This window comes from Streptomyces sp. NPDC026522, assembly GCF_055567555.1.
Genome location: NZ_JBVHQF010000005.1, coordinates 167,193 through 222,635, shown reverse-complemented (window position 1 = coordinate 222,635; position 55,443 = coordinate 167,193). Strand labels below are relative to the sequence as shown.

The window sequence follows — 55,443 nt, the reverse complement described above, 5'->3', positions numbered from 1 at the left end:
GGTCGGCGGATCGGCGCGGTCGCGCTGGGCCTGGCGCTCGCGGCGCCGCTGGCGCTGCCGGCCATGGGCGGCGGGCTGCTGGGGACCGGTGGCGACGGCGCCGACGGCAGCGGCGCGGGCGGCGGCACCATCTCGGCGGTGAACCCGCTGGTCTCCCTCCAGAGCAGCCTGAACGCGCAGGACAACCGGGTGGTGCTGCGCTACCGCACGGACAGCCCGCAGCTCTCCGAGCAGTACCTGCGGATCCTGGCGCTCGACGAGTTCGACGGGGTCAAGTGGGAGGCCTCCGGGCGGCCCCTGACGGACGTACCGCCGCGGCTGCCGAACCCGCAGGGGCTGACCAGCCAGGAGATCCGGCGCAGCGCGTCCGAGGTGCGCACGACCGTCTCGGCGGCCGGCACGTACGCCCAGCGCTACCTGCCGATGCCGTACCCGGCGACGCAGGTGGACATCGGCGGGAAGTGGCGGTTCGAGCCGGTCGGCCGGACCCTGGTCGGCGACCAGCTCGGCAAGGACAGCTACCAGAACGTGCAGGGCGCCCAGTACACCGTCCGGAGCCTGCTGATCCAGCCGACGGCGGAGCAGCTCCAGCACGCGCCGCCCACGGACCCGCTGGTCCTGAACGAGTACACGAGGCTGCCGGACAACCTGCCGGCGGTCGTCGCCGAGACGGCCCGGCGGGTCACCCAGGGCGCGAAGGACAACTACACGCGGGCGGTGCTGCTCCAGGACTTCTTCGCGGTCAGCGGCGGGTTCCGCTACGACACGACGGTGTCCTCGGGGACGGGTTCGCAGGCCATCGCCCGGTTCCTGAGCGACAAGGAGGGCTTCTGCATCCACTTCTCGTTCTCGATGGCGGCGATGGCCCGCTCGCTGGGCATCCCGGCGCGGGTCGCGGTCGGTTTCACCCCGGGCACCAAGCAGTCGGACGGCAGCGTCAACGTGACGATGCGCGACGCGCACGCCTGGCCGGAGCTGTACTTCGAGGGCGCGGGCTGGACCCGGTTCGAGCCGACGCCCCGGTCGGGGATCTCGCTGCCGGACTACGGCCGCACCGACACCCCGGCGAACCAGCCGTCCGCGCCGTCCGCACTGCCGTCGCAGAGCGCGTCGGAGCCGGCGGCCGCGCCCTCGCAGACCGACGCCTGCCCGCCCGACCTGAAGAGGCTCGGCGAGTGCGGGGGGCCGGTCCTCGGGCAGGACGCGGGAGCGGGCTCGGGCGGCGGGTCGGCGCTCGCCGTGCTGGGCTGGGCGGTGGGCGGCCTGGTGCTCCTGGCGCTGCCGCTGCTCCCGCTGGTGTGGCGCAGGCGGCTGCGGGAGCGGCGGCTGGCCGGGCGGGACGTACTGTCCGCCTGGCAGGAGCTGGGGGACGCGGCCTGGGACGTGGGCATCGCGCCGGACGAGGCGCTGTCGCCCCGGCGGGCGGCCGGGCGCATCGTCGCGCAGGGGCGGCTGGAGGGTGAGGCGGCCCTGGCGGTGCACCGGGTCGCGGGCGCGCTGGAACGGGCGCTGTACGCGCCGCCGGGCGCGCAGCCGCCGTACGAGGGGCTGGCGGGCGACGTGCTGGCGGCGCGGGCCGGGCTGCTGGCGGCGGTGTCCCGGGGCACCCGCCTGCGGGCCCTGCTGCTGCCGCGATCGGCCGTCCGGGTGGGCTGGGCGGTCTCCGCCCGGTGGTCGGCGTTCGCCTCGGTGGTCTCCGCGCGGCGCGCGGCGCTGCGGCTCCCGCTGCGGGGCCGCGGCTGACGGGCCGGAAAACGCCCGTGCGGCGGGGCTCGATCCCCCCGAGCCCCGCCGCACCGGCGGACCCACCGGGTTTCCCCTCCCGGTGCTGGACGAGGACCCGGTCCCGCTCCGCGGCCCCGTGTCCGCGGTGCGGGCCGAGCGGCCCCGTCCGTCGCCCCCAGTCTGCTGTCCGCGCAGGTGGGAGCCCATCCGTACACGTACTCATTTCGAAGCCCGGGGGCGGCTAGGTACGGATACTCAGTTCTACGCCGCGGCCCCCGCCCGGCGGCACCGCCGACCGGGGGTCACCCGCGGGTGTCACCGGCTCCCGCTGACCCGGCCCCGCAGCAGCAGGGACAGCGCCGAGTGCACGTCGTCCAGCGAGCGCTCGCTCTGGAAGGACTGCCAGTCCAGGGCGGCCACCAGCACCATGCCGACCATCGCCGCCGCGGTCAGCGGCACGTCGATCTCCGCGCTGAGCTCCCCGCGCTCCACGCCCTCGCGCAGCACCGTCTCCACGACGGCCACCGCCTCCCGGCGGACCACCATCAGCGTGGACTGCCAGGCCCGGTTGGTCCGCCACAGCTCGGCCACGTACAGCTGGGTGAAGGCCGGGTAGCGGTCGATGAAGACCAGGCCGGCACGGATCATCTCGTCCAGCGCCTCCACCCGGGTGCCGCCCCGGGCCTCGGTGGACTCCGCCGCTTCGCGCAGCGAGGCGGTCAGCAGCCCCACCCCGTGGCGCAGCAGTTCCTCGAAGAGATCGGTCTTGCTGGCGAAGTTGTAGTAGACGGTGCCCTTGGCGACGCCCGCCCGCTCGGCGATCTCGTCGACCGTCGTCGCGGAGAAACCCTGCTCGGCGATGAGGGTGACAGCCGCTTCGTAGAGCTTCTGCCGGGTCGCCCGCCGCCGGCCGCTGCCGGTACCCGTACCGGTGCTGCTGCTTTCCATGGCGCTGATTCTCACAGGTCACCGGCTCCCTACAGGCTCAGTTCGGGGTGCAGCCGGTCCATCGTCCACACCTGCTTGCCGCGGGCGGCGAGGGCGGTGAGGGCGAGCGCCCCGGCCGTGAAGGCCGCCAGTACCGCGCAGCCCGTCCACACCGGCGTCAGGTCGCCGCCGGTGATCAGCCGGCGCAGGCCCTCGACGACGTACGACATCGGCAGGTACGGGTGGACCGCGTTGAAGAAGGCCGGGCTGGTCTGGACCGGGTAGGTGCCGCCCGCCGAGGTCAGCTGGAGCATCAGGAAGGCGAGGACCAGGATGCGTCCGGCCGCGCCGAACTTGGCGTTCAGCCACTGGACGATCGCGGCGAAGCAGGCGGTCACCAGCGCCAGGAACGCGATGGTCAGCGCCGGGCGGGCCAGCTCCAGGCCGAGGCCCCAGTGGAGTACGGACATCAGCGCTGCGACCTGGACGACGCCGATGCCGGCCACGGGCAGCCAGCCCGCGAGGGCGATCCGCCACGGCGAGGCGCCGGTGGCCAGCGCCCGCTTGTTGAGGGGCGCGATCAGCATGTAGGCGACCATCGCGCCGACCCAGAGGGAGAGCGGGATGAAGTAAGGGGCGAAGCCGGTGCCGTAGTTGGGCGCCCGGTGCAGGGACTGGTTGGCGAGCCGGACCGGGTCGGCCATGACCTGGGTGCGGGCGTCGCGCGCCTGCTGGTCGTAGTCGGGGATCTTGCCGACGCCGTCGTGCAGGCCGCCGGCCAGCTCGCCGGTGCCGTCGACCAGCTTGTACATGCCGCCGTCGAGGGTGTGCGCGCCGTCCCCGAGCTTGCCGACGCCCTCGCCGAGGGCGCCGGAGCCGCCGGTGGCGGTGCCGAGGCCGGTGTGCAGCTTGGCCATGCCGGTGGCGACCTGGTGGGCGCCGGTGTTGAGGGCGTTGACCTTGGCGACGGCCGCTTCGAGGTCGGAGGAGAGGCCGGGGGCGGCCGCGGCGAGCGCGTTGGCCTTCGTCTCCAGGTCGGTGAGCTGACCGCGCAGGGTGGTGAGGTCGCCGTTGGTGTCCTTGACGACGGTGTTGACGTCGCCGGCCAGCTGGGCGCCCTCGGCCGCGTCGTCCTTGAGCTTCTTGAGGGTGGGGCAGGAGGCCAGGTGCGGCTCGGCGCCCGGGGTGACGCAGTGGTCCGCGTAGTACGTGGCGGCGTCGGAGGCGACCCGCTTGGTGACGGACGCCGCGGCGGGTGCCTTCTCGGCGAACTTGTCGAGGTGGTTGTTGACCACCTTGGCGGTGTCGGCGACCAGCCGGGCGGTGTCGGCCAGGGACTTGGGGTCCTTGACGAAGGGGCGCGCCTTGGCGGCGGCGCCGTTGACCTTGTCGGCGACCAGCTGGGTGCCGGCGGCGACCTCCTTGGTACCGGTCTCCAGCTGACCGGCGGCGGAGTCGAGCTTCTTCAGGCCGTCGGTGAGTTCACCGGACTTCTCCTCGGCCGTGTCGAGGCCGTCGGCGAGTTCCTGGGCGCCCTGCTGGGCCTTGCCCGCGCCGTCCTTGAGCTTGTCGGCGCCGTCGGCGGCCTCGGCGGTCTTGTCGTGCAGGTCGGAGAAGCTGACGAAGATCTTGTCGAGGAAGCCGCGGGAGGCGTTGGTGGACGCCGCGGCGCGGACCTCGGAGAAGACGGTCTTCGAGATCGATCCGACGATGTAGTTGTTCGCGTCGTTGGTGCGGACCTGGAGGGCGCTGGTGGCGGGGTCCGCACCGGAGCTGGAGGCGATCTTGGCGCTGAAGTCGGCGGGCATGGTCAGCGAGAGGTAGTACTTCCCGTGCTCCAGCCCCTTGGCCGCCTCGTCGGCGCTCACCTCGCGCCAGTCGAAGGTCTTGCTGGTGTGCAGCTTCTTGGTGATCTCGTCGCCCGCCGCGATGCGCTTGCCGTCGACGGCGGCGCCGCGGTCGGCGTTGACGAGCGCGACGGGGATCTTGTCGAGGCGGCTGTACGGGTCCCAGAACGAGCACAGGTACAGCGCGCCGTAGAGCAGGGGCAGCAGGAGCAGCGCGACGAGGGCGGCGGCGGGCAGCTTGCCCCGGCCGAAGCGCTTGAGCTCAAGCGCGGCGAGCTTCGGTGAGCGCATCGTCGGCCCCCTTCGTGTCGGTGTCGGCGGCGGTGGCGGTGTCGGTGGTGGCGGCCGGGCCGTGGTCGGCGGCGGTTTCGGCGGTGCCATCGGCGGCCGTGTCGGTTTCGGCGGTGCCATCGGCGGCCGCGTCGGTTTCGGCGGTGGCGGGCGCGTCCTCCTCGGGCGTGCTCCCCTCGGGCGTGCTCCCCCCGGCCTCGCCGGCGACGGCCCCGCCGGCCACGGCCCCGGCGGCGTCGGCCTGCGCGGTGGTCCGGGCGGTGGGCTCGGCGCCCCAGGTGATCTTGGGGTCCCGGGCGGCCCGGGCAGCCGGCGCCGTGGCCGGCTCGGGCTGCTGCGGCGCTTCGGCGGTGGCGCCCAGGCGCAGCACCGTCGCGTCCTGCGGTGCCTCGCTGCACACCGCGAGGACGGTGGTCCCGCGCTCGGCGAGCGAGCGGAGCAGGGCCCAGGCCTCGGCGCTCTCGGCGGCCGGGAGCTTGAGGTCGACGTCGTCGAGGGCCAGCAGCCGCGGAGCGGCCAGCAGGGCGATGGCCACCGAGAGCCGCAGGGCTTCCAGCCGTTCCAGGTCGCGCACCGAGGTGCGCGGTCCCTTGGGCAGGGTGCCCAGGTCGAGCCCGGCGGCGGCGAGGGCCTCTTCGATCCGGGCCCCGGTGGAGACGCGGCGCTCGCCGCGCGGGCGCAGCAGGGCCCGGAGGGGGCCTTCGTAGCGGCGCTGGAGCAGGGCCCCTTCCCGCAGCTGCTCGGCGACGGTCAGGGCGGGGTCCAGGTCGTTGACGCCGGGGACATGGGCGAGGGCGGAGATCCGGCGGACCGCGGCCATCTTCTTCGGCAGCCGGTGGCGGCCGATCTCGGCGTGCCCCTCGGAGGGCTTCATCCGGCCGGTGAGGGCCAGCAGGAGACAGGTGCGGCCACTGCCCGAGGGGCCCGCGACCGCGATGAGCGAGCCCGGCTCCGCGTCGAGCCCGACGCCCCGGAAGACCCAGCCGCGCGGTCCCTTGAGTCCGAAGCCCGCGGCCTTGACGGCCGCGCCGTGTGGGCTGTCCACTGCCGCCCCCCTTCTGTTGAACTGCTTCTTTTGAACTGACCGGTCAGTTCAAAAACTACCAGGCTTAGTTGCGCTCCGCCTCCCGAGGGGCCCAAAACGGTCCTCGTCGGGGCGAATGCGCAGGTCAGCGCGATTGTCAGTGGGGCCCTTCACGATGGGGACAGGTAGCGAAAGCGCTACCCGGCACCATCCAGCGGTCCGCAGCAGCACGCATCGACAGCAGTACGCACCGACAGGAGGTTCGTCATGGCCACACCGTCCCCGTCCCCTGTCCACCCCGTCCCGAGGAAGTCGGCGGCCCCACCGGCCGCCCTCGACCTGCTCGACAAGGCCCGTGCGGGCCTGGCCGAGGCTGCCCTTCTGCCCCGGCCCAACGAGCGGTACGCCACCGCCCACCTCGCCGCGCTGCGTACGGCCGCGGCCGTACTCGCCGCGCGCGGGAGGCCCGAGCCGGTGAACCCGCGGCGGCGGCCGCGGATCCGCAGCGCGTGGGAGGTACTGCCGGAGATAGCGCCGGAGCTGACGGAGTGGAGCGCCCTGTTCGCCGCGGGCGCGGCCCGCCGGGCCCGGGCGGAGGCGGGCATACCGGATGCGGCGACCTGCCGGGACGCCGACGACCTCGTCCGCGAGGTGGGGATGTTCGTGCGCCTGGTCGAGCGGATGCTGGCCCTCGGGCCGGCCGCCCCGGGCGGCCGGCCGGGCCTGCCTCAACCCCGGCCGGAGCGTCCGCAGGCGGGGTGACCTGCCCGGCTGCGTGAGGCAATAGGGTGGGGCCTGCACCGCTCACCCTCCCCCAGCTACCGCTGGGAGGTGCCCCCTACGCCGAGGAGTCATCAGTCGTGTCGGACACTTCCCGCCCCCGCGCCTCGCTCCGCACCGCAGTGGTGTGGGAGGTCCTCAAGGAGGCCCTCGACCGCCGGGCGAAGGCGACCGGCCGGGACGTGCTGGACGTACTGGACACCGGCGGCGGCACCGGCAAGTTCGCCGTCCCGGTGGCCCGGCTGGGCCACCGGGTCACCGTGGTCGACCCCAGCCCGAACGCGCTGTTCGGGCTGGAGCGGCGGGTCGCCGAGGCGGGCGTCGCCGACCTGGTGCGCGGGGTCCAGGGCGACGCCCAGGGCCTGCTGGACGTGGTGGAGCGGGACGCGTACGACGTGGTGCTGTGCCACGGCGTGCTGGAGTACGTGGACGATCCGGCCGAGGGCGTGGCCAACGCGGTCACCGCCCTGCGTCCCGGCGGTGTCCTCAGCCTCCTCGCCGCCGGCCTCGGCGGAGCCGTGCTGGCGCGCGCCCTGGCCGGGCACTTCACCGAGGCCCGCACCGCGCTGACCGACCCGGCCGGCCGCTGGGGCGCGGGTGACCCCGTACCCCGCCGCTTCACCGCCGAGCAGCTGGCCGAGGTCGTCGGTGGAGCGGGTCTCGAAGTCGGCTCGGTGCACGGCGTCCGGATCTTCGCCGACCTCGTCCCCGGGGTGCTGGTGGACACCGAGCCGGGCGCGGTGGAGGCGCTGCTGCGCCTGGAGGAGGCCGCTGCCGAGCTGCCCGCCTTCCACGCGGTGGCCACGCAGTTGCACGTCCTGGGCGAGAAGCCCGCCTGATCTGCGAAGCTCCCGGCCACGGGGTTCGCCGGACACCCTCCGAACGGACCGCCGCCCCCGTATGATCGAAGACACCGGTCGGCATGGCGGACCGGTCATTGGGGAATAAGCGCCTCAATGACCACGCCCGCGACGGTGCGGTTCAGTGCTGCGCTTGTTCCAGGCAGAGGCTTTTCCGGCAGTGTTTTTCCAGGTGGTGCATTTTCGAACCTGGCGCAGTGGGCGGGTGTCACGGGGGCGATTCCCCGCCTATCCTGAAGGGGACCCCTGGTCGCTACCCCCCGCGACCGACGGATGAGGAGGACTCCCGTGCCGCTCTCGGAGCACGAGCAGCGAATGCTCGAGCAGATGGAGCGAGCGCTGTACGCCGAAGACCCCAAGTTCGCGACAGCGCTTGAGGGAAGCGGACTGCGCACGTACACCCGGCGACGGGTCTACCAGGCAGCCGCAGGCATTGTGGTGGGTATCGCGCTCCTCATGACCGGTGTGATCTGGCAGAGCGTGCTCTGGATCAGCGTGGTGGGATTCCTCGTCATGCTGGCCTGCACGGTTCTCGTCGTCACCGGTTGGCGCAGAGCACCCAAGCCCGGCGAGCAGCCCGTCTCCGGAAGTGCAGGCGGTACTGCCCGAGGGCAGAACCGGCAGCGTCGGTCGATGATGAACCGCATCGAGGAACGGTGGCAGCGCCGCCGTGACGAACAGGGGCAGTGATCCCCGTACGACTTCATGAGGGACGGCCGCCGATGGCGGCCGTCCCTCGTTCGTCCCGCTGCGGCATGATGGCCCGATGACAGTGCTCCCCCTGGTCTTCACCAGCGGCTGGGCCAGCGGGATCAACGCCTACGCCGTGGTCCTCCTGCTCGGCGTCTTCGGCGCGACCGGGCTGAGCGACGACGTTCCGGCCGCCCTCCAGCGCACCGACGTCCTGATCGTCGCGGGCGTGCTGTTCCTCTGCGAGGCGGTGGCCGACAAGATCCCGTACGTGGACTCGGTGTGGGACTCCGTCCACACGGTGATCCGCCCGGTCGCGGGAGCCGTCGTCGGCGCCCTGCTGGCCGGGCAGAGCGGCTCGCTGTCCGACATCGCGGCCGGTGCCGTCGGCGGCTCCGCGGCGCTGGCCAGCCACGTCGTCAAGGCGGGCACCCGGATGGCGGTCAACACCTCGCCGGAGCCGTTCAGCAACGTGCTGCTCAGCACCGCCGAGGACCTGGGGGTGGCGGGCATCGTCACCTTCGCGATGTTCAACCCCCAGGCGGCGGCGGTCATCGCGGCCGTACTCCTCGCCGCGGGCCTGGCCCTGGTGATCTACCTCTGGACCCGGATCCGCCGCTTCCTGCGCCGCCGGGCCCAGCGCCGCGAGGAGCGCCGACTGGCCGCCGAAAGCGGCCGGATCACCGGCGCCCCGCCCTACTGACCTCGGTCGATCGGCTTCCGCTCCCGCTCGGTAGGCTCCACCGCATGGCACGAATTGCGGTGATCGGCGCCGGCATGGGCGCGATGGCGACGGCGGCCCGGCTGGCCGTGGCGGGGCACCGGGTGACGGTGTACGAGCGCGGCTCCACCTACGGCGGCGCCGTCGGACGCTACGAACGCGACGGCTTCGCCTTCGACACCGGACCCGGGCTGCTGCACCTGCCCGCCGTCTACCGCGACCTCTTCGTGAAGACCGGCAAGCGGCCCCTGGAGGAGTGCGTCGACCTCGTCCAGGTCGACCCCGCCGTACGGCACGTGTTGCCCGACGGCGGGGTGGTGACCCTGCCCAACGCCTCGCGCGGCGGCGCGGCCGCCGTCCTGGACCAGGCCTTCGGGCCCGGCGCCGGGGAGCGCTGGAGCGATGTGCTCGGCCGCGCCCGGGACGCCTGGAACGCCACCCGCCGGCCCCTGCTGGAGGAACCGCTGCGGCCCGACTGGCAGGTACTGGGCGAGGATCCGTACCCCGCCCTGCGCAAGAGCGGCCTGCTGCGGCGCCGGCCGCCCACCCTCGCCGAGGTCGCCGCGCGCGAGCTGGGCGGTCCGCTCGGGGAACTGCTCGCCGAGCGGGTGCGCGCGTACGGGCTGGACCCCGCGACGGCGCCCGCCTCCGCGGCGGTGCTGCCGTACATGGAGCAGACCTTCGGCAGCTGGTACGTGCGCGGCGGCCTGCGGGCGCTGGCCACCGCCGTCCACGACCGGTGCCTGGAGCGGAAGGTGGACTTCGTCTTCGGCACCGCGGTACGGGAGGTCGTACGGCGCGAGGGCCGGGCGGCCGGGCTGCTGCTGGCCGACGGCGCGGCGGTGGAGGCCGACGCGGTGGTGTGCGGGGTGGACCCGAGGGCGCTGGCGGTCCCGCTCGCGCCGGGTTCCCCGCCCGCCCGCAGCACCGGGCTCCAGGCCCGGTACACCCTGTTCCTCGCCCTGCGCGGGGGGCGCCCGGCGGACGCCGTGCACCGCACCCTGACGGGGGGCGGCGTCACCGTGCTGCGCCCGGACGACCCGGCCGCGGCGCCCGACCCGGAGCACGAGGCCGTCACCGTACAGGCCGTCGTGGACCCCGGTGCGGCGCCTTCGGCCGAGGAGCTGCTCGCGGCGGCCGCCCGGGCCGTACCCGGACTGCGGGAGCGGCTGCTGTGGCACGAGCTGCGCACCCCGGCCGACATCGCCGGGGCCACGGGCGCGGTGGACGGCGCCGTCCCGGCACCCGCGCTGGCCGGGGCCGGCGGGCGGCTGCTGTACCCCGCCAACACCACCGCCCTGCCCGGGCTGTACCTCGCGGGCGGCTGGGCCCACCCCGGCGGCGGCCTCCCCCACGCCGGGATGACCGGCGCCCTGGTGGCCGGGCTGATCGTGGAGGGCGCCGGCTTCCGCGGCTCGCGCTAGCCCGCCCGCGGACGGCTCAGTAGCGGTACGGCTCGTACTCGCCGGGGCCGCCCTGGTACGGGTAGCCCTGCGGCTGCTGCGGGGGCTGCTGCGGCTCCTCCGGCAGGTAGGGCTGGGCGGCGTCGCGCTGCTGCGGGACCCAGACCCCGCCGGGCGGGGTGTCCATCGAGTACTGCTGGCGGCCGTAGTCGCCGTACGCGGTGTAGTCGTACTCCTGCGCGGGGGCGACGCCGCCGGTGCCGATGTACGGGTCCGAGTAGGCCGCGTAGACCTGCTGTTCGGCGCCCGGGTAGCCGGCGGAGTAGTCGTAGCCGCCCTGGCCCTGGGGGTCGTAGTACGCCGCGAACTGGTGGGCGTCCTGCTCGGGCGTGGTGAACGGCGAGGCGAACGCGGCCGTTTCGGCGGGGTGCTGGGTGTAGGCCGGCGCCTGGTGGGCGTCCTGCGGGCCCGGGGAGGCGAAACTCCGTATGCCGTAGGAGCCGGTCTCCTCGGGTACGGGCTGCGGGGTGAAGACGTCCTCGTCCCCCGCGTCGAGTTCGTCGCGGTCCGCGGCGCGGCGCCCGGCCGACGCCTCGTACTCCGGCTGGTCGCTCTCGGCGCCGTACTCCAGCGCCGTCACCTCCAGCGCGGGTTCCGCGCGCGGGGGGCGCGGGCCGCCGCTGCGGCGGCGTCCGCCCTTGCGCACGGGCTCCCCGCCCCGACGCAGCGCCCAGCCGGCGACGAAGCCCTTGCGGAAGGAGAGCGTCACCAGTGTCTGGCCCACCGCGAACGCGGCCGCGCCGACGGCGATGACCAGCACCGACGGCAGCACCACGCCGGCGACCACCCCGACGAACCCGGCGAAGGCGAGCAGGCGCCAGCGGAGCCGGGCCTTGTACTGCATCAGGACCTCGGCAAGCAGCCACAACGCGACGAAGCCGAACGCGATGTAGAGGACCGTCATTCCCATGCATGGCCCCTCTCGGTACGGCCGACCGCACGGGAAACGGGGGCCGGCCGATCAGGCCCGCTGGTGCAGACCCAGGTTTTCGTAGATCTCGAGAGTCGCCGTCGAATTGTTCAGCGTGATGAAGTGCAGCCCCGGGACACCCTCGGACAGCAGCCGCGCGCAGAACTCCGTGGCGAACTCGATGCCAATGGAGCGTACAGCGGCCGGGTCGTCCTTGACCGCGAGCATGCGGTCTTTTACCGCCTCGGGGAAGACTGCGGTGCTGAGTTGGGGCAGCCTGTCGAGCTGCTTGATCCCCACAACAGGCATGACTTCGGGGATGATCGGGGTCTCGCAGCCCGCCTGCTGGACGCTGTCGCGCAGCCGAAGATAATTCTCCGGGTCGAAGAACATCTGCGTGATGGCGTAGTCGGCGCCCGCACGGCACTTGTCCACGAAGTGCCGGATGTCCGTGTCCCAGTCCGCGGAGCGGGGGTGCATCTCGGGGAAGGCCGCGACGCCGACGCAGAAGTCGCCGGACTCCTTGAGCAGGCGCACGAGGTCGGCGGCGTAGTCCACGCCCTCGGGGTGCTTGACCCAGGGACCCATGGGGTCGCCCGGCGGGTCACCGCGCAGCGCGAGCATGTTGCGGATCCCCGCGTCGGCGAACTGGCCGATGACGTGGCGCAGCTCCGCGACGGAGTGGTCCACGGCGGTGAGGTGGGCGACGGGGGTCAGGGTGGTGTTCGCGGCGATCTGCTCGGTAGCGCGGACGGTGCCGCCGCGGGTGGAGCCGCCGGCTCCGTAGGTGACCGAGACGAAGCTGGGGGCCACCGCTTCGACCCGGCGCAGGGCGTTCCAGAGGTTGCGCTCGCCCTTCTCGGTCTTGGGAGCCCAGAACTCGAAGGAGTACGAGCTCCCGGACGCGAGCAGGTCGCGGACCGTGTGTGCACGGTCCGACCAGGTGGAAGCGGTACCAAGGGCCATACCGGCAGGTTAGACGGGGGTCGCCGCGGGCCGTAGCGCAGTCCGCCTTTTGGACACGTTTTTGGACACTACCGTGGTGCGGGCCCGGTCAGGCGCGCTCGCGCACCCGCTTGGCCAGTTCGTTGGCGGCCGCGCCGGGGTCGGTGGCCTCGGTGATGGCCCGGACGACCACGATCCGGGTGGCGCCGGCGTCGAGCACCTCGTCCAGGTTCGTGGCGTCGATGCCGCCGATGGCGAACCAGGGGCGGTCCTGGCGCAGGGACGCGGCGTACCGCACGAGGCCGAGGCCCGGGGCGTAGCGGCCGGGCTTGGTGGGGGTGGGCCAGCAGGGGCCGGTACAGAAGTAGTCCACGCCGGGCTCGGCGGCGGCCGCGTCGACCTCGGATTCGCCGTGGCAGGAGCGTCCGACGAGGACCCGCGGGCCGAGGATCGCGCGGGCGGCGGGGACGGGGATGTCGCCCTGGCCGAGGTGGAGCACGTCGGAGCCGATGGCGTGCGCGACGTCGGCGCGGTCGTTGACGGCGAGCAGCTTGCCGTGCCGGCGGGCGGCCTCGGCGAAGACCTGGAGGTGTTCGAGTTCCTCGCCGGCCTCCATGCCCTTGTCGCGGAGCTGGACGACGTCCACGCCGCCGGCCAGGGCTGCGTCGAGGAACTCGGGGAGGTCGCCCTGCCGCTTGCGGGCGTCCGTGCACAGGTAGAGCCGGGCGTCGGACAGCAGCATGGGTGTACCCCCGTGGTGGTGGCGGTGTACGGGCCGCGGGGCCCGTACACCGGGTGGATCGGTACCTGTGGATCAGTACGTGCGGATCAGTACCTGTGGATCAGTACCTCACGTCGTGCGTGGGTGCGTCAGAGGGCGAGCGCCTGAGCGCGGCGCTTCACCTCCGTGCCACGATTCTCGCTCAGCGCCTGGGCGGGGGTGCCGGGGAGGGTCGGGTCGGGGGTGAACATCCACTCCAGGATCTCCTCGTCGGAGAAGCCGTCGTCGCGGAGCACGGTCAGCAGACCGGTGAGGCCCTTGACGATCTTGTCGCCGTCGATGAAGGGGGCGGGGACCTGGAGGGAGCGGTTCTCGCCGCGGCGCACCGCGAGCAGCTGACCTTCCTTGACCAGCTGGCGGACCCGGGTCACTTCGATGTCGAGCATCTCGGCGATGTCGGGGAGGTAGAGCCAGGCGGGGACAAGGGCATCGATCTTTGCGTCAATCTCGGTCACGGGCACAAGCCTGCCATCTCGGACTCGCCGCCGGTACTCGGACCACCCCGTCCGGGTTCCGGCCGGGACGCGCCCGGGCCGGCCGGGGGTCCCGGAACCGGGCCGGGGGCGGGTGCGTCAGGCCTGCGCCGACTTGAGCGGGGTGTCGGGGTCCGCGACCGCCGCCCGGGAGAGCGCCGTGCCCGCCTCGATCAGCCGGCGTCCCTGCGCCAGGTCCCGGGGCCGGCCCACGGCCAGGACCGCCACCAGCGCCCCGCCGCGCAGCCAGCACACCGACCACGACGCTCCGGCCGGATCCCCCCGCCACAGCATCTCGTCCGCTCCGCCGTGGTGCCCCGCGTACTGCACGAACCGGCCGAACTGCTCCGACCAGAAGTACGGCACCGGGTCGTAGGACGCGCCCTCCGCCGTCTCCCCCGTCTCCGCCGCGAGCACGTTGGCCGCCACCACCCGCGGCCCTTGGAGCGCGTTGTCCCAGTGGTGGACCAGCAGCCGCTCCCCGTACCGCGCCGACGGGAACGACGCGCAGTCCCCCACCGCGTACACCCCCGGTACGGAGGTCCGCAGCCGGGCGTCGGCGGTGACCGAGCCGTCCGGGCCCAGCTCGACCCCCGAGCCCGCCAGCCAGTCCGTCGCGGGCCGGGCCCCGATGCCGACGACCACCGCCCCCGCCTCCAGCGACCGGCCGTCCGCCAGGTGGACCCGGCCCTCCTCCACGGACGCCACCCGCGCCCCGGTCAGCAGCCGGGCGCCCGCCTCCGCGTACCAGCGCCCCATCGGCTCCGCGACCTCCGCCGGCACGGCCCCCGCCAGCACCCGCTCCGCCGCCTCGACCACCGTCACCGCGCAGCCCGCCTCCCGGGCCGCCGTCGCGAACTCCGCGCCGATCCACCCGGCGCCGACCACCACCACCGGGGGCGCCGCCGCGAGCACGGGCCGCAGCCGGGCGGCGTCGTCCAGCGTGCGCAGCAGGTGCACGCCCGGGACCCCGTCGGAGCCCGGCAGGGTCAGCGGGCGCGCTCCCGTCGCCAGCACGAGCACGTCGTACGGGACCGGGCCCGCCTCGGTGTCCACCTCGCGGGCGCCGGCCCGCAGCCCGGTGACCTCCACCCCGAGCCGCAGGCCGATGCCGAGGGCCTCGAAGTCCACGTCGAAGGCGGAGTCCTCGGCCTTTCCGAGCAGCACCGCCTTGGACAGCGGGGGCCGGTCGTAGGGCTGGTGCGGTTCGGCCCCCAGCAGGGTGACGGGGCCGGTGTAGCCCTGCTCCCGCAGGGCGACCGCGGTCTGCACCCCGGCCATTCCGGCACCGACGATGACGACGCCGCTCTGAGTCTGTTCCGTCTGCTCGCTCACGCCGCCCACCCTAATCACCTGACGTTTCATCAGGAACAGGCCCGGGGGAGGCAGCCTTACCCGGCGTGCTCGGCGGGGTTAGTCTGGCCACCGTACCTATCGCGGGAGTCCGGACGCACCGGGCTGAGAGGGAGGCTGGCCGGCCTCCGACCGTACGAACCTGATCCGGGTCATGCCGGCGAAGGGAGGGGCTGGACGCCCATGCACTCGTCTCGGAGGGGGTCCCCGGAGGGATCCGACGTCCTCGTCATCGGGGGCGGCATCATCGGCCTGGTCACCGCCTGGCGGGCGGCGCGGCGCGGACTGCGCACCGTACTGGCCGACCCGGTCCCCGGCGGCGGCGCCGCACAGGTCGCGGCCGGCATGCTCGCCGCCGTCACCGAACTGCACTACGGCGAAGAGACCCTGCTCGGGCTCAACGTCGCCTCCGCCGCCCGCTACCCGGAGTTCGCCGCCGAGCTCGCCGAGGCGAGCGGCGGCATGGACATCGGCTACCGCGCCTGCGGCACCCTCGCCGTCGCCCTCGACGCCGACGACCGCCTCCACCTGCGCGAACTGCACGCCCTCCAGCGCTCCTGCGGCCTGGACGCGCAGTGGCTGACCGGCCGCGAGTGCCGCCGCCTGGAGCCCATGCTGGCCCCGGGCGTACGCGGCGGCCTGCGCGTCGACGGCGACCACCAGGTGGATCCGCGCCGGCTCACGGCCGCGCTGCTGGCCGCCTGCGAACGCGCCGGGGTCACCGTGCACCGGGCGAGCGCCGCCCGGCTGCTCGTCGCGGCCGACCGGGCCGCCGGGGCCCTGCTGGACGACGGTACGGAGCTGCGCGCCGGCCAGACGGTCCTGGCGGCCGGCTCGCTGTCCGGGCAGCTGCCCGGGGTGCCGCCTGAGGTGGCGGTCCCGGTGCGGCCGGTGAAGGGGCAGGTGCTGCGGCTGACGGTGCCCGCCTCGTACGCCCCGTTCCTGTCCCGGACCGTACGGGCGGTCGTGCGCGGCAGCCACGTCTACCTCGTGCCGCGCGAGAACGGCGAACTCGTCGTCGGCGCGACCAGCGAGGAGCTGGGCTGGGACACCACCGTCACGGCCGGCGGGGTCTACGAGCTGCTGCGCGACGCCCACGAGCTGGTGCCGGGCATCACCGAACTGCCGCTGACCGAGACCCGGGCCGGGCTGCGGCCCGGCTCCCCCGACAACGCCCCGCTGCTGGGTCCGACCGCGCTGCCCGGACTGCACCTGGCCACCGGGCACTACCGCAACGGGGTGCTGCTGACCCCGCTCACCGGCGACGTGATGGCGGAGCTGCTGGCCACCGGCACCGTGCCGGAGATCGCCCGCCCCTTCACCCCGCGCCGGTTCACCGAGGCACGTCAGGAGACGTACGCATGACCATCTCCGTCAACGGCGAGCCGCGCGAGGTCGCGGCCGGCACCACGCTCGACGCGGTGGTCGCCACCTTGACCCGGGCCCCCAAGGGGGTCGCCGCCGCCCTCAACGAGACGGTCGTCCCGCGCGGGCAGTGGCCGCACACCCCGGTGGGCGACGGCGACCGGGTCGAGGTCCTGACCGCGGTACAGGGGGGTTGAGGGCCATGGCGGACGACGTCTTCACCCTCGGCGGCCGGACCTTCTCCTCGCGCCTGATCATGGGCACGGGCGGCGCCCCGAGCCTGGACGTGCTGGAGCGCGCCCTGGTCGCCTCCGGTACGGAACTCACGACCGTCGCCATGCGCCGACTGGACCCGACGGTCCAGGGCTCGGTGCTGTCGGTGCTGACGAAGCTCGGCATCGCGGTGCTCCCCAACACGGCGGGCTGCTTCACGGCGGGCGAGGCCGTACTGACGGCCCGCCTCGCGCGGGAGGCGCTGGGCACGGACTGGATCAAGCTGGAGGTCGTCGCGGACGAACGCACCCTGCTGCCGGACGGCGTCGAGCTGCTGGACGCCGCCGAGGTCCTGGTCGACGAGGGCTTCACGGTGCTGCCGTACACCAACGACGACCCGGTGCTGGCCCGGAAGCTGGAGGACGTGGGCTGCGCGGCGATCATGCCGCTGGGCTCCCCGATCGGCTCGGGGATGGGGATCCGCAACCCGCACAACTTCGAGCTGATCACGGAGCGGGCGGGCGTGCCGGTGATCCTGGACGCGGGGGCCGGCACGGCCTCGGACGCCGCACTGGCGATGGAGCTGGGCTGCGCCGGGGTGATGCTGGCCTCGGCGGTGACCCGCGCCCAGGCGCCGGTGCTGATGGCGGCGGCCATGCGGGACGCGGTCACGGCCGGCCGCCTCGCCTACCGCGCGGGCCGCATCCCCCAACGCCGCTTCGCCCACGCCTCCTCCCCCGACCAGGGCCGCGCGACCCTGGACCCGGAACGCCCGGCGTTCTGAGCGGGCGGGGGTACGGGCTGACCATCTCCCCCTCGCCCCCGGGGCGGGTGGGCAAACGCCGCCCCCGGGGCGGGGGCTGTGGGGGTGGAGGCCCCGGCCGCGTGCGCCCCCGTACCCCCGCCCCGCGTCACAGCCGCGCTGCAAGGCGACCCGGACCGGTGGGGGCCGGCGGGGCGGCTCGTAGAATCTCCGGGTGGACACGACCCTGGATGACCCCCTCGTCGGGCAGACGCTCGACGGCCGCTACCGCATCGACGCCCGTATCGCGGCCGGCGGCATGGCCACGGTCTACCGGGCCCTCGACACCCGCCTCGACCGCGTCCTCGCGCTGAAGGTGATGCACCCGGCCCTCGCCGCGGACGCCGCCTTCGTCGAGCGCTTCATCCGCGAGGCGAAGTCCGTGGCCCGCCTCGCCCACCCCAACGTCGTCGCCGTGTTCGACCAGGGCACGGACGGCCCGTACACGTACCTGGCGATGGAGTACGTCTCCGGCTGCACCCTGCGCGACGTGCTCCTGCGGCGCGGCGCCCTGCAGCCGCGGGCCGCCCTGGACATCCTCGAACCGGTCCTCGCCGCCCTCGGCGCCGCGCACCGGGCCGGCTTCGTGCACCGCGACATGAAGCCCGAGAACGTCCTGATCGGCGACGACGGCCGGGTCAAGGTCGCCGACTTCGGCCTGGTCCGCAGCGTGGACACGGTCACCAGCACCACCGGCTCCGTCCTCGGCACCGTCTCCTACCTCGCCCCGGAGCAGATGGAGAACGGCGTCACCGACACCCGGGTGGACGTCTACGCCTGCGGTGTCGTGCTCTACGAGATGCTCACCGGCGCCAAGCCGCACACCGGCGGCTCCGCCGCGCAGGTGCTCTACCGGCACCTCCACGAGGACGTTCCGCCCCCCTCGGCCGCCGTCCCCGGGCTGCCCGCCGGCCTGGACGCGCTGGTCGCGTACGCCACGGCCCGCGATCCGCAGCTGCGGCCCGCCGACGCCGCGGCGCTGCTGGGCCTGACGCTGGAGGCCCGCGCCGCGCTCAGCGAGGCCGAGCTGGACGCCGTACCGCCGCAGGCGCACCCGGGCGCGCAGGGCGCGAGCGAGGACCGCACCAGTGTGATCCCCCGGCCCGTCGCCCCGGCGGGCGCGTCGGCGGCCGAGCCGCTCCACCACACCTCCCGCCTGACGACGCCGCCCCCGCCGCCACCGCGCGCCCGGCGCCGGGGCCGGCCGCGCGGCCTGCACCTGGTCATCGCCGGGGTGCTGCTGGTCCTCGGGCTCGGCGCGGGGGTCTGGTACATCAACTCGGGCCAGTTCACGAAGGTGCCGAACCTCCTGGGCAAGACGGAGGAGCAGGCCCGTTCCGAGCTGTCGGCGGCCGGTCTGGGCGTGAAGGGCGTCGACCGGAAGTTCAGCGAGGCCTTCGACCGCGGCACTGTCATGAACACCGACCCCCAGGGCGGCAAGCGCATCCGCGGCAACGGCTCGGTGACGCTGACGCTCTCCCGCGGCCCCGAGGTCGTCAGCGTGCCCGCGGTCAAGGGCAAGACCCTGGACGCCGCCAAGGCGGAGCTGACGTCGGCCGGTCTCGCGCCCGGCATCGTGACCCAGGCGTTCAGCCAGGACGTCCCCCAGGGCGCGGTGATCAGCACGGACCCGGAGGGCGGCCAGAAGCGGGCCCCCGACACGGCGGTGGCGATCGTCGTCAGCAAGGGGCGCCCGGTCCAGGTGCCGAACGTGGCCGGCCAGCCGGTGGATCAGGCCCGCGTCGCCCTCCAGGACCTCGGCCTGAAGGTGGAGACGGCGGCCGAGCAGGTCAACTCCCCCTCCCCGGCCGGTACGGTCGCCAACCAGTCCGCGGCCGCCGGCACCCAGGCGGCGGCGGGTGACACGGTGACGCTCACCGTGTCCAAGGGCCCCCGCCCGGTACAGGTGCCGAACGTGACGGGCCAGGAGGCCGACGTGGCCCGCAGGGCGCTGGAGGCCCTGGGCTTCAAGGTGAAGGTGGAGCGGCCCTTCTTCGGTTTCAGCAACACCGTCGACGCGCAGTCGGTGCCGGGCGGCCAGAGCGCCCCCGAAGGCAGCACGATCATCATCAGGACCAAGGGGCTGTAAGTGCTCGTCGACCAGGCCACGGACCAGCCCGCCGTCGCGGCCGCCCACCCGGCGGCCGATCCCGGCGCCGACCGGAGCGCCGCGCGCCGCAATCCCGTGGGCGGGCACGTCCCCGTGGCCGGCGGGCTCGCCTCGGTCGGCCTGACGTACGCCCGCGAGCTGGGTGCCGAGGCCGTCCAGGTCTTCGTGGCCAACCCGCGCGGCTGGGCCACCCCGACCGGCAGTCCCGCGCAGGACGAGTTGTTCCGCGCCCAGTGCGCGGCCGGGTCCGTGCCGGCCTACGTACACGCGCCGTACCTGATCAACTTCGGTTCGCACACGGAGGCGACCGTCGAGAAGTCGGTGGAGTCGCTGCGGCACTCGCTGCGCCGCGGCCGGGAGATCGGTGCGCTCGGGGTGGTCGTGCACACCGGCTCGGCCACCGGCGGCCGCCCCCGCGAGGCGGCGTACGCCCAGGTCAGGCAGTACATGCTGCCGCTGCTGGACGAGCTGACGCACGACGACGACCCGTGCCTGCTGCTGGAGTCCACGGCCGGGCAGGGCTCCTCGCTGTGTTCGCGCACCTGGGACTTCGGCCCGTACTTCGAGGCGCTCGACCACCACCCGAAGCTCGGCATCTGCCTGGACACCTGCCACATCTTCGCGGCCGGGCACGACCTGGCGGAGCCGGGCGGAGCCAAGCAGACGCTGGACCTGCTGGTGGACACGGTGGGCGAGGGCCGGCTCAAGCTGGTCCACGCCAACGACTCCAAGGAGGGCGTCGGCGCCCACAAGGACCGCCACGCGAACATCGGCCAGGGTCACATCGGGCGGGAGGCGTTCGGTGAGCTGTTCTCCCACCCCGCGATGGCGGGCGTGCCGCTGATCATCGAGACCCCGGGCGGCAAGGAGGGCCACGCCGCGGACGTGGCGCTGCTGAAGGAGCTGCGCGAGGCGCACGCATAACACCTTGGGGAATACCCCTGGGGGGTATACGGTTCGGGTATCCAGGACCGCGCCCCGCCCTCCCCCGGAGAGGCGGCGTCCCCAGGAGGCTGACCATGGACCACGCACACGCGCACCACGACCACGGCGGAACCGAGCAGCCGCAGGCCCACGCGGCCCACGGCGAGCACGCAGCCCACGGCGGGCACACTGCACCCGGCGGCGGCCACGCGCACCACGGCGGCTCCGGCCCGGTCAGCTGGGGCACGGCCGCCAAGGCCACCCTGCACTGCCTCACCGGCTGCGCCGTCGGCGAAGTGCTCGGCATGATCATCGGTACCGCGCTCGGCTGGGGCAACCTGGCCACGATGATCGCGGCCATCGTCCTCGCGTTCTTCTTCGGCTACGCGCTCACCCTGCGCGGCATCCTCGGCGCGGGCGTGGACCTCCGTACGGCCGTCCGGGTGGCGCTGGCCGCCGACACCCTCTCCATCGCCGTGATGGAGCTGATCGACAACGGCGTGATCGCACTGTGGCCGGGCGCGATGGACGCCCACCTGTCGGAGGCGCTGTTCTGGACGGCGCTCGCGCTCTCGCTGGCGCTCGCCTTCGTCGTCACCACCCCGGTCAACAAGTGGATGATCGGCCGCGGCAAGGGCCACGCGGTCGTCCACCAGTACCACTGACCCGAGGGGACGGCGGCTAGATCTCGGGCCCGTCGCCCGGCTCCTCCTGGTACGAGTAGCGCTGCTCGCGCCAGGGGTCGCCGATGTTGTGGTACCCCCGCTCCTCCCAGAAGCCCCGCCGGTCGGCGGTCATGTACTCCACGCCCCGGACCCACTTGGGCCCCTTCCAGGCGTACAGGTGCGGCACGACGAGCCGCAGCGGGAAACCGTGCTCGGCAGTCAGCAGTTCGCCACCCTGGTGGGTGGCGAAGACGGTGCGCTCCGAGGAGAAATCGGCCAATCGCATGTTCGAGCTGAACCCGTACTCGGCCCACACCATCACATGCGTGACCTGTGGCGCCGGCGGGGCCAGCGCGAGGACGGTACGGGCGAGCACGCCGCCCCATTCGGCCCCCGGCATGCTGAATTTCGTCACGCAGTGCAGGTCCGCTACGACGGAGTCGAACGGCAGGGCCGTGAACTCCTCGTGGTTCCAGCAGTGCTTCTCCCCGTCGGCCGTGGCCCCGAAGACGCGGAACTCCCAGCGGTCGGGCTTGAACTTGGGCACCGGACCGTAGTGGGTGACCGGCCAGCCCCGCTGCAACCGCTGCCCGGGAGGGAGCTCGAACTGCTCTGCTCCCGGAGATTCCCGGCTTTCCGGCTGACCCATGCCTCCATGGTGACAGACGTCGCGGGGTGTTCATGACCAGCTCCGGGCTCATTCGGGCAAGTCATGGCAACTCCCACTAAGGAGGCACTTACTGGACTGCCCCCAAGGACGGTGGAAGGATGCGCGCACTGCCCAGTCACCTAGCTGACACTGCCTGGAAGGAGCCTCTGCGATGCAGGGCGACCCCGAGGTCCTTGAGTTCCTCAACGAGCAGCTGACCGGCGAGCTCACGGCCATCAACCAGTACTGGCTGCACTACCGCATCCAGGACAACAAGGGCTGGACGAAGCTCGCCCACTACACCCGTGCCGAATCCATCGACGAGATGAAGCACGCGGACAAGATCACCGAGCGCATCCTGATGCTCGACGGCCTGCCGAACTACCAGCGCCTCTTCCACGTGCGCGTCGGGCAGACCCTGACGGAGATGTTCCAGGCGGACCGGCAGGTCGAGGTCGAGGCGATCGACCGCCTGCGGCGGGGCATCGAGGTCATGCGCGGCAAGGGCGACGTCACCTCCGCGCGCCTCTTCGAGGAGATCCTCGAAGACGAGGAGCACCACATCGACTACCTCGACACCCAGCTGGAGCTCATCGAGAGCATCGGCGAGCCGCTGTACATCGCGCAGCAGATCGAGCAGCCGGAGAGCTGAGCCCGGCCGGGGCCGTCAGGCGCGGGCGGTCAGGCCGCGTCCGCCAGCGCGGGCTGTGCGACGGGCGCGGGCCCGACGGGCGCGGGCTGCGCGGCGAGGACGGCCGCCGTCCGGCCCGTCTCCAGGAGCTCGCGGCGCGGGCACGCGCCGCGCCCGAGGAGGCCCTGGATGGTGCGGACGCAGGAGCCGCAGTCGGTGCCGGCCTTGGTGGCCGAGGCGATCTGCCGGGGGGTGCAGGCCCCGGCTTCCGCGTGTTCCTTGACCTGCTTGTCGGTGATCCCGAAGCACGAGCAGACGTACACGCGGTTCACCTCCTGGGAGTGGACGGGGTCGGACGAGCCACTCCTATTCGGTGAGGCTTACCTAACCGTACCTAAGGTTAGGGTCCCCTAAAAGACCTGGATGCGACACTGGGGCGCGGATCACATCGATCCGCGCCCCACCGTCACGATCCGCTTACTGGTCGCGGTACATCTCGGCGACGAGGAACGCCAGGTCCAGGGACTGGCTGCGGTTGAGCCGCGGGTCGCAGGCCGTCTCGTAGCGCTGGTGCAGGTCGTCGACGAAGATCTCGTCGCCGCCGCCCACGCACTCGGTGACGTCGTCACCGGTGAGCTCGACGTGGATGCCGCCCGGGTGGGTGCCCAGGGCCTTGTGGACCTCGAAGAAGCCCTTGACCTCGTCGAGCACGTCGTCGAAACGGCGCGTCTTGTGCCCGGAGGCCGCCTCGAAGGTGTTGCCGTGCATCGGGTCGGTGACCCAGGCGACCGTCGCGCCCGAGGCGGTGACCTTCTCGACCAGCGCGGGCAGCTTGTCGCGGACCTTGTCGGCGCCCATCCGGACGACGAAGGTCAGCCGGCCCGGCTCGCGCTCGGGGTCCAGCCGGTCGATGTACGTCAGCGCCTCGTCCACCGAGGTGGTCGGGCCGAGCTTGATGCCGATCGGGTTGGCGATCTGCGAGCAGAACTCGATGTGCGCGTGGTCCAGCTGGCGGGTGCGCTCACCGATCCAGACCATGTGGCCGGAGGTGTCGTACAGCTTGCCGGTCCGCGAGTCGGTGCGGGTCAGCGCGCCCTCGTAGTCGAGGAGCAGCGCCTCGTGGGAGGCGTAGAACTCCACCGCCTTGAACTCGGCCGGGTCGGTGCCACAGGCCTTCATGAAGTTCAGCGCGTTGTCGATCTCCCGCGCGAGCTGCTCGTAGCGCTGCCCGGACGGGGAGTTCTTCACGAAGTCCTGGTTCCAGGCGTGCACCTGGCGCAGGTCGGCGTAACCACCGGTGGTGAAGGCGCGCACCAGGTTCAGCGTCGACGCGGACGCGTGGTACATGCGCTTGAGCCGCTCGGGGTCCGGGATCCGGGCCTCTTCGGTGAAGGCGAAGCCGTTGACGGAGTCGCCGCGGTAGGTCGGCAGGGTGACGCCGTCGCGGGTCTCGGTGTCCTTCGAGCGCGGCTTGGAGTACTGGCCGGCGATGCGGCCGACCTTGACGACGGGCACGGAGGCCGCGTACGTCAGGACGGCGCTCATCTGGAGCAGCGTCTTGAGCTTGGCGCGGATGTGGTCGGCGGACACGGCGTCGAAGGCCTCGGCACAGTCGCCGCCCTGGAGCAGGAACGCCTCGCCCTTGGCGACGGCTCCCAGACGGGCGCGCAGCTGGTCGCACTCGCCCGCGAACACGAGGGGCGGATACGACTCGAGGTCCGCGACGACAGCGCGCAGTGCCTCGGCATCGGGGTACGAAGGCTGCTGCGCCGCGGGAAGGTCTCGCCAGGTCGCCTTGGCGGCGGGGGCGTGGTTTTCAGCGTTCACGGTCACCTCGTACACATTACGTCGTCACGCGGGACGTCCAGCCCGTTGCCCACTTCGTGAGACGGGTGTCTCCGGATATGGGGGACGCGGTCCGGAGGCTTCGCCTCCGGCAGGACATCGCCTAGGCTCGTCGGCATGTACGCGCTCTCGAACCAGAACTGGTGGTGGCCCGCTCCCGGCGGTCCACTTCTCGCGCGTACGTAAGACACGAGCGACACGAAGGCCGCCCCGAGGGGCGGCCTTCGTCGTGTGCCGACGCGGGCCGCCCCTCCCTCCGGAAGGACGCCCACCCCATGACCACGGACCTCAGCCGCCTGCTGGACGAGTCCTGCCCGCCGTTCGCGCTGCTGCGCCGGCGGACCCCCGGCCGGGACCACGACACCGTCGAGGTGCTGCTCGGCCCGGTCCACGAGGCCGAGCGCCTCGCCGACCTGCCCGTACGGGAACTGCCGACGCTCGCCCTCGTGCCGTTCCGGCAGATCCGGGAGCGCGGCTTCGACGTGCGCGACGACGGGACCCCGCTGAGCGTGCTGGTCGCCGAGGAGGCGTACGAGGTCCCGCTCGGCGAGGCGCTGGCCGCGCTGCCGGACCACGCGGTGCACGTGGACGGCGGCGGCTTCGACGTCCCGGACGAGGAGTACGCCGCCACCGTGGAGCGCGTGATCCGGGACGAGATCGGGCGCGGCGAGGGCGCGAACTTCGTCATCCGGCGCACCTACGAGGGCCGGATCGACGGTTTCGGGCGCGCCGACGCCCTCGCCCTGTTCCGGCGGCTGCTGCTGGGCGAGCGGGGCGCGTACTGGACGTACGTGGTCCACACGGGGGAGCGGACGCTGGTCGGCGCCAGCCCGGAGGTGCACGTGCGGATGTCCGGCGGGACGGTCGTGATGAACCCGATCAGCGGAACGTACCGGTACCCGGCCGGAGGACCCACGGCCGAGTCCCTCCTCGCCTTCCTCGGCGACCGCAAGGAGACCGAGGAACTGTCGATGGTGGTCGACGAGGAGCTCAAGATGATGTGCACGGTCGGCGACATGGGCGGGGTCGTCGTCGGCCCCCGGCTCAAGGAGATGGCGCACCTCGCACACACCGAGTACGAGCTGCGCGGGCGCTCCTCCCTGGACGTCCGGGAGGTGCTGCGGGAGACGATGTTCGCGGCGACGGTGACCGGCTCGCCCGTGCAGAACGCCTGCCGGGTGATCGAGCGGTACGAGAGCGGCGGCCGCGGCTACTACGCGGGCGCGCTCGCGCTGCTCGGCCGGGACGGCGCCGGGGCGCAGGCGCTGGACTCCCCCATCCTGATCCGCACCGCCGACATCGCGCCGGACGGGACCCTGCGGGTGCCGGTCGGGGCGACCCTGGTGCGGCACTCCGACCCGGCGGGCGAGGTGGCCGAGACGCACGCCAAGGCGGCCGGGGTGCTGGCGGCGCTGGGCGTCCGCCCGGCGGCGCCGCGCCCGGTCCGGGCGGCGGCCGGGCTCGGCTCCGACCCGCGGGTGCAGGCGGCCCTCGCCGCCCGGCGGGACGGCCTGGCACCGTTCTGGCTGCGGATGCAGGACCGGCCCGCGGCGGGGCGGGGCCGTGCGCTGGTGGTGGACGGGGAGGACACGTTCACCGCGATGCTGGCCCACGTCCTGGAGGTGACCGGGCTGGAGGTGACCGTACGCCGCTTCGACGATCCGGGCCTGCGCGCGGCGGCCCTGGCCTGGGACGGCCCGGTCGTCCTGGGCCCGGGGCCGGGGAACCCGGCGGACCCGGCCGACCCCAAGATGCGGATGCTGCGCGCGCTGGCCGCCGAGCTGCTGGCCGGACACCGGGGCGGCCTGCTCGGGGTCTGCCTGGGCCACGAGCTGCTGGCCGCCGAGCTGGGGCTGCCGCTGGTGCGCAAGGCGGAGCCCGCGCAGGGGGCGCAGACGCGGATCGACCTGTTCGGGGCGCAGGAGGCGGTCGGCTTCTACAACACCTACACCGCGCGCTGCTCGGCGCGGGACGCGGCACGGCTGTCGGCGCGCGGGGTCGAGATCGCCCGGGACCCGGTGACCGGTGAGGTGCACGCCCTGCGCTCGGCGGCCGGCTTCGCCGGGGTCCAGTTCCACCCGGAGTCGGTCCTGACCCTGCGCGGCGCGCAGCTGCTGGGCGGACTGCTGGCGTCCGTCCGCGCGGGCGCCCCGGCGTAGCCGGCGCGTCGGCTCCGGCCGGGCGGAGCGGAGGATCCCGGGTCGTGCGTCACCGTACGGTGCGTCACCGTACGGCCCGGGATCCGCGGATGGCCTCCGGCTCAGCCGAAGAACACCCCCGCTTCCGCGTACAGCGCCGGGTTCACCGTCTTGAGCTTCGAGGTGGCTTCGATGATCGGGACGCGGACGATGTCGGTGCCCTTCAGCGCGACCATCTTGCCGAAGTCCCCGTCGCGCACCGCGTCGATGGCGTGCAGCCCGAACCGGGTGGCCAGCCACCGGTCGAAGGCGCTGGGCGTGCCGCCGCGCTGGACGTGTCCGAGCACCGTCGTACGGGCCTCCTTGCCGGTCCGCGCCTCGATCTCCTTGGCGAGCCACTCGCCGACGCCCGACAGCCGGACGTGGCCGAAGGAGTCCTTGGTGGCGTCCTTGAGGACCATCTCGCCGTCCGTGGGCATGGCGCCCTCCGCGACGACCACGATCGGCGCGTAACTCGACTTGAACCGGGAGGTCACCCAGGCGCACACCTTGTCCATGTCGAAGCGCTGCTCGGGGATGAGGATGACGTTGGCGCCGCCCGCCAGGCCCGAGTGCAGGGCGATCCAGCCGGCGTGCCGCCCCATCACCTCGACGACCAGCACCCGCATGTGGGACTCGGCCGTGGTGTGCAGCCGGTCGATGGCCTCGGTGGCGATGCCGACGGCCGTGTCGAAGCCGAAGGTGTAGTCGGTGGCCGACAGGTCGTTGTCGATGGTCTTCGGTACGCCGACGCACGGGACGCCGTACTCCTCGAACAACCGCGCGGCCACGCCCAGGGTGTCCTCGCCGCCGATCGCGACGAGGGCCTCGACCTCGTACTTGGCGAGGTTCTCCTTGATCCGCCGGACCCCGTCCTCCTGCTTGAACGGGTTGGTGCGCGAGGAGCCGAGGATGGTCCCGCCGCGCGGCAGGATCCCCCGTACCGCGGCGATGTCGAGGGGGACGGTGTCCCCCTCGACCGGCCCGCGCCAGCCGTCCTTGAAGCCGACGAACCGGTAACCGTACTCCTGGACGCCCTTGCGCACGACGCCCCGGATGACCGCGTTGAGCCCCGGGCAGTCGCCGCCGCCCGTCAGCACTCCGACCTTCATGGAATCTCCCTTCGCCACAGGGCCCGCTGGGGGCGCGGGGCCCGCATGACGGTCACGCTAGTGGTGACTCAGGTCACATCAAGGGGCCCGGGGAGGTCAATTCCGGTGGAATCAAGGGGCGTTGTGTACTTCCGTTCACTCGTACGAGGACGTAAGTACGACGTACGACCGTGGTTACGCGTCGTCCAGGCCCCGCTCAATGGCGTACCGGACGAGCTCGACCCGGTTGTGCAACTGGAGCTTGCCCAGGGTGTTCTGCACGTGGTTCTGGACCGTGCGGTGGGAGATGACCAGCCGCTCCGCGATCTGCTTGTACGACAGCCCCTTGGCCACCAGCCGCAGCACCTCGGTCTCGCGCTCGGTGAGCCGCGGGGCCTTCGGCTCGTCGCCGGCGGCCGGCGCCGGGTCGGTGGCCAGGCGCCGGTACTCGCCGAGGACCAGGCCCGCCAGGCCCGGGGTGAAGACCGGGTCGCCGGCCGCGGTGCGGCGGACCGCGTCGATCAGCTCCTGGGCGCCGGCCGACTTCAACAGGTAGCCGGTGGCCCCGGACTTGACGGCCTCCAGGACGTCGGCGTGCTCGCCGCTGGCGGACAGGACGAGGACGCGCAGCGCCGGGTCGGCGCCGACCAGCTCCTTGCAGACCTGTACCCCGGGCATGCCCGGCAGGTTGAGGTCGAGGACCAGGACGTGCGGGGCGGCCGGGACGGCCCGGCGGACCGCCTCGGGGCCGTCCCCGGCGGTGGCGACGACGTCGAAGCCGGCGGCGGCCAGGTCACGGGCGACCGCGTCCCGCCACATCGGGTGGTCGTCGACGACCATCACCTTGATCGCGCCGAGCGCTCCGGACCCGGCGGATTCGTCGGACTGGTCGGACTGGTCGGACTGGTCGGACTGGTTGGACTCGTCGGCCTGCGTCATCGGGTTCTCCCCCTGGGTACTTTCAGTTCCACTTCGGTGCCCTGTCCGGGCACGGACACCAGCTCGGCGGTGCCGCCGAGGTCCCGCAGCCGGCCGCGGATCGACAGCGCCACGCCCATCCGGCCCTCGCCCTCCGCCTGGTCGAGCCGGCCGGCCGGGATGCCGGGGCCGTCGTCGCGGACGGTGACGACCACCTCGTCGCCCCAGTCCTCGACCAGGATCCAGGCCCGGGCGCCCTCCCCCGCGTGCTTGCGCACGTTGTCGAGGGCGGCTGCGACGGCCGCCGCCAGCTCGCGGGCGGCGGGCACCGGCAGCGGCACGGGACCGCCCGGCTCGGCGAAGCTGACCCGGGAGCCGGCGTGCGGGGCGAGCAGGGTCCGCAGGTCCAGCTCGCCCTCGTCGGCGCCCGGTTCCGCCACCTCGTACGCGTCCACGAGCGCGCCCAGCGACGCCTCCCGGGAGATCCGGGAGGCGGGTACGAGCCCGCTGGAGACCAGGGTCCGCAGCGCCACCTCCTGCTCCCCGGCCATCCGGCCGAGGTCCGCCGCTTCGCCGCCCAGTTCGCAGCCGCGCCGCTGGACCATGGCGAGCACCTGGAGGACCCCGTCGTGGATGTCGCGGGCGAGGCGCTCGCGTTCGCGGGTCGCGGCCTCGATCTCCAGCGCCCGGGCGAGGGTGGCCTCGCTGGCGCGGGCGACCTCTACCACGTAGCCGATGGCGATGGACGCGACCCAGACCAGCAGCACGTTGTGCAGGGTGTCGCGGGTCGGGTCACCGCCGTGGATGACGATGTTGGCCACGGCCACGGGGGTGGAGGCGAAACCGGCCCACCGCCAGCCGCCCTTGAGGGCGAAGGCGAGGACCGAACCGGCCGTCCAGATGCTGGGGAGGGTGGGGCCCCCCGCGCCGATCCGCTCGTGGGCGTCGGCGAGCGGGGTGAGCAGGATGCCGGTGAGCGCGACGGCCAGGTCGGCGCCGAGGAACCGCTTGGTGGCGCGGGCCGCGCTCGCGACGCTGCGGTACGTGGCCAGGGTCCAGCCGGCGAGCACGGCGAGGTAGCCCACGGCGACCGCCGGCCGCTCGAACTCCCGGTAGGCGGAGGCGAACAGCAGCACCGCGTAGACCATGGTGAGGAGCCGGTAGACCGTCAGGGCGCGCCACAGCGGCTGCTCGACCGACATGCGTATGACGCGTTCGCGTTTCGCCATCTCCCCCACCCCCGCGCGCGGGCGCCGGGGCCCCGCCCGTTCCTACTCCTTGACCGCCTTGGCGGCCTTCTCCGCGTCGGCGATCTGCCGCTTGGCGGCCGTCGCGTAGATGTCCACGTACTCCTGGCCGGAGAGCTTCATGATCTCGTACATGACCTCGTCGGTCACCGAGCGGAGGATGAAACGGTCGCTCTCCATGCCGCGGTAGCGGCTGAAGTCGAGCGGCTTGCCGATCCGGATGCCCGGGCGCATCAGCTTGGGCACCACCTTGCCGGGCGGCTGGATCTTCTCGGTGTCGATCATGGCGACCGGGATCACGGGCGCCCCGGTGGCGAGGGCGACCCGGGCCAGTCCGCCGGGCTTGCCGCGGTAGAGGCGGCCGTCGGGTGAACGCGTGCCCTCGGGGTAGATACCGAACAGCTCTCCGCGCTCGATGACCTCGATGCCGCTCTTGATGGCGGCCTCACCGGCCCCGCGCGCGCCGGAACGGTCCACCGGGAGCTGGCCGACGCCCTTGAAGAAGGCGGCCGTCAGCTTGCCCTTGACCCCGGGTGAGGTGAAGTACTCCGCCTTCGCGATGAAGGTCACCTTGCGGTCCAGCACGGCCGGCAGGAAGAAGGAGTCGGAGAAGGACAGGTGGTTGCTCGCGAGGATCGCCGGCCCCTCGGCGGGAATGTTCTCGAGGCCCTCCACCCACGGCCTGAAGGCGAGCTTCAGCGATCCGCCGATGGAGAACTTCATTGCGCCGTAGATCAACTCGAAAGCCTTCCTGTGTCTGTCGAACAGACCTTATCCCCTGGCCGCCGCAGGAGCGGCCCGACGACCCTGGTCGGTGTCACCGCGGTCGCGTACGGTGAAGTCACACAGCGCTACGTACCCCCCGCCCTTTCGAAGGAGTCCCTGGTGCCCGTCCTCCTTGGAGCAGAGCCGTTCCGCCACGAGGGCGGGCCGGTCGGCGTGCTTCTCTGCCACGGCTTCACCGGTTCCCCGCAGTCGCTCCGCCCCTGGGCCGAGTACCTCGCCGAGCGGGGGCTGACGGTGTCGCTGCCGCTGCTGCCCGGGCACGGGACGCGCTGGCAGGACATGCAGCTCACGGGCTGGCAGGACTGGTACGCCGAGGTCGACCGGGCGCTGCGGGAGCTGCTGGACCGGTGCGAGCAGGTGTTCGTGTTCGGGCTGTCGATGGGCGGGGCGCTGAGCCTGCGGCTGGCGGCGAAGCACGGGGAGTCGATCAGCGGGCTCGTGCTGGTCAACCCCGCCAACAAGGTGCACGACCCGCTGGCGTTCGCCCTGCCGGTGGCGCAGCACTTCATCCGCTCGACGCCCGGTATCGCGAGCGACATCGCGAAGCCCGGGTCGGCGGAGGTCGGGTACGACCGGGTGCCGACGCGGGCCGCGCACTCGCTGCGCCGGTTCTTCCGGCTGGTCGACGCCGAACTGCCGCAGGTGACCCAGCCGGTGCTGCTGCTGCACAGCCCGCAGGACCATGTCGTACCGCCCGTGGACTCGGCGCGCATCCTGGCCCGCATCTCGTCCACGGACGTGACGGAGACCCTGCTGGAACAGAGCTACCACGTGGCGACGTTGGACCATGACGCGGAGCGGATCTTCGCGGACAGCTATGCGTTCGTCGGACGGCTCGCGAAGAGCGTCGGGCGGGAGGGGGCGGCCAGCGGTGGCTGAGCACGAGGAGTCGTCCGGGGGTGTGCCCCCGTTGGACGAGGAGGCGGCGTGGGCGGCGATCGTCGCCGGGTACGGGCAGGAACCGCCGGACCCGCCGGGGTCCAGACCGTTTAAGCCCATCGAGAACCTGATGCTGCCGGAGGAGGACGTCCAGCCGGAGCCCAAGCCGGAGAAGCCGCTGGGCGGCTCGGTGGTCTTCGCCCCGGGCGTGGCCCTGACCCCGGCCCCGGGCCCGCGCGACCACACCCCGGCGGAGCCGGAGGACGGGGACGGCGAGGGCCATTTCGTCCCGCCGGAACCAGAGCTCCCGCCGGCCGACACCACGGCGAAGTTCGCCTGGCTGGCGGTGGTGGGCGGGCCGGTGCTGCTGCTGCTGGCGGTGCTGCTGCAGTGGGAGATGACGTGGTGGCTGACGACGCTCGGCATCGGCGGCTTCCTGGGCGGGTTCGCGACGCTGGTGGCGCGGATGGCGCACGATGACGACGACGAGGACGACCCGGGCCGCGGCGCGGTGGTGTGACCCTCTTCTTGACGCGCCGCTGCCCTTTTCGACGCGCCGCTCGCACGGCTCGGCGCCGGGGCGCCTTACCGGCTTCGCGCCGCTGCGGCGAACTCCGTCCGCCGGGGGGCGGGGGGCCGGCCCCCCATCTGCGGCGCCGCCGCGCAAGCGTGCCCCGGCTCCGCCGGGTTTCTGGGGCTCCGCCCCAGACCCCGCGCCTCAAACGCCGGCGGGGCTGGGTGGTGCGGCGCCGTGGCGGCGGGTGGAAGGACCTCGCTTTCGAGGCACGGGCCATCCCAGCCCCTCAACGCGTTCAAGCCCCGGCCCAATCCAGCCCCGCCGACACTTGAGGCGGCCGGGCCAACCCAGCCCCGCCGACGTTTGAGGCGGGCGCGGGACCAATCCAGCCCCGCCGGCGTTTGAGGCGGGCGGGCCAATTCAGCCTCGCCGGCGTTTGAGGCGCGGGGTCTGGGGCGGAGCCCCAGGGAGCCCGGCGGAGCCGGGGGCGCCCCCGCGGCGGCGCCGCAGCTGGTCGCCGGGCCCGCCCCGCCGGACGGAGTTCGCCTCAGTGGCGCGAAGCCGGGGAGGCGCCCCCGGCGCCGAGCCGTGCGAGCGGCGCGTCAAAAAGGGGAGGCGGGCAGGCGGAGGGCCGCCAGGACCGGGTAGTGGTCCGTCGCCGCGTGGAGGTCGGGCCGGGTGACACCCGGGAGGTCGAGCGGGACGCCGCAGCCCAGGACCTGCGCCCCCGGCGACGCGAACACCGCGTCGATCCGCCGCGGCGCCCCGACCCGAGAGAACGTGTGCTCCCCGCCCCACGGCGCCACCGCCCAGCCGTCCTGCATCGCCGACGCCAGCCGTCGGAACGCCGGCCCGTCCGGGGTCTCGTTCACATCGCCCGCCGCGATCGCGTACGGGGTGTCCAGCGACCGCACCCGCTCCAGCAGCAGCTCCGCCTGCGCCGCCCGCTCCCGCGCGTCCAGCGACAGGTGCGCGCTGACCACCCCCACCCGCACCGCCGGCCCGAACCGTACGACCGCCGTCGCGAAGCCCCGCCGGTGCAGCCCCGGCGTCAACGGCAGCAGGACGTCCTCGGTCCGCTCCACGAAGGCCCGTAGCGAGCACAACAGCAGCGGCCCGGCGGCGCTCCCGCCCCCGCTCAGCACCACCAGGTCGCACTTCGCGGCCAGCCGCGCCGCGTGCTTGCGCCACCGGAAGAACAGCGGCGCCTCCTGCACGAACACCAGGTCCGGCTGGCACGCCCGGATCACCCGGACCAGCGCTTCCTCGTCGTCGCGCAGCGAGCGGACGTTGTAGCTGAGCACCCGGATCACGGCGGAACCGTCGGGCTCCGTAAGGGACTTCGGCAGCGAGGCCGACAGCGAAGGCAGCTCCATACCGCCCACCCTACGCAGCTGCCCGCCGCGCCCCCAGGGGGCGCGGCGGGCAGCGGCCGTCGATCGCGGTCAGCCCTGGCGGGCCAGGTCGGCCGCGCCGACCAGGCCGGCCTTGCCGCCGAGCTGCGCGGCCAGCACCTGCGCGTGCGGACGCCACGCGCCGCCGATCAGCCAGCGCTTGAAGGACTTGCGGATCGGGTCGAGGACGAGGTCGCCCTCGTCGGAGACCCCGCCGCCGACGATGAACGCCGACGGGTCGAACAGCGACGCCAGGTCGGCCAGCCCGGCCCCGGCCCAGCGGGCCAACTCGCGGAAGGAGTCGACGGCCACCGGGCAGCCCTGCCGGGCCGCCTGGCTGACGTGCTTGCCCTCGATGCCCTCGGGGGTGCCGTCGCCGAGCCCGAGCAGGATCGTCGCGTTCTCGGGCGTGGCCTTGGCGCGCTGCTTCGCGTACCGGACCAACGCGCGCCCGGAGGCGTACTGCTCCCAGCAGCCCTGGCTTCCGCACCCGCACAGCAGGCCGTCCGGGACGACCCGGATGTGCCCGAACTCGGCGGCGACGCCGAAGCGCCCGCGCCGCAGCTTGTTGCCGATGATGATGCCGCCGCCGAGGCCGGTGCCGAGGGTGATGCAGATGACGTCGTCGTGGCCCTGGCCGGCGCCGAAGCGGTACTCGCCCCAGGCCGCGCAGTTCGCGTCGTTCTCGACGACGACGGGGAGGCCGATGCGCTGCTCGACCTTGTCCTTCAGCGGCTCGTGCCGCCAGTTGATGTTGGGGGCGAAGAGTACGGTGGCGCGCTTGTCGTCCACGTACCCGGCGGCGCCGATGCCCACGGCGTCGATGGTGTGGTTGCTGCTTACTTCGGACACCGCGGTGCAGATCGCTTCCGTCACGCCGTCCGGGGTCGGCGGGGTGGGCACCTTGTACGTCTCAAGGATGGTGCCCTCTTCGTCGACCACGCCGGCCGCGATCTTCGTGCCGCCGATGTCGACGCCGATGGTGAGTCCCATTAGTCCCTCGGTTTCCGGTCAAACCCCGCCACGGCCAACCGTACCCGAGCCCGGCGGAGGTTCAGTCGAGATCGATCCGCTCGGCGGGCCCGGCCCCGGGGTCGTCCCCGTCGCGGCGGGGGTCGTCGTCGGCACGCGGGGCCGTGGGGCGCTCCTGCGTCCAGCGGCGCTCGTGGCCCTCGACCGCCGAGCGGTAGGCGGCGAGCAGTTCGGAGCCGGCGGCCGCGAGGTGGTCGAAGACCTCGGGGTTGCGCTCGACCACGGGCTTGACGGCGGTCTTGGCCTGGTCCACGAACTGGCGCACCGCGCCCTGGGCGGCGGCGCCCAGCAGCGGGTTGTTCAGGGCGGAGACCTTGTCGGCGACGGCCCCGAAGAGCTTGAACAGCTCCTCGGCGGCGGTGCCGGTGCCACCGCCACAGGCGTCGTCCCGGGCGGCGCCGCGCTCCGCGCGCAGGCGCTCCTTCTCGGCGGCGAGGTCCTCGGCGCAGGCCTTGGCCCAGGCGTCGTCGTCGGTGGGGCGGTCGGTGGCCTCGCTCATGGCGGACACTCCTGCGGCGGCTGCGATATGTGCGGTACGGGCTACCTTCGACGGTACCCGAACGGCGGTACGGGAATCAGCGCGCGCGGGGCCACAGCTGCGGGTCGGGGGTGAAGCGGACGCGGAGCACGCCGTCGGCGAGAGCGGCTCCCGAGACGGTGCAGCGGCGCAGCGCGGCGGGCAGCGGAACGATCCTGCGGTAGGGCCCGGCCGCCAGGAGCAGCTCGTCGCCGCGCCGGACCAGGTCGAGGTCGGCCTTGTGCGCCCCGGGCAGCAGGACCGCCCAGACGAGTACGCCGTCCTCGGCGCGCCGGTCCTCGACGGCCCACGCCGGGCGGGGCGCGGGCGCCGCGGGGGCGAGGCCGGGTGCGCAGGCGGCGAGCCGGGCGGTGTCCTCGGGGCCCTCGGGGCCGTGGCCGAGGTGCGGGAGCGGGATCAGGGGGAGCTCGGCGGCCCACTGGGCGGCGTACTTCTCCTGCTGGGCGGCGAGCCCGGCCAGCCACGGGTCGGGCGACCCCTGGGGCAGGGTCCGGTTGGCGACGAGGGACCCGGCCGGCAGCTGGTGCAGGGCGAGCCCGAGCCGGCCGGTGCGCAGCGCGGCGCCGGACCCGGGGCCGGGTTCGGCGACGAGCCGGACCTCGGTGGTGGGGGCCTCGATGACGGCTTCTACCGCGGCCAGTTCCTCGTCCCAGCGGGCGGCGGCCTCGTAGAGCCACTGGGCGGGCATCGGCACCCCGGCCAGCTGGGCCAGTACGGGGCGCAGGGCGCGGGCGGCCTGCCGTTCGGCGGGCAGCAGCCGGGCCAGGTAGCGGCGCAGCTGGGCGGGGAGGGCGAGGGTGGTCACCGTTTGGTGCAGCGGGGGCATGTCCACCACGACCAGGTCGGCGCCGGGGTCGGCGGCGGCCCGCCGCAGGGCGCGGAGCAGCGCGAACTGCTCGGCTCCGGGCAGCTCGGTGAATTCCTCGGCGCCCAGGGGGCGGCTGCCGAGCATGCCGAGCAGGGCGGCGCCGCGGTCCTGGAGGGCGACGAGTTCGGCCCGGAACTCCTCGCCGGAGTCGATCCGCGCGACCCGCAGCCCGGGCACGTCCGGGCCGACGAGCGCGCCGATCGGGTCGCCGGGGTCGCCGGAGAGCAGCAGCACGCGCCGTCCGGCCCGTGCGGCGGCGACTGCGGAGGCGGCGGCCACGGTGGTCCGCCCGGCCCCGCCGGGTCCGGTGACGAGCAGGGTGTGCATGCTGTGGTACTCCTCGATGCGCTGTGGATCCCGCCCGGCCCGGCCGCCGACGCGCCGCTCAGCCGCGGCGCGGGACCGGCAGGCCTGACCGGCGGGCCGCCGGTCAGGCGGATTCGACGCGCTTCTTGAGGCCGGCCAGGGCGCGGTCGATGATGACCTTCTCCGCCTTGCGCTTGATCATGCCCAGCATCGGGATCTTGACGTCGACCGTGAGCTGGTAGGTGACCTCGGTGCGCTTGCCGCCGTCCACCGGGGTCAGCTTGTACGAGCCGTCCAGCTGGCGCAGCATCTGCGACTTGGCGAGCGTCCAGCTGACCTCGTCGGCGCCCTTCCAGGTGTAGGCGAGCGTGTGGTCGTCCTTGATCGCTCCGGCGTCCAGCAGCAGCCGGACCTTTTCCGCGCGGCCCTCGGCGTCGGTCGCCAGCACCTCCGCCTCCTTGACCTCACCGGTCCACTCCGGGTAGCGGGCGAAGTCGGCGATCACGGCCATGACGTCGGCCGGGGCCGCCTCGATCGTGATGCTCGAGCTGGTGTGTTCCGCCATCGCGGTCGCTCCTCCGGGGAGTTCGACAAGTGTGTGGGGGCCTCCGGCCGCCGGGTGAAGGCTACCGCGCGTGCGGACCCCGCCACTCCAGGGCCTCCCCCCGTGCGGGCGCCCGCCGCGCCGCTCACCACTCCAGCGCCCACGGCGTTCCCGTCGCCGCGAAATGGCCGACGTTCACGCACTCGGTGGCGCCGATCCGCATCCGCCGGGCCAGCGGCTGGTGGACGTGACCGAAGAGGGCGTAGCGCGGCCGCACCCGCCGGATCGCGGCCAGCAGGGCCTCGCTGCCCCGCTCGAACCGCCGGGCCACCGTGTCGTAGCAGAGCTCCGGCACCTCCGGCGGGATGTGCGAGCACAGCACGTCCACCTCGCCCAGCGCCTCGACCTTGGCCGCGTACTGCTCGACGTCCACCTCGTACGGCGTCCGCATCGGCGTCGGCAGTCCGCCGCCCACGAAGCCGAAGACCCGGCCGCCGATCTCCACCCGCTGGCCGTCGAGAACGGTCGTACCGGGTCCGGCGTACTCCGTCCACAGGCCCGGGATGTCGACGTTGCCGTAGGTGGCGTACGTCGGGCTCGGGAACGCGGCGAACATGTCGGCGTACTGGCGCCGGACGGCGCCCTCGATCAGCTGCTCCCGGTCCAGCCCGGCCCACAGCGCCCGGCCGAGGTCGCGGGCCTCCGCGAACCGCCGCTGGGTGCGCAGTTCCACGATGCGGTCGGCGTTCTCGGTGCCGAACAGGTCGGGGAAGATCCCGCGCGAGTGGTCGGCGTAGTCGAGGAACAGCACGAGGTCGCCGAGGCAGATCAGCGCGTCGGCGCCCTCCCCGGCGCGCGCGAGCGCCTCGGTGTTGCCGTGGACGTCACTGACGACGTGGACCCGCGTGCGACTCTTCCTGCCACCCATGCCGCCACCCTAGGGGCGCTTGGGCTCCTCGGGTAGAGGGACCTTCGCAAGCGGCCGGACCTGCGGTTACTTCCGAGTCGTCGGCGGGGTCGACTAGTGTCGGCAGGGGACCGCCGCGTCGTGTGACGCACGGAACATCTGGCCGGTTCCCTCTATCGTGAACCCACTACCGGTGGGTAACGTCCGGTCGGTCCACACGGTGGCGATGGCGCCCAGAGGAGCAGCAGTCTTGCGCGAGTTCAGCCTTCCGGCCCTGTACGAGGTCCCGTCGGACGGGAACCTGACGGATCTCATCCGCCGCAACGCCGCCCAGCATCCCGACACCGCCGTCATGAGCCGCAAGGTCGACGGCCGGTGGCAGGACGTGACGGCGACCGAGTTCCTCGCCGAGGTCCGCGCCGCGGCCAAGGGCCTGATCGCGGCGGGCGTCCAGCCCGGCGAGCGGGTCGCGCTGATCTCCCGTACCCGCTACGAGTGGGTGCTGTTCGACTTCGCGATCTGGAGCGCGGGCGCCATCACCGTCCCCGTGTACGAGACCAGCTCGCCCGAGCAGATCCAGTGGATCCTCGGGGACTCCGGCGCCGCCGCGGTGATCGTCGAGAGCCCGGAGCACCGCGCCACCGTGGCCGCCCTGCGCGACCGGCTGCCGGAGCTGCGCGAGGTGTGGGAGATCGAGCAGGGCGCCTTCGAGGCGCTCAAGGCGGCGGGCGCGGAGGTCTCCGACGCCGAGGCCGACCGGCGCGGCTCGCTCGCGAACGCCGACGACACGGCCACCATCGTCTACACCTCGGGCACCACCGGCCGCCCCAAGGGCTGCGTGCTGACCCACCGCAACTTCTTCGCCGAGTGCGGCAACGTGGTGGAGCGGCTCAGCCCGCTGTTCCGCACCGGCGAGTGCTCCGTACTGCTCTTCCTCCCGGCCGCGCACGTCTTCGGGCGCCTGGTGGAGGTGGCGTCCGTACTGGCGCCGATCCGCCTGGGCTGCGTACCGGACATCAAGAACCTCACCGACGAGCTGGCGTCCTTCAAGCCGACGCTGATCCTCGGGGTGCCGCGCGTCTTCGAGAAGGTCTACAACTCGGCGCGGGCCAAGGCCCAGGCCGACGGCAAGGGCAAGATCTTCGACGCGGCCGCCGACACGGCCATCGCCTACAGCCGCGCCCTGGACGCCCCGGGCGGCCCGTCCTTCGGACTGCGGCTCAAGCACAAGCTCTTCACCAAGCTGGTCTACAGCAAGCTGCACACGGTCCTCGGCGGCCGCGGCGAGTACGCGATCTCCGGCGGCGCCCCGCTGGGCGAGCGGCTCGGCCACTTCTTCCGCGGCATCGGCTTCACGGTCCTGGAGGGCTACGGCCTGACCGAGTCGTGCGCGGCCACCGCCTTCAACCCGTGGGACCGGACGAAGATCGGCACGGTCGGCCAGCCGCTGCCGGGCTCGGTGGTGCGCATCGCCGACGACGGCGAGGTGCTGGTGCACGGCGAGCACGTCTTCACGGGCTACTGGAACAACGAGGCGGCGACCGCCGAGGCGCTGTCCGACGGCTGGTTCCACACCGGTGACGTCGGCACCCTCGACGAGGACGGCTACCTGGCGATCACCGGGCGCAAGAAGGAGATCATCGTCACCGCGGGCGGCAAGAACGTGGCGCCCGCGGTGATCGAGGACCGCATCCGCGCCCACGCGCTGGTCGCGGAGTGCATGGTGGTCGGCGACGCGCGGCCGTTCGTGGCCGCGTTGGTCACCATCGACGAGGAGTTCCTCGGCCGGTGGGCCGCCGAGCACGGCAAGCCGGCCGGGGTCACGGCGGCGGAGCTGCGCGAGGACGCGGACCTCGTCGCCGCCGTCCAGCAGGCGGTGGACGACGGCAACGCGGCGGTCTCCAAGGCGGAGTCGGTGCGGAAGTTCCGCATCCTCTCCTCCCAGTTCACCGAGGAGTCGGGGCACATCACGCCGTCGCTCAAGCTCAAGCGCAACGTGGTGGCGAAGGACTTCGCGGACGAGATCGACGCCCTGTACCGGGGCTGAGGAGCGTCCGGGTACCGGGGCTGAGGAGCGTCCGGCGGGGCTCAGCGCGGGTCTTCCGCCAGGATCCGCGCCATGTTCCGCTCGGCGAGGGCGGTGATCGTGACGAACGGGTTCACCCCGAGCGAGCCGGGGATCAGCGAGCCGTCCACGACGTACAGCCCCCGGTAGCCCTTGGCGCGGCCGTAGTCGTCGGTCGCGTCGCCGAGGACGCAGCCGCCGAGCGGGTGGTAGGTGAAGTCGTCGGCGAAGGGCCTGTTGCCGCCGAACAGGTCGTAGCGGTAGATCGTGACGTTGGCCCGGTTGACGCGGTCGAAGAGGTTCTTGGCGGCGGCGACGGACGGGGCGTTCTGCTCCCGGGCCCAGTTGAGCCGCGCCGAGTCGCTGGCCGCGTCGTACGTGAAGTGGCCGCGTTCGGGGTTCTTGGTGATGGCCAGGTACATCGAGATCCAGTGCTCGAACCCCATGGGCAGCGGGGCGATCTCGGCGAAGACGGGGTTGGCCGCGTTGTCCCAGTCGTCGATGCCCAGGGCCGGCATGGTGGCCTGGTTCGCCCCGACGGTGTCCCAGAGGTGGTTGGCCCGGGCGGTCATGACGTTGCCGTTGTGGCCCCAGCCGAGCCCGACCTCCTCGCCCAGCGCGGGCAGGGTCCCCGTCTCGCGGGCGCGCAGCAGGATCTCGGTGGTGCCGAGGCTGCCGGCCCCCAGGAAGAGCTGGGCGCAGCCGAGTTCGCGGGTCCGGGTGACCCGGCCGGTGAGGTCGATGGTGCGTACGGTCAGCACGTACCCCCCGGCCGGGTCCTGGCGGACGCCGACCACCCGCTGGAGGGTTTCGATGGTGACGTTGCCGGTGCCGAGGGCGGCGGCGAGGTAGGTCTTGTCGAGGCTCTTCTTGCCGTGGTTGTTGCCGTAGATGACCTCGCCGGCGAGGGCGGATCTGGTGGCGGTGCCGGCCGCCTCGCGCTGCATGTAGCCGAAGTCGTAGACGTTGGGCACGAAGGTGGTCCTGAGCCCGGTGTTGTGGGCGTGCTTGCGGGAGATCCGGGCGAAGCGGTACCACTCGGTGGACTCGAACCAGGCGGGGTCGATGTCGTTGACGCCGAGCATGGCGCGGGCGCGGGGGTAGTAGGTGCCGTACATCTCGTCGGCGTCGACGCGGGGCAGCACCTCGCTGAAGTAGGACCGGCGGGGCGTGGGCGCCATGCCGCCGTTGACGAGCGAGCCGCCGCCCACGCCGCGCCCCACGTACACGGACATGCCGTCGTAGTTGACCCGGTCCAGGACGCCGGGGTACGGGTCGATGTCGCGGTTGACCACGTCGAGCCAGAGGAACTGGGCGAGCGGGGCCTCGGTGCGGGTGCGGAACCACATGGAGCGCTGGTCGGGGGCGGACGTGGAGGGGAACACCTTCCCGTCGGACCCGGGGGTGTCCCAGAGCCGGCCCATTTCGAGGACGACGGTCCGCACGCCGGCCTGCCCGAGGCGCAGGGCGGCGACGGCGGCCCCGTACCCGGATCCGACGACGATGGCGGGGGCGTACTGGGCGGCGGGCGGCTCGACGGCGGCGGCGGAGGAGAGCCCGATACGGGTGAACCCGAGGACGGCGGCGGTCTGCAGGGCGCCGATCCCGAGGAGTTGACGGCGCGTCAGGTTGGGTGTCATGGGCGCATCATGAGCGGGTTGCGCCCAACCGGCCATAACGCACACTGACACGCTTGTGAGTAACAGTCAGACATGGCGCGACCGTAGCCCGGGCGGGCCCGGGGGCCGCCGGTTTGCCGGACCACGCCCCACGACGGACCGCGAGGGGCGATAATCCCCTCCCCGCGCGGCCCGAAGGCACGGGCGGCCCGCTACAGCAGCTCGCGCAGGCGCTCCGCCAGCAGGTCCCAGCGCCACTTCTCCTCGACCCAGGCCCGGCCCCGCTCGCCCATCCGGCGGCGCAGCTCCGGGTCCAGGAGCAGCGTCACGATCCGGTCCGCGGCCTCCTGCGGCGCCCCGCCCCGGACCACCCAGCCGGTCTCCCCGTCCAGCACCGCGTCCGGCGCCCCGCCCGAGTCGCCCGCCACGACGGGCAGGCCCGTGGCGGAGGCTTCGAGGTAGACGATGCCGAGCCCCTCCACGTCCAGGCCGCCGCGCCGGGTCCGGCACGGCATCGCGAAGACGTCCCCGGCGCCGTAGTGGGCGGGCAGCTCCGCCCAGGGGACCGCCCCGGTGAAGACCACCGAGTCCGCGACCCCCGTGGTGGCGGCCAGCGCCCGCAGGTCGGCCTCGTACGGGCCGCCGCCCACGACGAGCAGCACCGCGTCCGGCACCGCCGCCAGGATCCGCGGCATCGCCTCGATCAGGGTGTCCTGCCCCTTGCGCGGCACCAGCCGGGACACGCACACGACCACCGGCCGGTCGGTCAGGCCCAGCCCGGCCCGTACCGCCGCCCCGCCCGATCCCGGGTGGAAGGTCTTCTCGTCGACCCCGGGCGGCAGCTGGGTCATCCGCGCCGCCGCCCGCCCGGTCAGCGCCGAGGCGATCCGGCTGCGCGTGTACTCGCCCAGGTAGGTCAGCGTGTCGGTGCCCTCGCCGATCCGCCGCAGCAGCCGGCGCGCGCCCGGCAGCTGCGCCCAGCCCGCTTCGTGCCCGTGCGTGGTCGCGACGATCCGCCGGGCCCCCGCCCGCCGCAGTGCGGGACCCATGAGCCCCAGCGGCGCGGCCGCGCCGAACCACACGGACTCGCAGTCGTGTTCGCGCAGCAGCTCCACCGCGCGCCGCGTGACGCGGGGCGTCGGCAGCAGCATCGTCGTGCGGTCGCGCACCACCTGGAACGGCTGCTCCGCGTCGAAGGCGGCGGTGGCCGCCCGGCCCTCTTCGTCGTGCTTCCAGGTGGAGGCGTAGACGACGATCCGGTCGGGATCCAGCCGCAGCGCCATGTTGTGCAGGAAGGCCTGGATGCCGCCCGGTCGCGGCGGGAAGTCATTGGTCACGATCAGCGTCTTGTGCATCGCCAGCCAACGTACCCGACGGCACCGGCGCGCTTACCGGAGCTCCTGCCGCAGGGCCTCGCGCCAGGCCCGGGTCAGTTCGTCCGGGCCGGTCCCCAGGGTCTGGTCCAGGGCCGTCGCCAGGGGGCCGCGGCCCGCCTCCTCGTACAGCCGCACCAGCGCCGCGTCGCCCCACTTCGCCGCGATGAGCCGGCAGGCGAGCCAGGCCTCCGCGTACGAGCGCGCGAGCGCCTCCGGGTCGGCGCCGAAGCCGAAGTCCCCGTCCGCGGGCAGCGCGCCCGGCAGCTCGCCCCGCCGCACCGCGCGGGCCAGCTCCGGCGCGGCTTCGGCCGGGCTGCGGTCCGTGGCACGGTACGCGGCCCAGTCCGCGAAGCCCTCGGACAGCCACAGCGGGGTCGTCGCCGTGGTCGCGGCGCGGGTCGCCACATGGGTGGTCTCGTGGGTCAGTACGATGCCCCGGCCGGCCTGCGACAGGCCCGCGTAGCCCTCCGGGTTGATCACGACCCGGTCGGCCGGCGCCGGTCCGGCCCCGACCCGGCCGGTGGTGACGGCGCCCATCCCCCGGTACGCGTCGGCCGGCTGCCCGAGCAGGGCCGCCATCGCGTCGAGCGTCCCCGGGACGAGCACCACCACCCGGCCCGCCCACGGCCGCGGCCAGGCGGCGCTCACCGCGGGCACCGCCCGGTCGGCCTCCGCCGCGATCCCGGACAGCGTCTGCGGGGCCTGGCCGACACCGAGCACCAGGGCGTGCGCTCCCCGTACGGCCGTCACCGCGCCCTGGTCCCACAACTGCGGCGGGGCGCCCGGGGCGGGGTGGTCGGCCGTGACCCGCCAGCCGCCGGCGCCGTCCCGGTCCAGTTCCACCTCGCGCCGGGCGTCCGCCGCGGCGGTGTCGTAGCCGGCCAGCCGGTAGTGCAGTGCCGCCCGCGCGAAGGCCCGTGCGCCGTCCCGGCGCACCGAGGTGACCTCGTACGACCACCCCTCCAGCGGGATCCCGGCGAGCCGGGCGGGCGGCGCCCCGGCCCAGTCGGCGACGGCCCGCCGGACGGCGGGGTCCGTGGTGCCGCCGGGGGCGGCGGTGGGAGCGGCGGCGCAGCCGGCCGACGGCAGGCACAGCAGGAGTGCGAGCGCGAGGAGGCGTACGAGGCGGCGACCGGGAAGCATCAGCCGATCGTACGCACCCCGCCCGTCAGGGCCGGGTCACCGAGGACACCGGCATCATCCCGACCGGGTCGTAGCGCACCCGCGCCCCCGGGTAGGGGGCGTGGACGACCTGGCCGTTGCCGACGTACATGCCGACGTGGCTGGCGTCCGAGCGGTACGTCACCAGGTCGCCGGGCTGTGCCTGCGACAGGGGCACCTGCCGGCCCGCGTACCGCTGCTCCTGCGAGGTGCGCGGCAGGGAGACCCCGGCGTGGCGGTAGGACCACACCATCAGCCCGGAGCAGTCGAAGCCCGACGGCCCGGTGGAACCCCACACGTACGGCCGCCCGACCGCGGACCGCGCCGCCCGTACCGCGGCCGCCGCCCGGGAGGAGGCGGGGACGGCCGAGGACAGGTCCGGCAGCGCGTCGGCGCGGCCTCCCGAGCGCGATGCCCGCTCGAAGTCGGCCCGCTCCTCGGACGGCATCGCGTCGAGCAGCCGGCGCGCCGCCGCGAGCTTCGCCGTGATGTCCCGCTTGTGCTCAGCGGCGTCGGAGCGCAGCGCCTCCAGCTCGGCCAGCTTGACCGAGGCCTCCTGCCGTTCCTGGCCGATCCGGCGCTGCTCCTCGCGCAGTTCGGCGAGCTGCCGGGCCTGGCGGCCGCTGAGCCGGTCGAGTACGGCGGCCTTGTCGAGGTAGCCGTCGGGGTCCTCGGACAGCACCAGCGTGAGGGCGGGGTCGATGCCGCCGGAGCGGTACTGGGCGCCGGCGAAGGCGCCGAGGACGCCGCGCATGGTGTTGATGCGGTCCTGGCCGCGGGCCACGGCGTCCTGGGCCCGGCTGATCTCGGCCCGGAGCCGGCCGGCCTTCTCGTCGGCCTCGTTGAAGCGCTCGGTGGCCTGCTCGGCCTCCTCGAAGAGCCGGTCGACCTGGGCGCGGGCGCCCGCCGGGGGGTCCTGGGGCAGGCTCGGGGCCGCGCTCGCCACCGCCCCCGTCAGGGCGACGGCGGCGCCTGCCGCGGCGGCGGTGAAGGCGGTGAACTTGGTGCTCCGGTCGAGGCCGTTGAGCCCGGGCCGGCGATGGGACGCCACGTGAAACCGCTCCCTTGCGCTGCGCGCAGCCCGGGTCCGCCCCCCGTGGACGGCCGTGTGCCGGGTTCCGCGCTGGCAGACAGTAGCCGCGCCGCCGGGCACCGGCCAACGACCGTCCGGGGGTTCTCACGCGAACGCCCCGCCGGAGACGCAGGTCACCGGCGGGGCGTGGGGTCAGGGCGGGGCCGCGCAATTCGCCCGGATGGGCGGTGTACGGCGCGTCCCGGGGGTCTGCGGCTCAGCCGACGCGGACGCCGAACTGGAACGGCATGTTGGACATCGCCTCGTACCGCACTCCGCCGTCCGGGTTGGAGGCGTGGAACACCTGCCCGTTGCCCGCGTAGAGCCCGACGTGGTGCAGGTCCGAGTAGAAGAACACCAGGTCGCCCGGCTGGAGTTCGCTGCGGCCGATGCGCGTGCCGTCGTTCACCTGGGTGTAGGTGGTACGGCTGATGCTGACCCCCGCCTGCCCGTAAGCCCACTGGGTGAGCCCGGAGCAGTCCCAGAGATCGGGGCCGGTCGACCCCATGTGGTACCCCTTGCCCTTCTGCGTCACGGCGGCGGCGAGCGCGGCGCCGGCCCGGCCCGAACCCTTCACGTTGCCCGCGCTCTGGGCCGCGCTGCTGCTGGACTTGCTGCTCTCGTCCTTGAGCGCCGCCCGGTCCTGCGCACTGAGGGTGTTCAGCTGGGCCTGGGCCGCGGCGAGCTTGTCCTGGGCGGCCTTCTTCTGCTCGCCGAGCTCCTTGCGGGTGGCGTCGAGGTCGGCGAGCTTGCCCGCGGCTTCCTGGCGCTGCTGGGCCAGGAAGCGCTGCTTGGCCTGGATCCTGCCGATGGTCTCGATCTGCTTGCCGCTCAACTGCTGGAGCGTGGAGGCCTTGTCGAGGTAGCTCTGCGGGTCGTCGGAGAGCAGCAGGGTGAGGGACTGGTCGATGCCGCCGGTGCGGTACTGGGCGCTGGCCATCGAACCCAGCGTGTTGCGCATGTCGTTGAGTTCGAGCTGGCCGCGCGCGACCTGGTCCTGGAGCTGCGCGATCTCCTTTTCGAGCTTGTCCTGACGGTCCTTGGCTCCGTCGAACTTCTCGGTGGCCTGCTCCGCCTCGTCGTAGAGGGCGTCGACCTTGGCCTTGACCTCGTCCTTGCCGGGCTTGTCCGGGGCGGCCATGGCCGACTGCGAGGAGAGGGCGACAGCGGCGGCGGCGAACGCGGTGAGCGCGGTCACGCGCGAGCGGCTCGGCGGCTTGGGTCGACGGTGGGACGCCACGAAGGCGAGCTCCTTCTTCCTCACGCCGCCGGAACGGAACGCGACACGCACGGCGGCACCTTCGCCGTCACCCCGAATGAGTGACCTACCGCACGAAGGTTTGAACAGACCCTAGTGACCTCGCTGTGATCAGTTCAAATCCTCCGGGGCAAAAAATCGGCCCCTCACCCACTTCTTCACAGCCGGTCCACGCTGGGTGCAGCGTACTTGACGGTGCGTTCCCACGACGCCCCGCCAATTCCGGCATGAAGTACGTTAATTGGCGAAAAACGCCATTCCCCGGTAAGAGGGGTCGAAGGTCACGAAACGCGTGAAAGCCGCTTGAGCAACAAGGCGGACGTAACGGGACGGGCTCCCGACTTGGCCACGCCGTCCGCCACCTCGCGGTCCGTGGACACCACGACCACCGGTCGGCCGGGCGGCTCCGCCCGGACCAGCTGGCGGATCAGCTCGTCCGCCGTCACCCCCGCCTTGGAGAACAGCACCCGTACCCCGCGCGGCGGGGCGAGCAGCACCGGGGCGGCCAGCTCGGCGCCGTCGAAGACACAGGTCATCTCCGCGCCCGTCTGGGCGGCCAGCATCGACAGCCCGCCCAGCAGCCGCAGCCGCTGCTTCTCCAGCGGCATCGTCGGGTAGCCGGTCTTCGTCACGTTGTAGCCGTCGACCACCAAGTGCGCCTGGGGCAGCGCCAACAGCTGGTCCAGCAGCGCCGGATCGGTCTCGGACAGCGCCCGCGCGGCGATGTCCTTCGGCGTCATCCGGCCCGGCTCCACCGCGTCCACCGTGTCCGCCGGCCGGGTGGAGACCGGCGGCAGTGCCAGCTCGCGGCGCAGCCCGGCGGCCGCGTCCAGGACGGTGTCCAGCAGCAGCCGCAGCCGCATGTCCTCGATGCTGCGTCCCTCGCGGGTGGCCCGGCGGGAGGTCTCCAGCGCCGACTCCACCTCCGCCAGGCGGGACTTGAGCCGACGGCTCTCGCTCTCGGCGGCGGCGACCCGGGCGGCCGCGTCGCCGCGGATGCCGTCGACCTCAGCGGTCAGCTTCCGCAGGGCCGCCTCGCCCCGCTTGACGTCGCTCTGGGCGCTGCGCAGCTTGCGGTGAAGCGATTCCGCTTCCTTGCGGGCGGCGTCGAGCTCGGCCCGCACCTGCTCGCCGCCGGAGCGCTGCGTCTCGCGGGCGTGGGCCACTTCCTCGCGCAGCCGCTCCAGCTCGCGCCGGGTCTCGTCGCCGACCCGCTCGGCGTCCGCCCGCTGGACCTCCTCGCCGGCGGCGGCGACCAGCTTGACCCAGCCGGCCGGCCGCAGGACGTACGCGGCGGCCGCCACGTCCAGCGGATCGGCGGCGGCGGGCGGGGCCCCGCACTCCAGCGCCCCGGCCAGTTCCTTCTGGGCCTCGCGGAGCTTCTCGGCGACGCGGCTGCGGAAGACGGCGTCCGTCTCCACGGCCGCGGCCATCGCGTTCCCGGCGAACTTGGCGCGCCGGGTCGGGGTGAACCGGGCGTACTGGCGCAGCTGCGCGGGCAGGTCCGCGACCGTCAGGCCGCCGAAGGCGTCCGAGACGAGCGCGACGACCCGGCGCCGCACGCCTTCCGGCAGCGGGCGGTCGAGCACCTCCGCGGCGTCGCCGGCCGCGTCGGCCGGCCCAGCGCCGCTTGCTGGCTCCACAATCCGTCACCCCTACCGTGATCTACTGTGGGCCCGGCTCCCGTCAGGAGTCCGTGCCCGGCCTGTCCACGAGCTCGATCTGGTCCACCGCGTTGCACCAGCGGCAGCGGACCGACTCGATGGTCTCATTGACCACCTCGCGCTCCTCGACCTTGGGCTCCCCGGCGAGGTCCAGGTGGACGTACTCCACCACCTTCGACGAACGGGTGACGTCGAAGCGCGTGAGGTTGCCGCACAGGGTGCAGCGCCACCGGGTGGTGTCGGTCGGCTGGGGAACCGTCATCAGGACGCTCTCTCCTTCGTAGCTCTTTCAATTAAAGCCGCCCGCCGGAGCCGCCGGGAGCCGATGGCGGCGATCGGCGCACCGCAGCACGTAACCCTACGGCCTGGCACCACCCGCACGGGGGCCGTGCTGCGTCATGCTCTGACGCATGATCGTAAGGTGGCAGGCCGCCCTCGGCGATGCCGTGCGCGGCCCGGTGGTCACCCGCGCGCTGATCGCGGGCTGCTGTGTGGTGTTCGTCCTCGGCCCCGCCTCCGGCCTGAACCCGGGGTACGGGACGGGTGACCTGCTGCTGGAGACGGGAACCGCGTACTTCCGGCGCTGGGGCGTGGTCCCGGACGAGCTCTTCGGCGGCACGGCCCGGGCCCTGCTCACGCCGCTGACGGCGCTGTTCGTGCACGGGAGCTGGCTGCACCTACTGGGCAACATGCTCTTCCTCCACGTGTTCGGCGCGATGGCGGAGGAGCGGATGGGCCGCCCGGCGTTCCTGCTCTTCTACGTCGGTACGGGCTACCTGGCGCTGGCGGCGTACGCGGCGGCCAACGCCTCCTCCGACCAGACGCTGGTCGGGGCGTCGGGGGCGATCTCGGCGGTCCTGGGCGCGTTCCTGTGCCTGTTCCCGCGGGCCCGGGTGACGAGCCTGTTCCCGTTCCTGTTCTTCCTGCCGCTGCGGTTCCCCGCGTGGATCGTGCTGATGTTCTGGTTCGGCCTGCAGTGGCTGGCGGCGCACCGGGCGGCGAGCGGCCCGGGGGTGGCGTACCTGGCCCACGTGGTGGGGTTCTCCGTCGGGTTCGCCTACGCCTGGGTGCGATATCGGCGTACGACTAGAGTGAGGCGACCAGCGACGGCCAGCGAGGGAGACAGCCAACCGTGATCACCGCGATCGTGCTCATCAAGACCAGCGTGGACCGGATCCCCGAGATCGCCGAGTCCATCGCGCAGCTGGACAGCGTCAGCGAGGTCTACTCGGTCACCGGCACCTACGACCTCATCGCGCTGGTCCGCGTCGCCCGCCACGAGAACCTGGCGGACATCATCCCGGGCCGGATCAGCAAGATCCCGGGCGTCGAGGCGACGGACACCCACGTGGCGTTCCGCACGTACTCCCAGCACGACCTGGAAGCCGCCTTCGCGATCGGCCTCGACGCGTAGCCCCTGGCCGGGGGCTTGACGGAAGCAGCCGTCCGGTCCGGCCCGGGTCCCCGCCGCAGGAGTGGCCCACCATCGGCCCCCAGGCGGCCGGCGAGGGTCTCCGCCCGGTCGCGGCCCTACCGGTGGCCGCCCCCCGGCCGTCGTCGCACGGCACGGCATCTCCGCCCGGTCGCGGCCCTACCGCTGGCCGGCCCCCGGCCGTCGTCGCACGGCACGGCATCTCCGCCCGGTCGCGGCCCTACCGCTGGCCGCCCCCCGGCCGTCGTCGCACGGCACGGCATCTCCGCCCGGTCGCGGCCCTACCGGTGGACGCCCCCCGGTTGTCGTCGCACGGCACGGCATCTCCGCCCGGTCGCGGCCCTACCGCTGGCCGGACGCCCAGCTCGTCGTCCTAGCGGACGTTGGCGGCCGCCGATAGCCGTGCCGTCCGGCAGGTGTCGGTCCGCGGCTCCGCAGAACGGCCGGCGCGTTGCGCCGGTCGCGCTCCTGCCAGCGGTCGGGCCCCGGGTCCGGGGTCCATGTTCCCTCGTCCCGAGCCGCCGGCTACCCGCCGGCGCCGTTCCGCGCAGCGGGCTCGGGGCGCGGGGCCGCTCGCAGCGGGGCTGCCCAGCTCCCCCCGGCTCTCGCCTCCTCGGCGGGCCGACCGGCCCGCCCGTCAGGCGGTCGCAGTGCCAGCCGCCGGTACCGCCCCTGGACCCTCGGCGGCGTGCTGCCGCCGAGGCCGGGGATCTGCCGTTCCGCCGCCGCCCCCGAAGCTACGGACCACGCCCGGTCGTGGCCGTCCGTGGACCCGGCCGAGGTCGCACGCCGCACCCATGCGGCGACCCCCCGGACCGAGCACCGGCCCCCGGCACGAGGCCGCCCTCAAACCGCCACCCCACCGACGCCCGGGCACCGGCCCAGGCGCGCGCACCACACCAAGGCCCCCACCGCCACACACACGCAGCCGCCCAACCACCCGGACCGAGCACCGGCCCCCGGCACGAGCCCGCCCTCAAACCGCCACCCCACCGACGCCCGGGCACCGGCCCAGGCGCGCGCACCACACCAAGGCCCCCACCGCCACGCACACGCGGCCGCCCAACCAACCAGCCGAGCACCGTCTCTCCCCGGCCCGAGGCCGCCCTCAGACCACCACTCCACTGACGCGCGTGGACCCGGCCGCGCTCGCGCGGCCACCGCTACGCGTGCGCGGCACCCACTCGCCCGGGCCGAGTACCGGCCCCCGGCATGACCACCGGCTGAGGTCGCGTGCCTCGCCCAGGGCGGCCACTGCCTGCGTGTGCGGCCGCCCGGCACGAGGCCGCCCTCGAACCACCGCCCCGCCGACGCCGGGGAAGCACCCTGGCGCTGAGCCGCGCGAGGGCCGCGTCAAGAGACGGGCACGCAGCGGCCTTCCTCCGTGCGGTACTGCCACTTCGCGCCGTCCGCGACCAGCTCCCGCACCGCGCGGACGAAGCGCTCCACGTGCTCGTCCGGGGTGCCCGCGCCGAAGCTGACGCGGATCGCGTTCAGCGACCGCTCCCCCGGCGCCGCCTCCGGCGCCCCGCATTCGCCCTGGGCCTGCGGTTCGCTGCCCAGCAGCGTCCGCACCAGCGGGTGGGCGCAGAACAGGCCGTCGCGGACGCCGATGCCGTACTCGGCCGACAGCGCGGCGGCGAAGTGGGAGCTGTTCCAGCCCTCCACCACGAACGAGATCACGCCGACCCGCGGGGCCTCGTCCCCGAACAGGGAGAGGACCCGGACCTCGGGGACCGCCGCCAGGCCCTCGCGGACCTGCGCGATCAGCTGCCGTTCCCGGGCAACCAGGCCCTCGAAGCCCGCCTCCGTCAGCGCCCGGCAGGCGGAGGCGATGGAGTAGACGCCGATGACGTTCGGGGAGCCGGCCTCGTGCCGGGCGGCCGTGGTGTGCCACTCGACGTCCACGCCCCCGTCCGCGCGCCGGGCCACCTTCCGCGACGCGCCGCCGCCGGCCAGGTACGGCTGCGCCTCCTGGAGCCAGTCGGCCCGCCCCGCCAGTACGCCGGAGCCGAACGGCGCGTACAGCTTGTGCCCGGAGAAGGCGACCCAGTCCACGTCCAGCTCCCGCACCGAGACGGGGTGGTGCGGCGCCAGCTGGGCGGCGTCCAGCACGATCCGCGCGCCGTGGGCGTGCGCCGCGGCGGTGAGTTCCTTCACCGGCCACAGCTCGCCGGTGACGTTGGACGCGCCGGTGACGCACACCAGCGCCGGGCCGTACGGATCCCGCCCGGCCAGCGCCCGCTCCAGGGTGGCGACGGCCTCGTCCGGGGTGCGCGGCGCGTTGAGGTACGTGACCTGCGCGTCGCCCCACGGCAGCAGCGACGCGTGGTGCTCGGTCTCGAAGACGAAGACCTGGCAGCCGGCGGGGAGCACGGCCGCGAGCAGGTTGAGCGAGTCGGTCGTGGACCGGGTGAAGACCACCTGATCGGCGGGCCGGCAGTCCAGGAACTCCGCGACCGTGGCCCGGCTCTGCTCGAACAGGTCGGTCGACAACTGCGAGAGGTATCCGGCGCCGCGGTGCACGCTGCCGTAGTACGGGGCGTACGCGGCCACGTCGTCCCAGACCCGCTGGAGCGCCGGCGCGCTGGCCGCGTAGTCGAGGGCCGCGTACGTGACCTCGCCGCCGGTGACGAGCGGGACGGTGACGTCCCGGCCCAGCACGGGCAGCGGCTCGGCACACCCGGTGCGGTCGGCGGTGGCGGTGGCGGTGACGTTCAGGGATGCGGACATGGCGGTATCTCCCGGCAGGCAGGACGGAATGGCTTCGGTGTCTGCCCGTACGCGGGTACGGCTCGGCGGCCGTCCGGGGCACGGGGGTGTCTCGGGGTTCCGGGTACGCGGAAGCGACCCTGTTTCCGAGGGGTGAAGAAGGGGCGCAGACGCCCTATCGCATTCGCTTGCTCACGGAAAAAGCTCCTCGAGGACCAGGATCCCTGGTGTCGAGGGATCCGCGCTTGCCGTAGACCTCACTGCCTACGGCCTGGTCATCACCCGGGGCACCCCGCCACGGAAGGAGGGTTGCCGGACAGCGAGCCGGGGCCAAAGCGCTGTCACTCGTGACCTGGTCAGCATCCTGCCACAAGATCCCGCACGCGCAAGACCCCGGTCCGCATGCTGGACCGGGGTCACCTCTTTCACGCCGTTCTCACACGGCCCGGCCGGCGCCTGCGCACACCGCCCGGCCAGGGCCTACGCGTTGCTCGCCGCCACCCAGCGCTCCAGCGCCGCCCGGGCCGCGCCCGAGTCGATGGCCTCGGCCGCCCGGGCGATGCCCGCCGCGAGCTGCTCCTCCAGGGAGCCCGTGCCCGGGTCCAGCGCCACGAGCGCGGCCGCCGAGTTCAGCAGCACCGCGTCCCGCACCGGACCGGTCTCGCCGGCCAGCAGCCGGCGCGCCACGTCGGCGTTGTACGAGGCGTCCTCGCCCCGCAGCGCCGACACGTCCACCAGGTCGATGCCGACGTCGCGCGGGTCGAAGGACAGCTCCGTCACCGCGCCGTCGCGCACCCACCACACCCGGGACGTGGCCGTCGTCGTCAGCTCGTCGAGGCCGTCGTCGCCGCGGAAGACCAGGGCGGAGGAGCCGCGTTCGGCGAGCACGCCCGCCACGATGGGGGCCACCCGGGCGTCGGCCACCCCGGTCGCCTGCGCCCGGACCCGCGCCGGATTGGTGAGCGGGCCCAGGAAGTTGAAGGTGGTCCGGATGCCCAGCTCCTTACGGGCCGCGGCGACGTGCCGCAGCGCGGGGTGGAACTTCACCGCGAAGCAGAAGGTGACGCCGGCCTGCTCGGCGACCTCCACCACCCGCGCCGGGGTGAGGTCGAGGTTGACGCCGAGCTTCTCCAGGACGTCGGAGGCCCCGCTGGCGGAGGAGGCGGCCCGGTTGCCGTGCTTGACGACCTTGGCGCCCGTTCCGGCCACGACGATCGCGGACATCGTGGAGATGTTCACCGTTTTGGCCCCGTCGCCGCCGGTGCCGACGATGTCCACCGTCCGGCCCGGCACCTCGATCAGGTTGGCGTGTTCGTACATGGCCCGCACCAGGCCGTTGATCTCCGCGACGGTCTCGCCCTTGGCCCGCAGCGCGACCGCGAAGCCGGCGATCTGGGCGTCGGTGGCTTCCCCGCGCATGATCCGGTCCATGGCCCAGGCCGTGTCGTCGCTGCTCAGGTCCCGGCCGGTCAGCAGGGCGTCGAGGACGCCCGGCCACCCGCGGGCCGCCACGCTGTCGCCGCCTGCCGGGGTCGCAACGTTCATGGTCCGCTCCTGCGCTAGTGGGCCGCCCCGTACTCGCCGCCCACGTCGAATGGGAAGGCCCTCAGCCTATCCAGCCGGGGCGGACGGCAAAGAGCCCCGTCCAGACCCTGGACGGGGCTCTCGCCGTGGCGACACCAGGATTGACCGGAATCAATCCCTCAAGCGGTCATGCGGGATCAGTGGTGGCCGTGGCCGCTCTGGATCTCCTTGTACTCCTCCACCGTGGGCTTCGGAATCTGGTTGTTCTCCGCGTAGAAGCCCTTGCTCAGCTTCGCGCGGAGCTTCTCCGTGGCCTTGGGCTTGCGCTCCACGCCGTTCTCGTCGACCGTCGGGCCGAGTTCGATCGGCTGGTACTGCTCGTGCGAGGTGAGCGTGTGCAGCTTGGCCTGCGGCAGCGGCTCGTGGATCTCGACGAACTCACCGTGCGGCAGCCGCTTGATGATGCCGGTCTCGCGACCGTGCAGCACCTTGTCGTGGTCCCGGCGCTGGAGGCCGAGGCAGATCCGCTTGGTGACGATGAAGGCGAGGACCGGGACGACGAAGAAGCCGATCCGGACGAACCACGTGATGTTGTTGATCGAGAGGTGGAAGTACTGCGCGAACATGTCGTTTCCACCGCCGATCAGCAGGACGATGTACTCCGCGATCCAGGCGACACCGAAGGCCGTACGGGTCGGGACGTTGCGCGGGCGGTCCAGCAGGTGGTGCTCACGCTTGTCGCCGGTGACCCAGGACTCGATGAACGGCCAGACGGCGATCGCGCCCAGCACCAGCGGGAAGAGCAGCAGCGGGATGAACACGCCCAGCACGAGGGTGTGGCCCCACAGGTTGATCTCCCAGCCCGGCATGGCACGGATCAGGCCTTCCGGCATACCCATGTACCAGTCGGGCTGCGCGCCGGTGGACACGTGGTCCGGGCGGTACGGGCCGAGCGCCCAGATGGGGTTGATCGAGGCGAGCGCCGCGATGGCCGCGATGACACCGAAGACCAGGAAGAAGAAGCCTCCGGCCTTGGCCATGTAGACCGGCAGCAGCGGCATGCCGACGACGTTGTTGTTCGTCTTGCCGGGACCCGCGTACTGGGTGTGCTTGTGGTAGAAGACCAGGATCAGGTGGGCCACCAGCAGGCCCATCATGATGCCGGGCAGCAGCAGGATGTGGATCGAGTAGAAGCGTGCGACGAAGTCGCCGCCGGGGAACTCGCCGCCGAAGAGGAAGAACGACAGGTACGTGCCGACGATCGGCACGGACAGGATCGCGCCCTCCATGAAGCGGACACCGGTGCCCGAGAGCAGGTCGTCCGGCAGGGAGTAACCGGTGAAGCCGGTGAACATGCCGAGGACCAGCAGCAGGAAGCCGAAGATCCAGTTGACCTCGCGCGGCTTGCGGAACGCGCCGGTGAAGAAGACGCGCATCATGTGCACGACCATGGCCGCGACGAAGATGAGCGCCGACCAGTGGTGGATCTGCCGGATGAGCAGACCGCCGCGGACGTCGAAGCTGATGTCCAGCGTCGAGGCGAAGGCCTCGGACATCTGGACGCCCTGCATCGGCACGTACGGGCCGTGGTAGACGACCTCGTTCATGCTCGGGTGGAAGAACAGCGTCAGGTACACACCCGTGAGGATGATGATGATGAAGCTGTAGAGGCAGATCTCACCGAGCATGAAGGACCAGTGGTCCGGGAAGATCTTGCGCATGTTCGACTTGGCCAGGCTGTAGATGCCCAGGCGGCCGTCGGCCCAGTCCGCTACCCGCTCGCCGGCGGGCGCTTTGCGCTGACTGTCGGTGGTGGTGGCAGTGCTCATCCGCGCTCCCAGAATGCAGGACCGACGGGCTCTTCGAAGTCGCCGTGCGCTTCGAGGAAGCCTTCGTCATTGACGCCGATCCGCAGCTGCGGAAGCGCGTGACCAGCGGGGCCGAAGATGACTCGGGCGCCGTCGGAGAGGTCGAAGGTGGACTGGTGGCACGGGCAGAGCACGTGGTGGGTCTGCTGCTCGTACAGGCTGATCGGGCAGCCGACGTGGGTGCAGATCTTGGAGAAGGCCACGATGCCGTCGTGGGACCACTCCAGCTCCCGCTTGTCCTTGATGTCCTGCGGCTGGAGCCGGACGATCATCAGGGCGGCCTTGGCGATCTGGTTCTGGAAGTCGTGCTGGGTCTCCTCCAGGCCTTCCGGCATGGCGAAGGTCAGCGAACCGACGACCACGTCCTCGGGACGCAGCGGCTCCATCGTGTTCTGGTTGATGAGCAGCTTGCCCTTGGCCCACAGGGTCTTGCGCAGCTTCTCCTCGGGCAGCGGGCCCAGGTCGCGCATGATCACCACGGCGGACAGCGGCAG

At 73.3% G+C, this 55,443-nt stretch carries 51 protein-coding genes and 2 riboswitches (2 of these 53 running past the window's edge); of the genes, 19 read left to right on the top strand and 32 right to left on the bottom strand.

Annotation, left to right across the window (positions count from 1 at the left end; all coding sequences use genetic code 11):
* Window positions 1–1,743: the 3' portion of a transglutaminase TgpA family protein gene (locus ACZ4M3_RS15065; RefSeq protein WP_467732602.1), read on the top strand. 657 nt of this gene lie to the left of the window's left edge; only the last 1,743 of its 2,400 coding nucleotides appear in the window; the start codon falls outside the window, past its left edge; its stop codon occupies window positions 1,741–1,743.
* A 297-nt stretch (window positions 1,744–2,040) separates the two neighbouring features.
* Here the strand turns inward: ACZ4M3_RS15065 and ACZ4M3_RS15060 are convergent, their stop codons facing one another.
* Genes ACZ4M3_RS15060 through ACZ4M3_RS15050 form a run of 3 tightly spaced genes read right to left on the bottom strand, consistent with a single transcriptional unit; the run spans window position 2,041 to window position 5,835 of the window.
* Complete coding sequence (locus ACZ4M3_RS15060; protein WP_190182138.1) at window positions 2,041–2,673, bottom strand: TetR/AcrR family transcriptional regulator; 633 nt, start codon at window positions 2,671–2,673, stop codon at window positions 2,041–2,043.
* 29 nt (window positions 2,674–2,702) lie between these two features.
* Window positions 2,703–4,790: a YhgE/Pip family protein gene (locus tag ACZ4M3_RS15055; RefSeq protein WP_467732600.1), complete on the bottom strand. Its 2,088-nt coding sequence runs from the start codon at window positions 4,788–4,790 to the stop codon at window positions 2,703–2,705.
* Window positions 4,762–5,835, bottom strand: a complete 1,074-nt coding sequence (locus ACZ4M3_RS15050) for an ATP-binding cassette domain-containing protein (RefSeq protein WP_467732598.1) — start codon at window positions 5,833–5,835, stop codon at window positions 4,762–4,764. The genes ACZ4M3_RS15055 and ACZ4M3_RS15050 overlap by 29 nt, the downstream gene beginning before the upstream one ends.
* Before the next feature lie 246 nt (window positions 5,836–6,081).
* Between ACZ4M3_RS15050 and ACZ4M3_RS15045 the strand changes: the two genes are divergently transcribed.
* From ACZ4M3_RS15045 to ACZ4M3_RS15025, 5 genes are all read left to right on the top strand, one after another.
* Complete coding sequence (locus ACZ4M3_RS15045; RefSeq protein ID WP_467732596.1) at window positions 6,082–6,576, top strand: SAV_6107 family HEPN domain-containing protein; 495 nt, start codon at window positions 6,082–6,084, stop codon at window positions 6,574–6,576.
* A gap of 98 nt (window positions 6,577–6,674) precedes the next feature.
* Window positions 6,675–7,433: a methyltransferase gene (locus tag ACZ4M3_RS15040; RefSeq protein WP_467732594.1), complete on the top strand. Its 759-nt coding sequence runs from the start codon at window positions 6,675–6,677 to the stop codon at window positions 7,431–7,433.
* Window positions 7,434–7,742: 309 nt separating this feature from the next.
* Entirely contained in the window at window positions 7,743–8,144 is a 402-nt protein-coding gene (locus ACZ4M3_RS15035) for a DUF3040 domain-containing protein (RefSeq protein ID WP_467732592.1), read from the top strand.
* Between the two features lie 76 nt (window positions 8,145–8,220).
* Window positions 8,221–8,847 (top strand): DUF4126 domain-containing protein, encoded by a 627-nt coding sequence (locus ACZ4M3_RS15030; RefSeq protein WP_467732590.1) that lies wholly within the window; start codon window positions 8,221–8,223, stop codon window positions 8,845–8,847.
* 44 nt (window positions 8,848–8,891) lie between these two features.
* Entirely contained in the window at window positions 8,892–10,289 is a 1,398-nt protein-coding gene (locus tag ACZ4M3_RS15025) for a phytoene desaturase family protein (protein WP_467732589.1), read from the top strand.
* A 16-nt stretch (window positions 10,290–10,305) separates the two neighbouring features.
* Here the strand turns inward: ACZ4M3_RS15025 and ACZ4M3_RS15020 are convergent, their stop codons facing one another.
* The 5 genes from ACZ4M3_RS15020 to ACZ4M3_RS15000 form a co-directional block, all read right to left on the bottom strand.
* On the bottom strand, window positions 10,306–11,238 hold the full coding sequence (locus ACZ4M3_RS15020) for a hypothetical protein (protein ID WP_467732587.1): 933 nt from the start codon (window positions 11,236–11,238) through the stop codon (window positions 10,306–10,308).
* 51 nt (window positions 11,239–11,289) lie between these two features.
* A complete protein-coding gene (gene metF / locus ACZ4M3_RS15015; protein ID WP_467732585.1) occupies window positions 11,290–12,204 on the bottom strand; it encodes a methylenetetrahydrofolate reductase [NAD(P)H] in 915 nt (304 codons plus the stop codon).
* An 88-nt stretch (window positions 12,205–12,292) separates the two neighbouring features.
* Window positions 12,293–12,925 (bottom strand): thiamine phosphate synthase, encoded by a 633-nt coding sequence (thiE, locus tag ACZ4M3_RS15010; RefSeq protein WP_467732583.1) that lies wholly within the window; start codon window positions 12,923–12,925, stop codon window positions 12,293–12,295.
* 128 nt (window positions 12,926–13,053) lie between these two features.
* Entirely contained in the window at window positions 13,054–13,419 is a 366-nt protein-coding gene (locus ACZ4M3_RS15005) for an Rv2175c family DNA-binding protein (RefSeq protein ID WP_136215209.1), read from the bottom strand.
* Window positions 13,420–13,536: 117 nt separating this feature from the next.
* A complete protein-coding gene (locus tag ACZ4M3_RS15000) occupies window positions 13,537–14,772 on the bottom strand; it encodes an NAD(P)/FAD-dependent oxidoreductase (RefSeq protein ID WP_467732581.1) in 1,236 nt (411 codons plus the stop codon).
* Between the two features lie 91 nt (window positions 14,773–14,863).
* Window positions 14,864–14,976: riboswitch (TPP riboswitch) on the top strand.
* On the opposite strand from ACZ4M3_RS15000, the gene thiO reads away from it, so the two are divergent.
* The 6 genes from thiO to ACZ4M3_RS14970 all read left to right on the top strand — a co-directional run bounded on the left by thiO (window position 14,974) and on the right by ACZ4M3_RS14970 (window position 20,869).
* The gene (thiO, locus tag ACZ4M3_RS14995; protein WP_467732579.1) at window positions 14,974–16,155 is read left to right on the top strand and encodes a glycine oxidase ThiO; all 1,182 of its coding nucleotides are present in this window, start codon (window positions 14,974–14,976) and stop codon (window positions 16,153–16,155) included. It overlaps the preceding riboswitch by 3 nt.
* Window positions 16,152–16,352: a sulfur carrier protein ThiS gene (gene thiS, locus ACZ4M3_RS14990; protein WP_030227960.1), complete on the top strand. Its 201-nt coding sequence runs from the start codon at window positions 16,152–16,154 to the stop codon at window positions 16,350–16,352. Before thiO ends, thiS begins: the two co-directional genes overlap by 4 nt.
* Before the next feature lie 5 nt (window positions 16,353–16,357).
* Complete coding sequence (locus ACZ4M3_RS14985; RefSeq protein WP_467732577.1) at window positions 16,358–17,152, top strand: thiazole synthase; 795 nt, start codon at window positions 16,358–16,360, stop codon at window positions 17,150–17,152.
* Window positions 17,153–17,345: 193 nt separating this feature from the next.
* Window positions 17,346–19,259, top strand: a complete 1,914-nt coding sequence (gene pknB, locus ACZ4M3_RS14980) for a Stk1 family PASTA domain-containing Ser/Thr kinase (protein WP_467732576.1) — start codon at window positions 17,346–17,348, stop codon at window positions 19,257–19,259.
* Window positions 19,260–19,355: 96 nt separating this feature from the next.
* On the top strand, window positions 19,356–20,204 hold the full coding sequence (locus ACZ4M3_RS14975) for a deoxyribonuclease IV (RefSeq protein WP_467733104.1): 849 nt from the start codon (window positions 19,356–19,358) through the stop codon (window positions 20,202–20,204).
* Between the two features lie 95 nt (window positions 20,205–20,299).
* A complete protein-coding gene (locus tag ACZ4M3_RS14970; protein WP_467732574.1) occupies window positions 20,300–20,869 on the top strand; it encodes a DUF4396 domain-containing protein in 570 nt (189 codons plus the stop codon).
* Between the two features lie 16 nt (window positions 20,870–20,885).
* On the opposite strand, the gene ACZ4M3_RS14965 is transcribed toward ACZ4M3_RS14970, so the two are convergent.
* Entirely contained in the window at window positions 20,886–21,518 is a 633-nt protein-coding gene (locus tag ACZ4M3_RS14965; protein ID WP_467732572.1) for a sulfite oxidase-like oxidoreductase, read from the bottom strand.
* A gap of 172 nt (window positions 21,519–21,690) precedes the next feature.
* Between ACZ4M3_RS14965 and bfr the strand changes: the two genes are divergently transcribed.
* Window positions 21,691–22,170: a bacterioferritin gene (gene bfr, locus ACZ4M3_RS14960; RefSeq protein ID WP_467732570.1), complete on the top strand. Its 480-nt coding sequence runs from the start codon at window positions 21,691–21,693 to the stop codon at window positions 22,168–22,170.
* 29 nt (window positions 22,171–22,199) lie between these two features.
* On the opposite strand, the gene ACZ4M3_RS14955 is transcribed toward bfr, so the two are convergent.
* Both ACZ4M3_RS14955 and ACZ4M3_RS14950 read right to left on the bottom strand, forming a co-directional pair.
* Window positions 22,200–22,481: a (2Fe-2S)-binding protein gene (locus ACZ4M3_RS14955; protein WP_467732568.1), complete on the bottom strand. Its 282-nt coding sequence runs from the start codon at window positions 22,479–22,481 to the stop codon at window positions 22,200–22,202.
* A gap of 145 nt (window positions 22,482–22,626) precedes the next feature.
* Window positions 22,627–23,991 (bottom strand): class II 3-deoxy-7-phosphoheptulonate synthase, encoded by a 1,365-nt coding sequence (locus ACZ4M3_RS14950; protein WP_467732566.1) that lies wholly within the window; start codon window positions 23,989–23,991, stop codon window positions 22,627–22,629.
* A 278-nt stretch (window positions 23,992–24,269) separates the two neighbouring features.
* On the opposite strand from ACZ4M3_RS14950, the gene ACZ4M3_RS14945 reads away from it, so the two are divergent.
* Complete coding sequence (locus ACZ4M3_RS14945; RefSeq protein ID WP_467732564.1) at window positions 24,270–26,153, top strand: anthranilate synthase family protein; 1,884 nt, start codon at window positions 24,270–24,272, stop codon at window positions 26,151–26,153.
* 101 nt (window positions 26,154–26,254) lie between these two features.
* Here the strand turns inward: ACZ4M3_RS14945 and ACZ4M3_RS14940 are convergent, their stop codons facing one another.
* The 4 genes from ACZ4M3_RS14940 to ACZ4M3_RS14925 all read right to left on the bottom strand — a co-directional run bounded on the left by ACZ4M3_RS14940 (window position 26,255) and on the right by ACZ4M3_RS14925 (window position 30,150).
* A complete protein-coding gene (locus tag ACZ4M3_RS14940) occupies window positions 26,255–27,283 on the bottom strand; it encodes a 6-phosphofructokinase (RefSeq protein WP_467732562.1) in 1,029 nt (342 codons plus the stop codon).
* Between the two features lie 174 nt (window positions 27,284–27,457).
* Entirely contained in the window at window positions 27,458–28,102 is a 645-nt protein-coding gene (locus tag ACZ4M3_RS14935) for a response regulator (RefSeq protein ID WP_467733102.1), read from the bottom strand.
* Window positions 28,103–28,197: 95 nt separating this feature from the next.
* Complete coding sequence (macS, locus tag ACZ4M3_RS14930; protein ID WP_467732560.1) at window positions 28,198–29,409, bottom strand: MacS family sensor histidine kinase; 1,212 nt, start codon at window positions 29,407–29,409, stop codon at window positions 28,198–28,200.
* Between the two features lie 42 nt (window positions 29,410–29,451).
* Window positions 29,452–30,150, bottom strand: coding sequence for a lysophospholipid acyltransferase family protein (locus tag ACZ4M3_RS14925; RefSeq protein WP_329202132.1), 699 nt, complete (start codon window positions 30,148–30,150; stop codon window positions 29,452–29,454).
* Window positions 30,151–30,312: 162 nt separating this feature from the next.
* Here ACZ4M3_RS14925 and ACZ4M3_RS14920 point away from each other — a divergent pair, with 162 nt between their 5' ends.
* Window positions 30,313–31,092 (top strand): alpha/beta hydrolase, encoded by a 780-nt coding sequence (locus ACZ4M3_RS14920; RefSeq protein ID WP_467732558.1) that lies wholly within the window; start codon window positions 30,313–30,315, stop codon window positions 31,090–31,092.
* Window positions 31,031–31,612 carry a hypothetical protein gene (locus tag ACZ4M3_RS14915; protein ID WP_467732556.1) on the top strand — a complete coding sequence of 194 codons (582 nt, stop codon included), beginning with the start codon at window positions 31,031–31,033 and terminating at the stop codon, window positions 31,610–31,612. The genes ACZ4M3_RS14920 and ACZ4M3_RS14915 overlap by 62 nt, the downstream gene beginning before the upstream one ends.
* A gap of 599 nt (window positions 31,613–32,211) precedes the next feature.
* On the opposite strand, the gene ACZ4M3_RS14910 is transcribed toward ACZ4M3_RS14915, so the two are convergent.
* From ACZ4M3_RS14910 to ACZ4M3_RS14885, 6 genes are all read right to left on the bottom strand, one after another.
* Complete coding sequence (locus ACZ4M3_RS14910; RefSeq protein WP_467732554.1) at window positions 32,212–32,985, bottom strand: endonuclease/exonuclease/phosphatase family protein; 774 nt, start codon at window positions 32,983–32,985, stop codon at window positions 32,212–32,214.
* A gap of 69 nt (window positions 32,986–33,054) precedes the next feature.
* Window positions 33,055–33,996: an ROK family glucokinase gene (locus tag ACZ4M3_RS14905; protein WP_453408844.1), complete on the bottom strand. Its 942-nt coding sequence runs from the start codon at window positions 33,994–33,996 to the stop codon at window positions 33,055–33,057.
* 61 nt (window positions 33,997–34,057) lie between these two features.
* On the bottom strand, window positions 34,058–34,534 hold the full coding sequence (locus ACZ4M3_RS14900) for a DUF5304 domain-containing protein (RefSeq protein ID WP_467732552.1): 477 nt from the start codon (window positions 34,532–34,534) through the stop codon (window positions 34,058–34,060).
* A 76-nt stretch (window positions 34,535–34,610) separates the two neighbouring features.
* Window positions 34,611–35,768 carry an ArsA family ATPase gene (locus tag ACZ4M3_RS14895; RefSeq protein ID WP_467732550.1) on the bottom strand — a complete coding sequence of 386 codons (1,158 nt, stop codon included), beginning with the start codon at window positions 35,766–35,768 and terminating at the stop codon, window positions 34,611–34,613.
* Window positions 35,769–35,871: 103 nt separating this feature from the next.
* Entirely contained in the window at window positions 35,872–36,312 is a 441-nt protein-coding gene (locus ACZ4M3_RS14890) for an SRPBCC family protein (RefSeq protein WP_467732548.1), read from the bottom strand.
* Window positions 36,313–36,436: 124 nt separating this feature from the next.
* Window positions 36,437–37,219 (bottom strand): metallophosphoesterase family protein, encoded by a 783-nt coding sequence (locus ACZ4M3_RS14885; protein ID WP_467732546.1) that lies wholly within the window; start codon window positions 37,217–37,219, stop codon window positions 36,437–36,439.
* A 229-nt stretch (window positions 37,220–37,448) separates the two neighbouring features.
* On the opposite strand from ACZ4M3_RS14885, the gene ACZ4M3_RS14880 reads away from it, so the two are divergent.
* Window positions 37,449–39,245, top strand: coding sequence for an AMP-dependent synthetase/ligase (locus tag ACZ4M3_RS14880; RefSeq protein WP_467732544.1), 1,797 nt, complete (start codon window positions 37,449–37,451; stop codon window positions 39,243–39,245).
* Between the two features lie 41 nt (window positions 39,246–39,286).
* Here ACZ4M3_RS14880 and ACZ4M3_RS14875 read toward each other — a convergent pair whose 3' ends face one another.
* The 7 genes from ACZ4M3_RS14875 to ACZ4M3_RS14845 form a co-directional block, all read right to left on the bottom strand.
* Window positions 39,287–40,903: a GMC oxidoreductase gene (locus ACZ4M3_RS14875; protein ID WP_467732542.1), complete on the bottom strand. Its 1,617-nt coding sequence runs from the start codon at window positions 40,901–40,903 to the stop codon at window positions 39,287–39,289.
* 191 nt (window positions 40,904–41,094) lie between these two features.
* Entirely contained in the window at window positions 41,095–42,237 is a 1,143-nt protein-coding gene (locus ACZ4M3_RS14870) for a glycosyltransferase family 4 protein (protein ID WP_467732540.1), read from the bottom strand.
* Window positions 42,238–42,270: 33 nt separating this feature from the next.
* Complete coding sequence (locus tag ACZ4M3_RS14865) at window positions 42,271–43,401, bottom strand: hypothetical protein (protein WP_467732538.1); 1,131 nt, start codon at window positions 43,399–43,401, stop codon at window positions 42,271–42,273.
* 25 nt (window positions 43,402–43,426) lie between these two features.
* Window positions 43,427–44,470 carry a C40 family peptidase gene (locus ACZ4M3_RS14860; protein ID WP_467732536.1) on the bottom strand — a complete coding sequence of 348 codons (1,044 nt, stop codon included), beginning with the start codon at window positions 44,468–44,470 and terminating at the stop codon, window positions 43,427–43,429.
* Between the two features lie 238 nt (window positions 44,471–44,708).
* Entirely contained in the window at window positions 44,709–45,731 is a 1,023-nt protein-coding gene (locus tag ACZ4M3_RS14855) for a C40 family peptidase (RefSeq protein WP_467733100.1), read from the bottom strand.
* A 299-nt stretch (window positions 45,732–46,030) separates the two neighbouring features.
* Complete coding sequence (locus ACZ4M3_RS14850) at window positions 46,031–47,395, bottom strand: NYN domain-containing protein (RefSeq protein ID WP_467733098.1); 1,365 nt, start codon at window positions 47,393–47,395, stop codon at window positions 46,031–46,033.
* Between the two features lie 40 nt (window positions 47,396–47,435).
* Window positions 47,436–47,675: a hypothetical protein gene (locus tag ACZ4M3_RS14845; RefSeq protein WP_385340533.1), complete on the bottom strand. Its 240-nt coding sequence runs from the start codon at window positions 47,673–47,675 to the stop codon at window positions 47,436–47,438.
* A 148-nt stretch (window positions 47,676–47,823) separates the two neighbouring features.
* On the opposite strand from ACZ4M3_RS14845, the gene ACZ4M3_RS14840 reads away from it, so the two are divergent.
* Complete coding sequence (locus ACZ4M3_RS14840; protein ID WP_467732534.1) at window positions 47,824–48,549, top strand: rhomboid family intramembrane serine protease; 726 nt, start codon at window positions 47,824–47,826, stop codon at window positions 48,547–48,549.
* Entirely contained in the window at window positions 48,546–48,827 is a 282-nt protein-coding gene (locus ACZ4M3_RS14835) for an Lrp/AsnC family transcriptional regulator (RefSeq protein WP_007263678.1), read from the top strand. The genes ACZ4M3_RS14840 and ACZ4M3_RS14835 overlap by 4 nt, the downstream gene beginning before the upstream one ends.
* Window positions 48,828–50,198: 1,371 nt before the next feature.
* On the opposite strand, the gene ACZ4M3_RS14830 is transcribed toward ACZ4M3_RS14835, so the two are convergent.
* From ACZ4M3_RS14830 to qcrA, 4 genes are all read right to left on the bottom strand, one after another.
* Window positions 50,199–51,578: an aminotransferase class V-fold PLP-dependent enzyme gene (locus tag ACZ4M3_RS14830; protein ID WP_467732532.1), complete on the bottom strand. Its 1,380-nt coding sequence runs from the start codon at window positions 51,576–51,578 to the stop codon at window positions 50,199–50,201.
* A 215-nt stretch (window positions 51,579–51,793) separates the two neighbouring features.
* A riboswitch (SAM riboswitch) is annotated at window positions 51,794–51,910 on the bottom strand.
* A 127-nt stretch (window positions 51,911–52,037) separates the two neighbouring features.
* Window positions 52,038–53,102 carry an anthranilate phosphoribosyltransferase gene (trpD, locus tag ACZ4M3_RS14825; protein ID WP_467732530.1) on the bottom strand — a complete coding sequence of 355 codons (1,065 nt, stop codon included), beginning with the start codon at window positions 53,100–53,102 and terminating at the stop codon, window positions 52,038–52,040.
* A 176-nt stretch (window positions 53,103–53,278) separates the two neighbouring features.
* A complete protein-coding gene (qcrB, locus tag ACZ4M3_RS14820) occupies window positions 53,279–54,910 on the bottom strand; it encodes a cytochrome bc1 complex cytochrome b subunit (RefSeq protein ID WP_467732528.1) in 1,632 nt (543 codons plus the stop codon).
* On the bottom strand, window positions 54,907–55,443 hold the 3' portion of the coding sequence (gene qcrA / locus ACZ4M3_RS14815) for a cytochrome bc1 complex Rieske iron-sulfur subunit (RefSeq protein WP_467732526.1). It continues 522 nt past the right edge of the window; only the last 537 of its 1,059 coding nucleotides appear in the window; its start codon lies off the right edge, out of view; it ends in the stop codon at window positions 54,907–54,909. The genes qcrB and qcrA overlap by 4 nt, the downstream gene beginning before the upstream one ends.

What these genes read in the sequence shown, in the direction of transcription:
- ACZ4M3_RS14970 (WP_467732574.1), top strand. Translation starts at nt 20,300, where the DNA reads ATGGACCACGCACACGCGCACCACGACCACGGCGGAACCGAGCAGCCG.
- ACZ4M3_RS14890 (WP_467732548.1), bottom strand. Translation starts at nt 36,312, where the DNA reads ATGGCGGAACACACCAGCTCGAGCATCACGATCGAGGCGGCCCCGGCC.
- ACZ4M3_RS14945 (WP_467732564.1), top strand. Translation starts at nt 24,270, where the DNA reads ATGACCACGGACCTCAGCCGCCTGCTGGACGAGTCCTGCCCGCCGTTC.
- ACZ4M3_RS14845 (WP_385340533.1), bottom strand. Translation starts at nt 47,675, where the DNA reads ATGACGGTTCCCCAGCCGACCGACACCACCCGGTGGCGCTGCACCCTG.
- ACZ4M3_RS15060 (WP_190182138.1), bottom strand. Translation starts at nt 2,673, where the DNA reads ATGGAAAGCAGCAGCACCGGTACGGGTACCGGCAGCGGCCGGCGGCGG.
- ACZ4M3_RS14870 (WP_467732540.1), bottom strand. Translation starts at nt 42,237, where the DNA reads ATGCACAAGACGCTGATCGTGACCAATGACTTCCCGCCGCGACCGGGC.
- ACZ4M3_RS14905 (WP_453408844.1), bottom strand. Translation starts at nt 33,996, where the DNA reads ATGGGACTCACCATCGGCGTCGACATCGGCGGCACGAAGATCGCGGCC.
- ACZ4M3_RS14925 (WP_329202132.1), bottom strand. Translation starts at nt 30,150, where the DNA reads ATGAAGTTCTCCATCGGCGGATCGCTGAAGCTCGCCTTCAGGCCGTGG.
- qcrB (WP_467732528.1), bottom strand. Translation starts at nt 54,910, where the DNA reads ATGAGCACTGCCACCACCACCGACAGTCAGCGCAAAGCGCCCGCCGGC.
- ACZ4M3_RS15020 (WP_467732587.1), bottom strand. Translation starts at nt 11,238, where the DNA reads ATGGGAATGACGGTCCTCTACATCGCGTTCGGCTTCGTCGCGTTGTGG.
- ACZ4M3_RS15045 (WP_467732596.1), top strand. Translation starts at nt 6,082, where the DNA reads ATGGCCACACCGTCCCCGTCCCCTGTCCACCCCGTCCCGAGGAAGTCG.
- ACZ4M3_RS14895 (WP_467732550.1), bottom strand. Translation starts at nt 35,768, where the DNA reads ATGCACACCCTGCTCGTCACCGGACCCGGCGGGGCCGGGCGGACCACC.
- thiS (WP_030227960.1), top strand. Translation starts at nt 16,152, where the DNA reads ATGACCATCTCCGTCAACGGCGAGCCGCGCGAGGTCGCGGCCGGCACC.
- ACZ4M3_RS14840 (WP_467732534.1), top strand. Translation starts at nt 47,824, where the DNA reads ATGATCGTAAGGTGGCAGGCCGCCCTCGGCGATGCCGTGCGCGGCCCG.
- thiE (WP_467732583.1), bottom strand. Translation starts at nt 12,925, where the DNA reads ATGCTGCTGTCCGACGCCCGGCTCTACCTGTGCACGGACGCCCGCAAG.
- ACZ4M3_RS15055 (WP_467732600.1), bottom strand. Translation starts at nt 4,790, where the DNA reads ATGCGCTCACCGAAGCTCGCCGCGCTTGAGCTCAAGCGCTTCGGCCGG.
- ACZ4M3_RS14885 (WP_467732546.1), bottom strand. Translation starts at nt 37,219, where the DNA reads ATGGGTGGCAGGAAGAGTCGCACGCGGGTCCACGTCGTCAGTGACGTC.
- bfr (WP_467732570.1), top strand. Translation starts at nt 21,691, where the DNA reads ATGCAGGGCGACCCCGAGGTCCTTGAGTTCCTCAACGAGCAGCTGACC.
- ACZ4M3_RS14935 (WP_467733102.1), bottom strand. Translation starts at nt 28,102, where the DNA reads ATGGTCGTCGACGACCACCCGATGTGGCGGGACGCGGTCGCCCGTGAC.
- ACZ4M3_RS14865 (WP_467732538.1), bottom strand. Translation starts at nt 43,401, where the DNA reads ATGCTTCCCGGTCGCCGCCTCGTACGCCTCCTCGCGCTCGCACTCCTG.
- ACZ4M3_RS14830 (WP_467732532.1), bottom strand. Translation starts at nt 51,578, where the DNA reads ATGTCCGCATCCCTGAACGTCACCGCCACCGCCACCGCCGACCGCACC.
- ACZ4M3_RS14900 (WP_467732552.1), bottom strand. Translation starts at nt 34,534, where the DNA reads ATGAGCGAGGCCACCGACCGCCCCACCGACGACGACGCCTGGGCCAAG.
- trpD (WP_467732530.1), bottom strand. Translation starts at nt 53,102, where the DNA reads ATGAACGTTGCGACCCCGGCAGGCGGCGACAGCGTGGCGGCCCGCGGG.
- ACZ4M3_RS14965 (WP_467732572.1), bottom strand. Translation starts at nt 21,518, where the DNA reads ATGGGTCAGCCGGAAAGCCGGGAATCTCCGGGAGCAGAGCAGTTCGAG.
- ACZ4M3_RS14910 (WP_467732554.1), bottom strand. Translation starts at nt 32,985, where the DNA reads ATGGAGCTGCCTTCGCTGTCGGCCTCGCTGCCGAAGTCCCTTACGGAG.
- ACZ4M3_RS14985 (WP_467732577.1), top strand. Translation starts at nt 16,358, where the DNA reads ATGGCGGACGACGTCTTCACCCTCGGCGGCCGGACCTTCTCCTCGCGC.
- ACZ4M3_RS15025 (WP_467732589.1), top strand. Translation starts at nt 8,892, where the DNA reads ATGGCACGAATTGCGGTGATCGGCGCCGGCATGGGCGCGATGGCGACG.
- ACZ4M3_RS14875 (WP_467732542.1), bottom strand. Translation starts at nt 40,903, where the DNA reads ATGACACCCAACCTGACGCGCCGTCAACTCCTCGGGATCGGCGCCCTG.
- thiO (WP_467732579.1), top strand. Translation starts at nt 14,974, where the DNA reads ATGCACTCGTCTCGGAGGGGGTCCCCGGAGGGATCCGACGTCCTCGTC.
- ACZ4M3_RS14940 (WP_467732562.1), bottom strand. Translation starts at nt 27,283, where the DNA reads ATGAAGGTCGGAGTGCTGACGGGCGGCGGCGACTGCCCGGGGCTCAAC.
- ACZ4M3_RS15030 (WP_467732590.1), top strand. Translation starts at nt 8,221, where the DNA reads ATGACAGTGCTCCCCCTGGTCTTCACCAGCGGCTGGGCCAGCGGGATC.
- macS (WP_467732560.1), bottom strand. Translation starts at nt 29,409, where the DNA reads ATGGCGAAACGCGAACGCGTCATACGCATGTCGGTCGAGCAGCCGCTG.
- ACZ4M3_RS14915 (WP_467732556.1), top strand. Translation starts at nt 31,031, where the DNA reads ATGCGTTCGTCGGACGGCTCGCGAAGAGCGTCGGGCGGGAGGGGGCGG.
- metF (WP_467732585.1), bottom strand. Translation starts at nt 12,204, where the DNA reads ATGGCCCTTGGTACCGCTTCCACCTGGTCGGACCGTGCACACACGGTC.